This window comes from Streptomyces sp. NPDC057271 (assembly GCF_042668715.1).
Classification (GTDB): domain Bacteria; phylum Actinomycetota; class Actinomycetes; order Streptomycetales; family Streptomycetaceae; genus Streptomyces.
In genome coordinates, this window is record NZ_JBHUYJ010000040.1 from 1 (window position 1) to 45,011 (window position 45,011).

Annotated in this window: 41 protein-coding genes and 2 pseudogenes; 29 read left to right on the plus strand and 14 right to left on the minus strand. The window is 72.8% G+C overall.

The features are described from left to right. The 8 genes and pseudogenes from ACFUJR_RS19675 to ACFUJR_RS19710 form a co-directional block, all read left to right on the plus strand. A pseudogene (locus ACFUJR_RS19675) lies at positions 1-289 on the plus strand (hypothetical protein); the annotation flags it as partial. Between the two features lie 46 nt (positions 290-335). Further along, complete coding sequence (locus ACFUJR_RS19680) at positions 336-1,754, plus strand: segregation and condensation protein A (RefSeq protein WP_383450591.1); 1,419 nt, start codon at positions 336-338, stop codon at positions 1,752-1,754. Further along, positions 1,751-2,359 (plus strand): SMC-Scp complex subunit ScpB, encoded by a 609-nt coding sequence (scpB, locus tag ACFUJR_RS19685; protein WP_361765382.1) that lies wholly within the window; start codon positions 1,751-1,753, stop codon positions 2,357-2,359. Before ACFUJR_RS19680 ends, scpB begins: the two co-directional genes overlap by 4 nt. Further along, positions 2,359-3,468 carry a pseudouridine synthase gene (locus tag ACFUJR_RS19690; RefSeq protein WP_383172791.1) on the plus strand — a complete coding sequence of 370 codons (1,110 nt, stop codon included), beginning with the start codon at positions 2,359-2,361 and terminating at the stop codon, positions 3,466-3,468. Before scpB ends, ACFUJR_RS19690 begins: the two co-directional genes overlap by 1 nt. Before the next feature lie 151 nt (positions 3,469-3,619). Then, positions 3,620-4,738, plus strand: coding sequence for an AAA family ATPase (locus tag ACFUJR_RS19695; protein WP_383179208.1), 1,119 nt, complete (start codon positions 3,620-3,622; stop codon positions 4,736-4,738). Further along, entirely contained in the window at positions 4,735-5,520 is a 786-nt protein-coding gene (locus tag ACFUJR_RS19700; protein ID WP_383179211.1) for an NUDIX domain-containing protein, read from the plus strand. Before ACFUJR_RS19695 ends, ACFUJR_RS19700 begins: the two co-directional genes overlap by 4 nt. After that, positions 5,517-6,542 (plus strand): ADP-ribosylglycohydrolase family protein, encoded by a 1,026-nt coding sequence (locus ACFUJR_RS19705; RefSeq protein WP_383179214.1) that lies wholly within the window; start codon positions 5,517-5,519, stop codon positions 6,540-6,542. The genes ACFUJR_RS19700 and ACFUJR_RS19705 overlap by 4 nt, the downstream gene beginning before the upstream one ends. A 21-nt stretch (positions 6,543-6,563) precedes the next feature. Continuing rightward, entirely contained in the window at positions 6,564-7,328 is a 765-nt protein-coding gene (locus ACFUJR_RS19710; protein ID WP_383179217.1) for a DNA polymerase beta superfamily protein, read from the plus strand. On the opposite strand, the gene ACFUJR_RS19715 is transcribed toward ACFUJR_RS19710, so the two are convergent. From ACFUJR_RS19715 to ACFUJR_RS19725, 3 genes are read right to left on the minus strand one after another with little or no spacing between them, the layout of a single operon-like run. Further along, positions 7,314-8,003, minus strand: a complete 690-nt coding sequence (locus ACFUJR_RS19715; protein ID WP_383179220.1) for a DNA polymerase beta superfamily protein — start codon at positions 8,001-8,003, stop codon at positions 7,314-7,316. The two genes, ACFUJR_RS19710 and ACFUJR_RS19715, sit on opposite strands and share 15 nt — an antisense overlap. 10 nt (positions 8,004-8,013) lie before the next feature. Further along, the gene (locus tag ACFUJR_RS19720; protein WP_383179223.1) at positions 8,014-8,502 is read right to left on the minus strand and encodes a Rieske (2Fe-2S) protein; all 489 of its coding nucleotides are present in this window, start codon (positions 8,500-8,502) and stop codon (positions 8,014-8,016) included. A gap of 45 nt (positions 8,503-8,547) precedes the next feature. Further along, positions 8,548-8,883 carry a DUF952 domain-containing protein gene (locus ACFUJR_RS19725; RefSeq protein ID WP_383179226.1) on the minus strand — a complete coding sequence of 112 codons (336 nt, stop codon included), beginning with the start codon at positions 8,881-8,883 and terminating at the stop codon, positions 8,548-8,550. A 263-nt stretch (positions 8,884-9,146) separates the two neighbouring features. Between ACFUJR_RS19725 and aroH the strand changes: the two genes are divergently transcribed. From aroH to der, 5 genes are all read left to right on the plus strand, one after another. Then, complete coding sequence (gene aroH, locus ACFUJR_RS19730) at positions 9,147-9,509, plus strand: chorismate mutase (RefSeq protein WP_383179229.1); 363 nt, start codon at positions 9,147-9,149, stop codon at positions 9,507-9,509. Further along, positions 9,506-10,594, plus strand: coding sequence for a prephenate dehydrogenase (locus ACFUJR_RS19735; RefSeq protein ID WP_383179231.1), 1,089 nt, complete (start codon positions 9,506-9,508; stop codon positions 10,592-10,594). The genes aroH and ACFUJR_RS19735 overlap by 4 nt, the downstream gene beginning before the upstream one ends. 126 nt (positions 10,595-10,720) lie before the next feature. Continuing rightward, positions 10,721-11,407 carry a (d)CMP kinase gene (cmk, locus tag ACFUJR_RS19740; RefSeq protein ID WP_383179234.1) on the plus strand — a complete coding sequence of 229 codons (687 nt, stop codon included), beginning with the start codon at positions 10,721-10,723 and terminating at the stop codon, positions 11,405-11,407. A 53-nt stretch (positions 11,408-11,460) separates the two neighbouring features. Beyond that, positions 11,461-12,048: a lysophospholipid acyltransferase family protein gene (locus tag ACFUJR_RS19745; protein WP_383179239.1), complete on the plus strand. Its 588-nt coding sequence runs from the start codon at positions 11,461-11,463 to the stop codon at positions 12,046-12,048. A gap of 70 nt (positions 12,049-12,118) precedes the next feature. Then, complete coding sequence (gene der, locus ACFUJR_RS19750; RefSeq protein ID WP_383179237.1) at positions 12,119-13,567, plus strand: ribosome biogenesis GTPase Der; 1,449 nt, start codon at positions 12,119-12,121, stop codon at positions 13,565-13,567. A gap of 160 nt (positions 13,568-13,727) precedes the next feature. On the opposite strand, the gene ACFUJR_RS19755 is transcribed toward der, so the two are convergent. Together ACFUJR_RS19755 and ACFUJR_RS19760 are read right to left on the minus strand one after the other, a co-directional pair. Continuing rightward, positions 13,728-14,042: a hypothetical protein gene (locus tag ACFUJR_RS19755; RefSeq protein WP_383175375.1), complete on the minus strand. Its 315-nt coding sequence runs from the start codon at positions 14,040-14,042 to the stop codon at positions 13,728-13,730. Positions 14,043-14,170: 128 nt separating this feature from the next. Beyond that, a complete protein-coding gene (locus ACFUJR_RS19760) occupies positions 14,171-14,953 on the minus strand; it encodes a hypothetical protein (RefSeq protein WP_361439249.1) in 783 nt (260 codons plus the stop codon). Positions 14,954-15,147: 194 nt separating this feature from the next. Between ACFUJR_RS19760 and ACFUJR_RS19765 the strand changes: the two genes are divergently transcribed. Further along, on the plus strand, positions 15,148-15,717 hold the full coding sequence (locus tag ACFUJR_RS19765) for a transglycosylase family protein (RefSeq protein ID WP_383175371.1): 570 nt from the start codon (positions 15,148-15,150) through the stop codon (positions 15,715-15,717). On the opposite strand, the gene ACFUJR_RS19770 is transcribed toward ACFUJR_RS19765, so the two are convergent. From ACFUJR_RS19770 to ACFUJR_RS19780, 3 genes are read right to left on the minus strand one after another with little or no spacing between them, the layout of a single operon-like run. Continuing rightward, positions 15,701-16,360 carry an ATP-binding cassette domain-containing protein gene (locus ACFUJR_RS19770; RefSeq protein ID WP_383175368.1) on the minus strand — a complete coding sequence of 220 codons (660 nt, stop codon included), beginning with the start codon at positions 16,358-16,360 and terminating at the stop codon, positions 15,701-15,703. The two genes, ACFUJR_RS19765 and ACFUJR_RS19770, sit on opposite strands and share 17 nt — an antisense overlap. Then, entirely contained in the window at positions 16,357-18,969 is a 2,613-nt protein-coding gene (locus tag ACFUJR_RS19775) for an ATP-binding cassette domain-containing protein (protein ID WP_383175365.1), read from the minus strand. The genes ACFUJR_RS19770 and ACFUJR_RS19775 overlap by 4 nt, the downstream gene beginning before the upstream one ends. Continuing rightward, positions 18,957-19,355 carry a hypothetical protein gene (locus ACFUJR_RS19780; RefSeq protein ID WP_383175362.1) on the minus strand — a complete coding sequence of 133 codons (399 nt, stop codon included), beginning with the start codon at positions 19,353-19,355 and terminating at the stop codon, positions 18,957-18,959. Before ACFUJR_RS19780 ends, ACFUJR_RS19775 begins: the two co-directional genes overlap by 13 nt. Positions 19,356-19,484: 129 nt before the next feature. Here ACFUJR_RS19780 and ACFUJR_RS19785 point away from each other — a divergent pair, with 129 nt between their 5' ends. From ACFUJR_RS19785 to ACFUJR_RS19800, 4 genes are all read left to right on the plus strand, one after another. Then, positions 19,485-19,994, plus strand: coding sequence for a hypothetical protein (locus tag ACFUJR_RS19785; protein ID WP_383175359.1), 510 nt, complete (start codon positions 19,485-19,487; stop codon positions 19,992-19,994). Further along, positions 19,972-21,261, plus strand: coding sequence for an ABC transporter substrate-binding protein (locus ACFUJR_RS19790; RefSeq protein ID WP_383175356.1), 1,290 nt, complete (start codon positions 19,972-19,974; stop codon positions 21,259-21,261). Before ACFUJR_RS19785 ends, ACFUJR_RS19790 begins: the two co-directional genes overlap by 23 nt. An 84-nt stretch (positions 21,262-21,345) precedes the next feature. Continuing rightward, positions 21,346-22,623: a glycosyltransferase gene (locus tag ACFUJR_RS19795; RefSeq protein ID WP_383175353.1), complete on the plus strand. Its 1,278-nt coding sequence runs from the start codon at positions 21,346-21,348 to the stop codon at positions 22,621-22,623. 48 nt (positions 22,624-22,671) lie between these two features. Then, positions 22,672-23,640, plus strand: coding sequence for a helix-turn-helix transcriptional regulator (locus tag ACFUJR_RS19800; RefSeq protein WP_383175350.1), 969 nt, complete (start codon positions 22,672-22,674; stop codon positions 23,638-23,640). Here ACFUJR_RS19800 and ctaD read toward each other — a convergent pair. Continuing rightward, positions 23,588-25,291 (minus strand): cytochrome c oxidase subunit I, encoded by a 1,704-nt coding sequence (gene ctaD, locus ACFUJR_RS19805; protein WP_383175347.1) that lies wholly within the window; start codon positions 25,289-25,291, stop codon positions 23,588-23,590. The genes ACFUJR_RS19800 and ctaD overlap by 53 nt on opposite strands. 330 nt (positions 25,292-25,621) lie before the next feature. Here ctaD and ACFUJR_RS19810 point away from each other — a divergent pair, with 330 nt between their 5' ends. After that, positions 25,622-25,825: an I78 family peptidase inhibitor gene (locus ACFUJR_RS19810; protein WP_383175344.1), complete on the plus strand. Its 204-nt coding sequence runs from the start codon at positions 25,622-25,624 to the stop codon at positions 25,823-25,825. A 72-nt stretch (positions 25,826-25,897) separates the two neighbouring features. Here ACFUJR_RS19810 and ACFUJR_RS19815 read toward each other — a convergent pair whose 3' ends face one another. Further along, entirely contained in the window at positions 25,898-26,944 is a 1,047-nt protein-coding gene (locus ACFUJR_RS19815; RefSeq protein ID WP_383175341.1) for a phosphatase PAP2 family protein, read from the minus strand. A gap of 406 nt (positions 26,945-27,350) precedes the next feature. Between ACFUJR_RS19815 and ACFUJR_RS19820 the strand changes: the two genes are divergently transcribed. After that, a complete protein-coding gene (locus ACFUJR_RS19820; protein ID WP_383175338.1) occupies positions 27,351-29,090 on the plus strand; it encodes an MFS transporter in 1,740 nt (579 codons plus the stop codon). Positions 29,091-29,152: 62 nt separating this feature from the next. Here ACFUJR_RS19820 and ACFUJR_RS19825 read toward each other — a convergent pair whose 3' ends face one another. Further along, on the minus strand, positions 29,153-29,587 hold the full coding sequence (locus ACFUJR_RS19825) for a cell division protein SepF (RefSeq protein WP_383175335.1): 435 nt from the start codon (positions 29,585-29,587) through the stop codon (positions 29,153-29,155). A 333-nt stretch (positions 29,588-29,920) separates the two neighbouring features. On the opposite strand from ACFUJR_RS19825, the gene ACFUJR_RS19830 reads away from it, so the two are divergent. The 5 genes from ACFUJR_RS19830 (at position 29,921) to ACFUJR_RS19850 (ending at position 35,261) form a co-directional block, all read left to right on the plus strand. Beyond that, positions 29,921-31,156 (plus strand): DUF5685 family protein, encoded by a 1,236-nt coding sequence (locus tag ACFUJR_RS19830; protein WP_383175332.1) that lies wholly within the window; start codon positions 29,921-29,923, stop codon positions 31,154-31,156. Between the two features lie 362 nt (positions 31,157-31,518). Then, positions 31,519-32,307, plus strand: a complete 789-nt coding sequence (locus ACFUJR_RS19835; RefSeq protein ID WP_383175329.1) for a DUF1684 domain-containing protein — start codon at positions 31,519-31,521, stop codon at positions 32,305-32,307. 213 nt (positions 32,308-32,520) lie between these two features. Further along, positions 32,521-33,375, plus strand: a complete 855-nt coding sequence (locus ACFUJR_RS19840; RefSeq protein WP_383175326.1) for a S1 family peptidase — start codon at positions 32,521-32,523, stop codon at positions 33,373-33,375. Positions 33,376-33,548: 173 nt separating this feature from the next. Continuing rightward, complete coding sequence (locus tag ACFUJR_RS19845) at positions 33,549-34,439, plus strand: S1 family peptidase (protein ID WP_383175323.1); 891 nt, start codon at positions 33,549-33,551, stop codon at positions 34,437-34,439. A gap of 117 nt (positions 34,440-34,556) precedes the next feature. After that, entirely contained in the window at positions 34,557-35,261 is a 705-nt protein-coding gene (locus ACFUJR_RS19850) for a hypothetical protein (protein ID WP_383179069.1), read from the plus strand. On the opposite strand, the gene ACFUJR_RS19855 is transcribed toward ACFUJR_RS19850, so the two are convergent. Then, positions 35,240-36,121 (minus strand): alpha/beta fold hydrolase, encoded by an 882-nt coding sequence (locus tag ACFUJR_RS19855; protein ID WP_383179072.1) that lies wholly within the window; start codon positions 36,119-36,121, stop codon positions 35,240-35,242. The genes ACFUJR_RS19850 and ACFUJR_RS19855 overlap by 22 nt on opposite strands. A gap of 41 nt (positions 36,122-36,162) precedes the next feature. Beyond that, entirely contained in the window at positions 36,163-37,212 is a 1,050-nt protein-coding gene (locus ACFUJR_RS19860; RefSeq protein ID WP_383179074.1) for a DUF3533 domain-containing protein, read from the minus strand. A gap of 150 nt (positions 37,213-37,362) precedes the next feature. On the opposite strand from ACFUJR_RS19860, the pseudogene ACFUJR_RS19865 reads away from it, so the two are divergent. The 4 genes and pseudogenes from ACFUJR_RS19865 to ACFUJR_RS19880 all read left to right on the plus strand — a co-directional run. Next, positions 37,363-37,611: pseudogene (locus ACFUJR_RS19865) on the plus strand (PHP domain-containing protein); the annotation flags it as partial. A gap of 576 nt (positions 37,612-38,187) precedes the next feature. After that, positions 38,188-41,667, plus strand: a complete 3,480-nt coding sequence (locus ACFUJR_RS19870; protein WP_383179086.1) for a DNA polymerase III subunit alpha — start codon at positions 38,188-38,190, stop codon at positions 41,665-41,667. Further along, positions 41,664-42,623, plus strand: coding sequence for a hypothetical protein (locus ACFUJR_RS19875; RefSeq protein WP_383179077.1), 960 nt, complete (start codon positions 41,664-41,666; stop codon positions 42,621-42,623). Before ACFUJR_RS19870 ends, ACFUJR_RS19875 begins: the two co-directional genes overlap by 4 nt. Positions 42,624-42,869: 246 nt before the next feature. Beyond that, positions 42,870-43,733, plus strand: a complete 864-nt coding sequence (locus tag ACFUJR_RS19880; RefSeq protein ID WP_383179080.1) for an esterase/lipase family protein — start codon at positions 42,870-42,872, stop codon at positions 43,731-43,733. On the opposite strand, the gene ACFUJR_RS19885 is transcribed toward ACFUJR_RS19880, so the two are convergent. Then, positions 43,730-44,734: a lytic polysaccharide monooxygenase gene (locus ACFUJR_RS19885; protein ID WP_383179083.1), complete on the minus strand. Its 1,005-nt coding sequence runs from the start codon at positions 44,732-44,734 to the stop codon at positions 43,730-43,732. The two genes, ACFUJR_RS19880 and ACFUJR_RS19885, sit on opposite strands and share 4 nt — an antisense overlap. Between the last annotated feature and the right edge of the window lie 277 nt (positions 44,735-45,011).

The following is a 45,011-nucleotide window of genomic DNA, read 5'->3' on the forward strand; positions in this document are numbered from 1 at the left end:
GTCCCCGGCCGCCCCGGGTCCGGCGGCGGCCCCGGCTTCGGCCCGCCGGCGTGGCCGGTGGCCGGACAGGCGGCCCAGCGGGCGTGAGCGGCACGACGAGAAGATCACGGTCTACGTCTCCGCGGAGGAGCTGATGGACCTGGAGCACGCCCGGCTGGTGCTCCGCGGTGAGCACGGCCTGGCCGTGGACCGCGGCCGGATCGTCCGCGAAGCGGTCGCGGTGGTCCTGGCGGACCTGGAGTCCCGGGGCGACGCGAGCATCCTCGTGCGCCGCCTGCGCGGCCGCTGAGGGTAGCCTGCGGGCTGCACGCCCCCTTGCTCCTCCCTGGACCCCGATGCCGCCACCCCCTGCCGAAACGTCCCGCCCCCCGCACCGCCGCGCCCTCGGCCGGGGCCCGGGCACGGCCGCGCCCGCGTCGCGAACCCCCGGGGAACCGGACCCCACGGCGCCAGGGGCCACGTCGGAGGGCGGGGCGACCTCGGATCACCCGCACCTCCCGGCACCGCCCCGGACGGACGAGGTCGAGCCCGCCGCCGACTCCGGCGGGCCCGCCCACCCCGGCAGCCCGGTCGATGCGGCGGACCCCGGCGCTCCCGTCACCACCGCCGACCCTGCCGGACCGGCCCCGGCGGCGGACCCCGGCGCTCCCGTCACCACCGCCGACCGTGCCGGACCGGCCCCGGCCACCGGTCCCGGCGCGGCCCCCGGCCCCGGGGCGCCCCACGGCGCCGGCATGGCGCTCACCGGTCCCGGCGCGCCCGCGATGGCCGGTCCCGGCGCGCCCGCGATGGCCGGGCCCGGCGCTCCCGCCGCGACCGGGCCGGCTGCTCCCGCAACGACCGGGTCGGCCGCTCCCGCAACGACCGGGTCGGCCGCTCCCGCAACGACCGGGCCGGCCGCGCTCGCCGTTTCCGGGCCCGGCGCGCCCGCCATCGGGTCCGCCGCTCCCGGCGCGAGTGGGGACGACGGGCGGTTCACCGTTCGGTTGGCGAACTTCGAGGGACCCTTCGATCTGCTGCTGCAGCTCATCTCCAAGCACAAGCTCGACGTCACCGAAGTCGCCCTCTCCAAGGTCACCGACGAGTTCATGGCGCACATCCGCGCCATGGGGCCCGACTGGGATCTCGATCAGACCACCGAGTTCCTCGTCGTCGCCGCCACGCTGCTCGACCTCAAGGCCGCCCGGCTGCTGCCCGCCGCCGAGGTGGAGGACGAGGCCGATCTCGCTCTCCTGGAGGCGCGGGACCTGCTCTTCGCGCGACTCCTGCAGTACCGCGCGTACAAACAGATCGCCGAGATCTTCAACGAGCGGTGGGAGACCGAGGGCCGTCGGCACCCCCGGACCGTCGGCCTGGAGGCCCATCACGCCGAGCTGCTCCCCGAGGTCGTCATCTCCATCGGCGCCGAGGGCTTCGCCGAGCTCGCGGTGAAGGCCATGCAGCCCAAGGCCAAGCCCCAGGTGTACGTCGACCACATCCACGCCCCCCTCGTCAGCGTCCGTGAGCAGGCCGGCATCGTCGTCGCCCTCCTGCGCGAGCGCGGGAGCGTCAGCTTCCGCGAGCTCGCCGACGGCGCCGGCGACACCCTCACCGTCGTCGCCCGCTTCCTCGCCCTCCTGGAGCTCTACCGGGAGAAGGCCGTCGCCCTCGACCAGGACGACGCCCTCGGCGAGCTGACCGTCACCTGGACGGGCGGTGACCAGGTGACCCAGGTCACCGACGAGTTCGATCAACCCGTGGAGGAGAAGGCATGAGCGACCTCAAGCCCGCCCTCGAAGCCGTCCTCATGGTCGTCGACGAGCCGGCCACCGAGGCCCATCTCGCCAAGGTCCTGGAACGGACCCCGCGCGAGGTCGCCGACGCCCTGCGCGAACTCGCCGACGAGTACACCGTCCAGGGCCGCGGCTTCGAGCTGCGCCTGGTCGCCGGCGGCTGGCGCTTCTACTCCCGCCCCGAGCACGCCGCCGCCGTCGAGGCCTTCGTTCTCGACGGGCAGCAGGCCCGCCTCACCCAGGCGGCCCTGGAGACCCTCGCCGTCGTCGCGTACCGCCAGCCCGTCAGCCGCTCCCGCGTCTCCGCGGTCCGCGGAGTGAACTGCGACGGCGTCATGCGCACCCTCCTCCAGCGCGGTCTCGTGGAGGAGGCGGGCGCGGAACCCGAAACAGGTGCGATCCTGTACAGGACGACGAACTACTTCCTGGAGCGGATGGGCCTGCGCGGCCTGGACGAGCTCCCGGAGCTCGCGCCCTTCCTCCCCGAGGCGGACGCGATCGAGGCGGAGACGCTGGAAGGGGTTCCGTCGTTCGATCCGGACCTTCCGGATCGCGAAGACGCAGACGACAAGACGACGGACATTTGATGCGAAGCAGCAGCGGCAGGAACAGCGGAAACAACGGCGGGAGCCGTGGTGGCAACAGCGGTGGCCGCGGCAATTACCGGGGCGCCGGCAACAGCCGTGACGACCGGCAGGGCGGCGGCAGCGGCCGCCCCCGCAATCCGCGCCCCGAGGAGCGCAAGTACGACGTGGGCGGCTCCGGTGCCCCCTCCGACGGCCCCAAGCGGGGCCGTGGCGCGGCCGCCCGCGGTGGCGCCAAGGGCGGACCGAAGCAGTCGCCGCAGCGCGGTGGCGGCCGTACGGCCCCGGCGCGCTCGCGTGAGTACGACGCCCGTACCGAGGAGCGCAACCGGGAGCGTTACGCGAACAAGCCGGAGGTCAAGACCCCCAAGACCTTCCCCGGCGCCGAGCAGGAGGGCGAGCGGCTGCAGAAGGTGCTCGCCCGCGCCGGCATGGGCTCGCGCCGTGCGTGCGAGGAGCTGATCGAGCAGGCCAGGGTCGAGGTCAACGGCGAGATCGTGCTCGAGCAGGGCATGCGTGTGGACCCGGAGAAGGACGAGATCAAGGTCGACGGCCTGACCGTCGCGACCCAGTCGTACCTCTTCTTCGCGCTGAACAAGCCGGCCGGTGTCGTCTCCACGATGGAGGACCCCGACGGCCGCCAGTGCCTCGGCGACTACGTCACCAACCGCGAGACCCGGCTCTTCCACGTCGGCCGGCTCGACACGGAGACCGAGGGCATCATCCTCCTCACCAACCACGGTGAGCTGGCCCACCGCCTCACGCACCCGAAGTACGGCGTGAAGAAGACCTACCTGGCCGCCATCACCGGTCCGCTGCCCCGTGAGGTCGGCCGACTGCTCAAGGACGGCATCCAGCTGGAGGACGGCTACGCCCGCGCCGACCACTTCCGGGTCGTCGAGCAGACCGGCAAGAACTACCTGGTCGAGGTCACGCTGCACGAGGGTCGCAAGCACATCGTGCGCCGCATGCTTGCCGAGGCGGGCTTCCCCGTCGAGAAGCTGGTCCGCACGGCCTTCGGTCCGATCGGTCTCGGCGACCAGAAGTCGGGCTGGCTGCGCCGTCTGACGAACACCGAGGTCGGCATGCTGATGAAGGAAGTCGGCATGTAACGCCCTCGCCTCACGCGAGGAAGCCCGTGACCGCCCGCCCGGCGGTCACGGGCTTCCTCGCGTGCGCGTTCGTACTTGTGGATCAGCCTCAGCCCCCTTTATAGTCAACATGACTCTTAAGGAGGCGGGCGCTCCCCGTGGAGGCGACGGCATGAAGCAGTACGGACACGGCCTGGTCCTCGGCAGGTTCTACCCGCCGCACGCCGGCCACCACCATCTCGTCCGCACCGCCCGCGACCGCTGCGAGCGCCTCACCGTGCTCGTCTGCGCCTCCTCGGTGGAGAGCCTGACCCTGGAGGACCGCGTCGCCTGGATGCGGGAGATCCACCCCGACGTCCTGGTCGTGGGCGCCGTCGACGACATCCCCGTCGACCTCCTCGATCCCGATGTGTGGGCGGCCCACATGGCCGTCTTCCGGGCCGCGGTGCCCGAGCCGGTCGACGCCGTCTTCACCTCGGAGTCGTACGGAGAGGAGCTCGCCCGCCGCTTCGGCGCCGAGTCCGTCTGCGTCGACCCGGACCGTACGCTCTTCCCCGTCTCCGGCACCGCCGTCCGCAAGGACCCCGTCGGCTGCTGGGACGCCCTCGAACCACCCGTGCGCGCCGCGCTCGCCCGGCGTGTGGTCGTGCTCGGCGCCGAGTCCACCGGCACCACCACCATGGCCCGCGCCCTGACCGACCACTACCGGTCCAGGGGCGGGGTCTGGGCCCGCACCCGCTGCGTACCGGAGTACGGCCGCGAGTTCAGCGAACTCAAGCTCGCCGAACTCCGGGCCCTGCGGCCCGCGGCCACCTGGGAGGACGTCACCTTCCACTCCGAGGACTTCCCGCTCATCGCCCTGCGCCAGGCCGAGCTGGAGGAGGCGGCCGCGCGCACCGGGTCTCCGGTGCTCTTCTGCGACACCGACGCCTTCGCCACCACCATCTGGCACGAGCGGTACCTGGGCACCACCAGCCCCGCGGTCGGCGAGATCGCCGCCCACAGCCGGCAGCACCTGTGGCTGCTGACCGACCACGAGGGCGTGGCGTGCGAGGACGACGGGCTGCGGGACGGAGAACATCTGCGGCCCTGGATGACGGCCCGCTTCCACACCCAGCTCTCCCGCACCGGCCGACGCACGGCCGTGCTCACCGGGCCGCACGAGGAGCGGCTCGCGGCGGCGATCGCCGCCGTGGACGCCCTGCTCGCCGAGGGCTGGAACCTCGCCGATCCTCCCCCTGCCTTCGGTGGGGAGATCGGACCCTCGACCCCCATGCCGGAGCGCCGATGACCCCTCCCCGGGCACCCGAGGGCTACGACCCTCCCCCGGCCCCCGGCCGGGGGGACCCCCATCTCGCTCCGCCGGCCTTCGAGCCGTTCGCCGTCGCCGTCGACCTCGCCGTCTTCACCCTCCGCGAGGAACGGCTCCACGTGCTGCTCGTCGAACGCGGCCGGAACCCCTACTTCGGGGCGTGGGCGCTGCCCGGCGGCTTCGTCCTGCCCCGCGAGTCCGCGGAGGCCGCCGCGCGCCGCGAACTGGCCGAGGAGACCGGTCTCTCCGAGGACACCGTCGCCGGACTCCACCTCGAACAACTGCGGACGTACAGCGAACCGGACCGCGACCCGCGGATGCGGGTCGTCTCGGTCGCCTTCGCCGCGCTCGTCCCTGACGCCCCCGAACCGCGCGGCGGCGGCGACGCGGCGCGGGCGAGCTGGATGCCGTACGGGACGCGAGGCGCTTACGGCGCCCTCGCCTTCGACCACGACCGGATCCTCGCCGACGCCCACGACCGGGTCGGCGCCAAGCTGGAGTACAGCTGCCTCGCCACCGCCTTCTGCCCGCCGGAGTTCACGATCGGCGAGCTGCGGCAGGTGTACGAGACGGTCTGGGGCGTCGAACTCGACCGCCCCAACTTCCGGCGCAAGGTCCTCGCCACGCCCGGCTTCGTCCAGGCCGTGGAAGGACCACCGCGCCTCACCGGCGGACGGGGGAAACCGGCCGCTCTCTACCGGGCGGGCGAGGCCACGGCCCTCCACCCGCCGTTGCTGCGACCGGAAGGACGATCCACATGACGATGCACGCGACGAAGCAGGCCGCCACCGGCTCCCTGATCGGGCTGGCGCTCGGTGACGCGCTGGGCTTCCCGACCGAGTTCAACGACGTGCCGTCGATCCTGGCGAAGTTCGGCCCGTGGCGGCAGATGGAGCTGCCGGTGAGGAGCGGTAAGGCGTACGTCACGGACGACACGCAGATGACCCTCGCCCTGGGACGGGGCATCCGCACGGCCATGGACCGGGGTGTCCTCGCTCCGCTCCGACTCGCGCGGCCGGTCCGCGAGGAGTTCGTCGACTGGTACCACTCTCCGGAGAACAACCGGGCGCCGGGCAACACGTGCCTGCGCGCCTGTGAGCTCCTCGACAGCGACCGTCGCTGGCAGGAGGCCAGCCAGATCCACTCCAAGGGCTGCGGTGCCAACATGCGCGTCGCGCCGCTCGGTCTCGTGCCCGGACTGAGCGAGGAACAGCGGTCCGGCGCCGCCCAGCTCCAGTCGGCGCTCACGCACGGCCACCCCACCGCCCTCGCCGCCTCCGACCTGACGGCCCGTGCGGTGTACCTGCTGACCCAGGGCGTCGACCCGACCGGCCTGGTGGGGCACCTGCGCTCGTACGCGTACGAGAACCGGTCGGTCTACCGCGAGAGCTGGCTCGGCGACCTGTGGACCCGCTCCCAGGACCCCTCCGCCCGGCACTTCATCGAGCGTGGCTGGGACGAGTGCCTGGCCGTCCTGGAGAAGCTGCACGCCGTGCAGCGCACCGCGGATCCGGAACTCGACCCCTGCACGTACACGGGCGACGGCTGGATCGCCGAAGAGGCCCTGGCCACAGGCCTCCTCTGCTTCCTGCTCTTCCCCGAGGACCCCGTCACGGCCCTCCGCCGCGCCGCCTGCACGCGCGGCGACTCGGACTCGATCGCCTCCCTGACGGGCGCCTTCGCGGGCGCCCACCTCGGCGCGAGCGCGTGGCCGAAGGCGTGGGAGGAGCGGATCGAGTACCGCAGCGAACTCCTGACCCTGGGCGCCCTCTGGGACGCATGAGCACCCTGGCAAGCTGACGCCATGACCGTCACCTCCGTGCCCGAAGTCGACCTCGCCACCGTGGTCGCCGAGCAGCCCGACCCCCTGGTCTTCGCCACCGTCTCGGGCGCCCATCTCTACGGGTTCCCGTCCCGTGACTCGGACGTGGACCTGCGCGGCGCGCACCGTCTGCCGGTGGAGAGCCTGATCGGGCTGCGCGAGCCCGAAGAGACGCGCAGCCGTATGTGGGACCGGGACGGGGTGGAGATGGACCTGGTCACGCACGACGTGCGGAAGTTCGTCCGGCTGATGCTGCGCCGCAACGGCTACGTGCTGGAGCAACTTCTCTCCCCGCTCGTCGTCCACACCTCCGAGGCCCACGCCGAGCTGATCTCGCTGGCGCCGCGTGTACTCACCAGCCACCACGCGCACCACTACCGGGGGTTCGCCGGGACGCAGTGGCGCCTGTTCGAGAAGACGGGGGAACTGAAGCCGCTGCTCTACACCTTCCGGGCACTGCTCACCGGCATCCATCTGATGCGCTCCGGCGAGATCCAGGCGCATCTCCCCACGCTCCTCGGGGAGGTCGCCGAGGCGCCCGCGTACGTGGGGGAGCTGATCGAGGCGAAGGCGGCGGCCGAGCACGGGGCCGCGGAGGTCGACCCGGCGCGCGTGCGGGACGACGTGGAGGCACTGCACGGCCGGCTGGACGCCGCGCAGGCCGCGACGGCGCTCGGCACGGAGGCTCCGGGGGCTCTGGACGGGCTGCACGACCTCGTCGTGCGGCTTCGGCTAGAGGGAGCGTAGGGCCGAGGCGCGGCGGGCGCGGATCAGGAAGTCCTCGACGCGCGCGTGGTCCGGGACGGCCGGGAGGGGGGAGTGGGTGGCCGCGGCGTCGGCCTCCTCGGTGAGGCGGGTCATCCAGGACTCGACCTCTTCCCAGGGGACCTCCCCGCGCTTCACCGCCAGCAGGCGGTCGCGGTCGGTGCCGACGTGGATGGTCAGCTCCCCGGTGCGCAGCAGGTCGCGGCAGCTCATCAGCAGCCGCAGCAGATGCATCGCGTGTTTCCAGCGCGGGTGACCGTACTGGCGGACGTCCGCGTCGAGCTTCCTGCGCTGCCCGCCCGCGTACCGGACGAAGGTCTGGTGCGCCTGGCGGGAGAGGAACGCCTCGCGCAGCGCGACCAGTTCGCGACCGGTCTCGTCGATGTGCTCGACCACGGGGGAGTGCAGGCACTCCAGGACGTTCGGATTCGCGCGCAGTGCCAGCTCGCAGAAGCGTTCCAGCTCCCAGCTGAACTGCTCCTCCGCGGGCCCCTCCACGTGCGCCGGCGGCTTGTCGAAGCGCCAGAAGAGCGGGGTCGGGGCGAGGAAGACGCCCCGGCGGTCGGTGTCGCTGTCCTCGGTCTCCAGACCGAAGGCGCGCGACCCCATGACGCAGGAGTAGATCGTGTGGTCGCGCACCAGGTCTGCCGAAGTCATGCGGGCCAGGCTACGCGAGGGTGATGGAGTCCCCCGAGACGGTGATCTCCTCGGCCGGGAGCGGGCGCGTGGCCGGTCCGTTGACCACCGAGCCGTCCGTGATGCGGAACCTGGAGCCGTGGCACGCGCAGTCGATCGTGCCGTTCTCGACCTTGGCGACGGTGCAGCCCTGGTGGGTGCAGATCGCCGAGAACGCCTTGAAGTCGTCCGCCGTCGGCTGGGTGACGACGATCTTCTCCTCCTTGAAGATCGTGCCGCCGCCGACCGGGATGTCGGACGTCTGCGCGAGCGCGTCCTCGGCCCGCGACGCGGTCGGGGACCTGGTGGGCTCCTCCGCCGACGTCGTCGGCGCGGCGGTGGTCTCCGTGCCCGGGGCCGTCGGACTGGCGGTCGTACCGCCGTCCGTGTCGCCGTCGGAGCCGCAGCCGGTGGCCAGGGCGGCGACGGAGCCCGCACCGGCCATCAGCACGGTACGGCGGGGCGTGGTGTCAGGAGTCATGCCGTACAGCTTGGTCGCACGCCCCGGCCGGGGTGCACAACACGCCTAGACCCAGGGGGTCAGCTCCCTCGCACGGCCGTCGGAGTCACGGCGCACCTCGTGGACCGCCGTGACGGCCGCCCGGTCGACGGGCCCGTAGACGTGGGGGAAGAGCACGTCCTCCGAGCCCTCCCAGCGGACCTCGGCGTTCAGCAGGGTCTCGTCGATGAACAGGACGAGGAGCGGACCGTACACGTCCCGGTAGTGGGCGTCCGCGACCGTCAGGGCCGCCGTCTCGTCCGGCGAGCAGTGGACGAAGCCCTCGGAGGACAGCGAGGGCGGGGCGTAGGGGCGATCGGGATCGGCGGACCATTCGTCCAGCGGTACGACGTGCAGCAGCATGCCGACAGTTGTACCGCGCCCGCCCGCACCCCCGACTACCCCGAGTGGCGACGCTGTCAGGTCTGAGTGACATTGACCGTGTTTCGTACGGGACGAAAGGGCGGGACGACGGCGGGAGCGATCATCGGGCAGCAGCAGCTCTGATTCGACCCCGCGGCGCCCCTCGTCTCGGAAGGCGGGCGCCGCGACGGCAGGTCCGCCGGGCTGACTAGGCTGATCGGAGCACTCTCGCAGGATTTCGCAGGTCAGGTAAGGAGCACGACGTGGCGGTACGAGCGGTCCGAGGCGCCGTCCAGCTGGAACGGGACGAGGCCGGACACATGAGCGAGCAGGTCGAGGAGCTGCTCACCGCCGTCCTGGAACGCAACGGGCTCACCGCCGACGACCTGATCAGCATCTGGTTCACGGCCACGCCCGACCTGCACAGCGACTTCCCGGCCGCGGCCGCCCGCCGGATCGGCATCGTCGACGTGCCGCTGATCTGCGCGCAGGAGCTGGACATCGAGGGTGCCATGCCGAGGGTCGTACGCCTCCTCGCCCACGTCGAGTCGGAGCTGCCCAAGTCCGCGATCGCGCATGTGTACCTCGGTGCCGCGGCCGCCCTGCGCAAGGACATCGCCCAGTGAGAACCGCGCTCGTCATCGGAACCGGCCTGATCGGCACCTCGGCCGCGCTCGCGCTCGCCGGGCGCGGCATCGCCGTCCACCTCCGCGACCACGACCCGGCACGCGCGCGTACGGCGGCGGCGCTCGGCGCCGGCACGGACGAGGCGCCCGAGGGACCCGTCGACCTCGTGATCGTCGCCGTACCCCCGGCGCACGTGGCCGCCACGCTGGCCGCGGCCATGCGGGAGCGGGCCGCGCGCGGCTACCTGGACGTGGCGAGCGTCAAGGGCGGCCCGAAGCGGGAGCTGGAGGAGCTGGGGCTCGACCTCACCGCGTACATCGGGACGCACCCGATGTCCGGCAAGGAACGCTCCGGCCCGCTGGCCGGGAGCGCGGACCTCTTCGAGGGGCGGCCCTGGGTCCTCACGCCGACCCGGGACACCGACACCGAGGTCCTGAACCTGGCCCTGGAGCTGGTCGCGCTCTGCCGCGCCGTCCCGGTCGTCATGGACGCGGACGCCCACGACCGCGCGGTCGCGCTCGTCTCGCACACCCCGCAGCTCGTCTCCTCGATGGTCGCCGCGCGCCTGGAGGAGGCGGACGAGACGGCGGTACGGCTCTGTGGGCAGGGCATTCGTGACGTCACGCGGATCGCCGCCTCCGACCCGCGCATGTGGGTCGACATCCTCTCGGCGAACCCCGGGCCGGTCGCTGACGTCCTCTCCGGGGTCGCGGCGGACCTGGACGAGACGGTCCGGGCACTGCGCTCGCTCCAGTCCACCGACGAGGAGAAGCGCCGCGAGGGCACGAGCGGCGTCGAGGACGTCCTGCGTCGTGGCAACGCCGGACGCGCACGGGTCCCGGGCAAGCACGGCGCGGCGCCGGCGCAGTACGAGACCGTCGCCGTCCTCATCAGCGACCAGCCCGGCGAGCTGGCCCGCATCTTCGCGGACGCCGACCGGGCGGGCGTCAACATCGAGGACGTCCGCATCGAGCACGCGACCGGGCAGCAGGCCGGTCACGTCCAGCTCATGGTCGAACCCGCGGCGGCCCCCACGCTGGGCGCGGCACTGAGGGAGCGGGGCTGGGCGCTCAGGACGGGGTGACGAAGGGCCGGGGCGGCCGTGCGCTCGGGACCGTCCGCGACCGCTCGGCCGAACGGGTTCCCTGGACTCGGTAACCTTGTGTAGGCCGCGCACGTCCGCGAGGCCGCACCCGCTCACCCCAGGAAGGTGTTCCCCACCGTGGAAACCGTGATCGTAGCCATCGACGGGCCCTCCGGCACGGGCAAGTCGAGCACCTCGAAGGCGGTCGCCGCCAAGCTGGGGCTGAGCTACCTGGACACCGGTGCGCAGTACCGGGCGATCACCTGGTGGATGATCAGCAACGGCGTCGACACCGACGACGCCGAGGCCGTCGCCAACGCCGCCGCCAAACCCTTCATCGTCTCCGGCACCGACCCGGCCCGGCCGACGATCACCGTGGACGGCGCCGACGCCGCCGGACCGATCCGTACCGAAGAGGTCACCTCCAAGGTCAGCGCCGTCAGCGCCGTCCCCGAGGTCCGGGCCCGGATCACCGAACTGCAGCGGTCCATCGCCAAGGAGGCCAAGGGCGGCATCGTCGTCGAGGGCCGGGACATCGGCACCACGGTCCTCCCCGACGCCGACCTCAAGATCTTCCTCACCGCCTCGCCCGAGGCCCGTGCCGCCCGCCGCTCCGGCGAGCTCAAGGGCGTCGACGTGGCCGCCACCCAGCAGGCCCTGATCAAGCGGGACGCGGCCGACTCCAGCCGTAAGACCTCCCCGCTCGCCAAGGCCGGCGACGCGGTCGAGGTCGACACCACCGAGCTGACGCTCGACCAGGTCATCGAGTGCGTCGTGACGCTGGTGGAGGAGAAGAGGGCGGCCGCGCAGTGACACAGCCCTCCCTGAGGGGCGCCGCGGTCGGGCGGGGCATCGGCATCGGGCTGATGTACGGCCTGTGGAGACCGCGCGTCCTCGGTGCCTGGCGCGTGCCGGCCACCGGACCCGTCATCTTCGCCGTCAATCACGCGCACAACATCGACGGACCCATGCTCATGGGCACGGCCCCCCGGCCGGTGCACTTCCTGATCAAGAAGGAAGCGTTCGTCGGGCCGCTCGGACCCTTCCTGGAGGGCATCGGGCAGCTCAAGGTCGACCGGTCCACGGCCGACCGAGGCGCGATAGGGAACGCGCTGGGCGTCCTCGAACACGGCGGCGTCCTCGGGATCTTCCCCGAGGGCACCCGCGGCGAGGGCGACTTCGCCTCCCTGCGCGCCGGCCTCGCCTACTTCGCCCTCCGCAGCGGGGCGCCCATCGTTCCGGTGGCCGTCCTGGGAAGTTCCGAGCGCCGCGGACGGTTGGTCAAGGCACTGCCCCCGCTGCGCAGCCGTGTCGACGTCGTCTTCGGTGACGCGTTCCAGGCCGGGGACGGCAGCGGGCGGCGGACCCGCAAGGCGTTGGACGACGCCACCGTACGTATTCAGGAGCGGCTGACCGGCCACCTGAAGGACGCCAGGCGCCTCACCGGGCGCTGAGCGAGACTCTGAGTAGTGGGCCCCGGGGCTCGGGGACCCACCGACCACGAATGATCAAGGAACGGACTTCATGAACGACCAGCACGACCACGGGGCACTTGGCGACGCCGAGTACGCGGAGTTCATGGAGCTCGCCGCGGAAGAGGGCTTCGACATCGAGGAGGTCGAAGGCGCGATCGAGGAGGCCGGGCACGGCCCGCTCCCCGTCCTCGCCGTCGTCGGCCGCCCCAATGTCGGCAAGTCGACCCTGGTGAACCGGATCATCGGCCGCCGCGAGGCCGTCGTCGAGGACAAGCCCGGCGTCACCCGCGACCGCGTGACCTACGAGGCCGAGTGGGCCGGACGCCGCTTCAAGGTCGTCGACACCGGCGGCTGGGAGCAGGACGTCCTCGGCATCGACGCCTCCGTCGCCGCCCAGGCCGAGTACGCCATCGAGGCCGCCGACGCCTGTGTCTTCGTCGTGGACGCCACCGTCGGCGCCACCGACACCGACGAGGCCGTCGTCAAGCTGCTGCGCCGCGCCGGCAAGCCCGTCGTCCTCTGCGCCAACAAGGTCGACGGCCCCTCCGGCGAGGCCGACGCGACCGCCCTGTGGTCCCTGGGCCTCGGCGAGCCGTACCCGGTCTCCTCGCTGCACGGCCGCGGTACGGGCGACATGCTCGACGCCGTCCTGGAGGCCCTTCCCGAGGCCCCCGCGCAGACCTTCGGCAACGCGATCGGCGGCCCCCGCCGGATCGCCCTCATCGGCCGCCCGAACGTCGGCAAGTCCTCGCTCCTGAACAAGGTCGCCAACGAGGACCGCGTGGTCGTCAACGAGCTGGCGGGCACCACCCGTGACCCGGTCGACGAGCTGATCGAGCTCGGCGGCAAGACCTGGAAGTTCGTGGACACCGCCGGTATCCGCAAGAAGGTCCACCTCCAGGAGGGCGCCGACTACTACGCCTCCCTGCGGACCGCCGCCGCGGTCGAGAAGGCCGAGGTCGCCGTCGTCCTGATCGACACCACGGACAACATCTCGGTCCAGGACCAGCGCATCATCACGATGGCGGTCGAGTCCGGCCGCGCGCTCGTCATCGCCTACAACAAGTGGGACGAGCTCGACGAGGAGCGGCGCTACTACCTGGAGCGCGAGATCGAGACCGAGATGCAGCAGGTCTCCTGGGCGCCCCGGGTCAACGTCTCCGCCAAGACGGGCCGCCACATGGACAAGCTCGTCCCGGCCATCGAGACCGCGCTCGCCGGTTGGGAGACCCGTGTCCCCACCGGCCGGCTGAACGCCTTCCTCGGCGAGCTGGTCGCCGCCCACCCGCACCCGATCCGCGGCGGCAAGCAGCCCCGCATCCTGTTCGGTACGCAGGCGGGCACCAAGCCGCCCCGGTTCGTGCTCTTCGCCTCCGGCTTCCTGGAGGCGGGCTACCGCCGCTTCGTCGAGCGCCGCCTGCGTGAGGAGTTCGGCTTCGAGGGCACGCCGATCCACATCTCGGTGCGGGTCCGCGAGAAGCGAGGCCGCAAGAAGTAGCCATGGCATGAGTGCCGTGGCGTGCGTACGGCGGAGGGGCGGGGGGGGGGGTTCCCGACCCCCCCCCTCCGTTTCCTCCTCCCCGAAGCCCCCCGCCCCCCCGGCCCCCCCCCCACCCCCCCCACCGCCCCTCCGGGAGATCCCGGGATACGCGGGCCCCCTACAGGCCCCTGCGGGGGCCCGGCGGGAGGGCGGCCGGAACGTGGTGCTGCGCCGACCACGCCACCGGATGCGCGGCAGGCCGGTGTCCGTGGCTCCCGTGGAGCCCCCTGCTCACCGGCGCCCCGAAGGCCCGGAAGCCGAGGTCCTCCTCGCCGCTGCGGTCACCCGGCAGTGTGCGGAAGGACCGGCGGTACTCCGAGTACAGAGCGTCGTAGATCGGCGTCGCCGACTGGCCTGACGTGACGTCCTGCGCCGGGCGCATGGACGGGATCTGACTCGGATAGGGCTGGTGGGTTGGGTCGTATGTGTGCACGTACGTGCCAACGACCCCGCCCTCCGTCGGATGCGGTCGGCTCTCCGAAAGAGACGGCCGCCGGGGCCTGGGCACGGTCGGGCCCACGGGGACCCACGCCGGTCCTATGCCCGCACGACCGTGCTCCGTCACGTGCCGGCCAGCGGCATCGCGGCTGCTACCAGACGCCCGTTGGCCGCGGCCTTCTCCAGGGCGTCCCGCAGCAGGTCCTCGCGCGGCTGCTGGCCGATCGAACCGACGGGGGCGGCGAAGACCAGGACCGTGTGCGACTTGTTGGCCGCCGCGCGCCAGCCCTCGGTGACCTGGAGCGGCTGGTGCGCCTGCCACCAGGCGGCCTGGCCGGTGCCGCCCGTACCCGGCTGGAGCACGGAGTGCAGCTGGCCCATGGCCACGAGCACGGACCAGCCGGGGAGGGTGCCCGGCTTCTGGTTCACGTCGGCGATCGGCTGGAAGCCCTGCTCGATCAGGAGCGGCAGGAACTCGTCGCTCAGCCCGTCCGTGCCCGGGCGGGCGACCGGCGCGGTCGGTTCGACGACCAGGGCCGGGTGCAGCTCGCCCTCGATCAGGACGAGCCCGCTGGTGACCCCCAGGACCGCCTGCTCGGGGTGGGCGGCGCTCAGCTCGTCCGCCGCGTCGGTGGCCGCGATGGAGCGGACGGCGCCCTGGAGCTGCTCCTCGGCGACCTTCACCACCTGGGACGGGATGCAGCTGGCGTGGGCGAACGCCAGGACAGCGGTCTCCTCGCCGACGAACAGCACCGTGCTCGTGCGCTCCTGCTCGGAGTCGCCCGGCGTGCGGCAGGAGGTGCAGTCGTAGCTGCCCGGGGCGTTGTCGCCGGCCAGCAGCCGGTCGGCTTCTTCGTCGCCGATCTCGGCGCGTACGTCCTCGCTGACGTCGAGCATGCGCGGCACGGGGGACTCCCTGGACTCGGTGCGTGCGACGCCGGGCGGTTCCCGGCTCGTCTCATGCCGAGTTCAACGGGGAAGGCTCGGCCGGGGTCACGCGTCCGGGTGCGGCAACTTGTGTGACTCCGACCGGGTGGGTGATGCCCGCCCTCCCGCGCGGCACGGGACCTGCGGGCCTCTCCACTGCCTAGCCTGCCGCGATGTCGAAGATCAGATTGTGGGCGGCCGGTGCGTCCGCCGCGGCGCTGATGGCCCTCGTCCCCGCGCCGGCCCAGGCACAGGTCTCGCACCTGTCCGCCGCCCGCGTCCCCGCCCCCGCCGGGGTCCCCGCGTACGCCTGCGCCAAGGACCAGTGGCCGTGGGGCTGCGTCGCCGAGTGCGAGAGCGGCGGCCGCTGGCACATCAACACCGGCAACGGCTACTACGGCGGGCTCCAGTTCTGGCAGCCGACCTGGGAGGAGCACGGCGGACTGCGGTACGCGAAGCGGGCCGACCTGGCGACCCGTCAGCAGCAGATCACGATCGCGGAGCAGGTCCTGCGCACCCAGGGGTGGGCGGCCTGGCCGGTCTGCTCCAAGCGGTACGGGCTGAGCGGGCGGGCGCACGTGGTCCAGCCGGGCGACACCCTCAGCTCGATCGCCCGTCGGTTCGGGATCGTGGGCGGCTGGCAGGCGCTGTACAAGGCGAACCGGAGCATCGTCGGGGCGGACCCGAACAGGCTCCTCGTCGGAACGATGCTGCGGATCGCACCGCTCACCGTCCTGCGGTGAACTCGGCGGCCTCCCCGCTGAACGCGAGGGAGCCGCGGCGCAGTTCGTGCAGCAGCGTGCCGGGCGGCAGCCCGGGCGGGGGCCGCTGCTCGGCGAGCACGACGGCGGCGCCGCCCGGCCGGGCGAGGGCGGCGAGCATCCGGTACGTACGCGTGGACACCGCGGGGGACATGCCGAGCGACGGTTCGTCGACCAGCACCACACGGGCGGGGGTCACCAGGGCCCGGGAGAGCGCGAGCATCCGGCGCTCGCCGCCGGAGAGCGTGCCGGCGGGGCGCGCGAGCAGGGCGAGCAGCTCGGGGTACGCCGCCAGAGCCCGCTCCCGGTCCCCGGGGGCCAGGTCCAGGTTCTCGGCGACGGTGAGCGTTGCGTACACCGCCCGCAGATCCGGTACGAGGCACAGTCCACGCCGCGCACGGGCGTGGGCGTGGAGGCGGGTCACGTCGGCGCCGCGCCACAGGACCCGGCCGGAGGCGAGGGGCACGGTGCCGGCGAGGGCGCGCAGGGCGCTGGTGCGGCCGGAGCCGTTGCGGCCGACGAGAACGGTGACGGTCGCGGCCGGGACGGGCAGGTCGAGGCCGTGCAGGGCCTCCAGGGGGCCGTAGCGGACGCGGGCGGCGCGCAGGGCGATCTCGACGCTCATGACACGATCCGGCCTCCTTCCATGGTGTGCACGGTGTGGGCGATGCCGGCGACGAGGTCCGGGTCGTGCTCGACGAGGAGGACGGTGAGGCCGTCGGCGGCGAGGGCGGCGAGGATCCGGGCGAGGGCGTCGGTCTCCTCGGTGTCCAGGCCGGCGGAGGGTTCGTCCAGGAGCAGGGTGTGCGGGCCGCCGGCGAGGGCGCGGGCCAGCTCGACACGGCGGAGGGTGCCGGTCGGGAGGTCGGCGGCGGGGTGGTGGCGGACGGATCCGGCGAGACCGAGGAGGCGGAGGGCCTGTTCGATCTGTGCGGGGGAGCGGCGGTGGCCCTGTTCGGCGCCGAGGCGGACGTTGTCCTCGACCGTGAGGGACGGGAAGACCGCGAGCTGCTGGAAGGAACGGGCGACGCCCAGCCGGGTGCGGGTGTGGGCGGGGCGCGGGGTGATGTCGGCGCCGTCGAGGGTGACGCGGCCGCGGGTGGGGCGGAGGGTGCCGGCGAGGCAGTCGAAGAGGGTGCTCTTGCCCGCACCGTTGGGGCCCACGAGGGCGGTGACCCGGCCCGGGGTGAGGGCGAGGGTGACGTCGGTGAGGGCGGTGAGACCGCCGGGATAGGTGAGGGTGAGGTGGTGGGCGCGGAGCCGGGGCGCCGACGTCGGGCGGGGGACGGGAGCGGGGCCGGGCGCGGGCCGGCGGCGGTGCGGCCGGGCCCTGCCGGCCGCGACGATCCCGCCGCTCGCAGGTGCCGTGGCGCCGCCCGGCGCGCTTCTGTCCTCCGCACCGGTCGTACCCCTGGGCGGGGAGGCCGGGGGAGCGCCATGGGGCGCGGCCGCGCCCTCGGCGGGGGCCCGTGTCCGACGTGTGGGCAGCCAGGACGTCAGGGGCGGGATCCGGCCCGTCAGGGCCGCCAGGACGCCGATCGCGGTCGCCGCCACGCCGCCCCTCGTGCCCGCGTCCAGACCGACCAGCAGGGCCGCCGCGGCCAGCGGGGAGAGGAGGCTGTCGGCGCCCAGGACGACGATCGCGGCGAACCAGAGGAGCCCGCGGACCGGGTCGTACGCCTCCGGGTCGAAGGCGCGCAGGCCCATGCCCAGCAGGCCGCCGCCCAGGGCCGCCAGCGCCGCGCCCAGGACGAAGGCCAGGATCTTCAGCAGGCCCACCCGCACCCCGGTCGCCTCCGCGCCGCCCTCGTGGTCGCGCAGGGCGGCGAGCGCCCGGCCCGTGCGGCCCCGGCGCAGGGCCGCGACAAGGAGGAGGCAGCAGGCCAGGACCACCAGCTCCAGGGCGTAGTAGCGACGGTCGTCGGCGAAGCCCGCCGGGCGCCCGAGCTCCAGGCCGGCCGTCGCGTACGGCTGCGCGAAGACGAACCGGCTCACGGCCACCCCGACCGCCAGCGTCGCGAGCGCCAGGGCAAGGCCGTGGCGCCGGATCGCCGGCCACCCGGTCACCAGGCCCAGCGGGGCCACGATCAGCACCGCGAGCGCGAGCGCGAGCAGCTCCGGCAGACCGCTCGCCGCGAGCAGCGCCGTGAAGAGCGCCCCCAGGCCCGCGTACGCCGCCTGGCCGAGCGCGATCTGCCCGCCCCGGCCTGTCACCACCACCAGCGAGAGGAGCACGATCGCGAGCGCGGGGACCTGGATCGCCGTGTGCAGATCCGTGCCCGCGAAGCCCACGGGGAGCAGGAACAGCGCCCCGACCGTGAACCAGACGCCCGGCGGGGTCCGGGGAGCGACGGCCGGTGGCGGCAGCGCGTCCTGGCCGCGCCCGCCGACCCCCGGCAGGACCAGCGCGGCCACAAGCAGCGCGAGCACGAACAGGTTCGCCCCCACCGCCTGCACCAGCGGCCCCGCCCACCCCTCCGGGTGGAGGCGGGTCAGCTGGGCCTGCGCCACGCCCAGCGCGAGGGCCGTCACGATCGCGACCGGCAGGCTTCGCATCCGGGCCACCACCGCGACCGCGATCACCTCGACGACGAGAAGCGGCATCCCGTACGGGTCGAGCCGTACGTACGGGGCGAGCAGCACCCCCGTCAGACCCGCCGTGAACGCGCCGAACGCCCATCCAGCCGCCGAGACCCGGTCCGCGTCGATCCCGCCCAGCATCGCCAGCGGCCGGTTGTCCACCACCGCCCGCAGCTCGCGCCCGAACCTGGTCCACCGGGTCACCGCTCCCACGGCGACGGCCAGCAGCACGACCGCCGCGAGCTGCGTCCACGGGTCGTCGCCGAGCAGCACCGGCGCGTCCGCCCGCGCGCCGGTGCCCCACACCAGCGCCGCACCGCCCACCAGGAGCACGAAGACACCGATGGAGGCCACCAGGGTCTGCGCCGGGTTGGAGCCGAGGAGCGCCAGCGGCCGGAACACCGCCCGGTCGAGGGCCAGACCGATTCCGGGCGCGACCACGAGCAGCGTCACCAGAGCGCCGAGGGACAGCGGCCAGCCCCACTCGACCACCAGCTGCCGCAGCACGTACGCGCAGACCATGGCGATCGCCCCATGGGCCAGGTTGAGCACGCCGGTCGCGCGGTACGTGACGATCAGTCCGATGCCGGTGAGCGCGGCGGCGCTGCCGACCGCGAGTCCGGCGAGCGTGAGGTCGTACGTCAGCGAGGCCACGGCTCACACACCGGACACGGGTCGAGCCGCGCGTCCCCGGCCGGTTCGGCGTCCGCCCGGCCCGCCACGAGCGGGCAGTCGGGCCGGTGGGCGAGGGTCCCGCCCGGCACCCGGACCGGTGGCTCGTCGGACGACGGCGGGGCGATGTCCTCGGCGGCCTCGGCGGACGGGGCGGCCCTGCGCACCGGCACTCGGCCGGCCGCACCGACCAGCACCGCCCCGGCCACGATCAGCGCCGCCCCCGGCACCGTGCACGAGGCGAGGAAGGGCAGTTGCCGTTCGGCGAACCGCTCGCCGGAGATCCCGTACCACCCCAGGACGCAGAGCACCGCGCCGCCGGCGGCCGCGGCGAGGCCGGCCCACAGCAGTACCCGGGATGTCGGCACGGGACCTCCTCGCCTCGCCCCCCGAGCGACTCGCCCTTGATGTTCTTGTTCCTTGCACTATGACCGTAATCGGCTCACCCTGGAATCATCAGGGCGCCCGGCCCCGACGGACACCCGGTGGTGAGCCAGATGGTTCTCAAGCGACGCGTGGGACGCCCACGCTCTCGTATCGCGGCCCTGGCGGCCGCCTCGGTCCTCGTGCTCGGGCCGGTGCTCGTGGCCTGCGGGGACGACGACAGCGGGGACGCGGACTCCACCGCGACCGCGACGGCCGCGACCGAACCCGCCGACCCGGAAGCCGCCCGGGCGGAGATCACCAAGAACTGGACCGAGTTCTTCGACCCCGACACCCCGGCGGCCGAGCGCGCCGAGCTGCTGGAGAACGGCGAGCAGATGCGGCCGGCCCTTGAGGCGCTCCTCACCAACCAGGCCGCCGCGGCGGCCACGGCGAAGGTCGAGACGATCGAGTTCACCTCGGCGAACGACGCCGAAGTGACCTACGACCTGCTGGTCTCCGGTGCCCCGGCCGTGCCCGACGCCCAGGGCACCTCCGTCTTCCAGGACGACACCTGGAAGGTGTCCGTGAAGACCCTCTGCGGCCTGGCGCAGCTCAGCGGTGCGACGGTTCCGGGTTGCTGAGACGGCAGGCACGCTGCTCCTCGCCGCGCTGCTCGGCCTGACCGCGGCGTGCGGCAGCCGGATCCCGGAGCGTGCCTTCGAGACGCGGCCCACCGCCACTGTCCCCTCCGGCGGTGAGCCGCTCCGGATCGGCATCATCACCAGCGCCACAAGCCCCGTCGGCGGTGACGCGTTCTCAGGCCCGCGCGACGGCGCCCTGGCCTGGTTCGACGCCCTCAACGCCCGCGGGGGAGTCGACGGGCGCCGGGTCGAGGTCGTCACCTGCGACGACGGCGGCAGCGGCGTCGGCAACAACGAGTGCGTGCACCGGCTGATCGACGAACGGAAGGTGTTCGCACTCGTCGCCACCACCGCGCTCGACTACGCGGGCGCCCCGCTGGTCGCCGAGGCCGGCGTCCCCGACATCGGGGGCCAGCCGCTCACCCCGGCGTACGAGACCTATCCGCATCTGTACGGGATCTACGGCAGCCTCGCCCCGCGCACCGGCGAGGCGCCCGGCTGGGACGGGGTCCTGTACGGCGGGACCGAGGTCTACCGCTGGTTCAAGCGCGAACACGGTGCCCGTACCGCCGCGGTCGTCGCCTACAACCAGGCGGCCTCGACCGCGTACGCCCGGCTGATCGCCGACGGACTGCGGGCCGAAGGGTACCGGGTCGTCGAGGAGCAGGTCGACTTCGCCCTGCCCAACTTCCGCGCCGTCGCGGCCGATCTGCGGGCCCAGGGCGCCGACCTCGTCTTCGACGCCATGGACACCCATGGCAACGTCCGGCTCTGCGAGGCGATGGAGGCGCTGGGCGTGAAGGTCACCGCCAAGGTGACCAACGTGCAGAACTGGTCCTCGACCGTGCCCCGCGACTACGCCGCGACGCCCGGCTGCCGGGCCTCGCTCTTCGTCACCGGCTCCAGCCGCAACTACGAGGACACCGGGCACGCGGCGGTACGGGAGTTCCGCACGGCGATGGGCGACCGGCCGCTCTCCCAATGGCAGTTGGAGGGCTGGGCCGCCGCCATGTGGTTCACGGACGCGGCGCTGTCCTGCGGGGACCGGCTCACCCGCGCCTGCGTCGAGGAGTTCGTCAACCGGCCGGAACCGTACACGGCCCGCGGCCTGCTGCTGCCCGTCCGGTTCGAGAAGCTCGCAGAGCCGCCGAAGAGCCGTGACACCTGTCTCTCCGTGGCCCGTTGGCAGGACGGACGGGGATGGGTCAGCCAGGGCGACATGAACGGGAACTGCGCCGTCGTCCCCCAACTCGCCTACCGGCCCTGAGCCCGACGGACGTGAACCGGGCGTGGCCGGCGCGTAGAGTCGCCGGCGACCGCACCACATTGATCCGGGGGAATCACCAGTTCGATGCGTATTTCGTTCTTGCTCCACAACGCCTACCACATCGGCGGAACCATCCGGACGACGTTCACCCTGGCCCAAGCCCTCGCCGAGCGGCACGAGGTCGAGATCGTCTCCGTCTTCCGGCACCGGAACGCGCCCATCCTGAGCATCCCCGCCGGTGTGACCCTGCGTCACCTCGTGGACCTGCGCAAGGACAGCGCCGAATACGACGGCGCACACCCGGACATCTCCCGGCCCGCCCGGGTCTTTCCGCGCGGCGACGGCCGGTGGAAGCAGTACAGCGCGCTGACCGACGCCCGGATCGGTGCCCATCTGGCATCGGTCGAGGCCGACGTGGTGGTCTCGACCCGCCCCGGCCTCAACGTCCACCTCGCGCGGCAGACCCGCCGCGGCCCGGTCCTCGTCGGCCAGGAGCACCTGATCCTGGACGGCCACACCTACCGGCTGCGCCGGGAGATCGCCCACCGGTACGCGGTCCTCGACGCCGTCACCACGGTCACCGAGGCCGACGCCCGCTCGTACCGCACCCGGCTGCGCCTGCCCGGCGTACGGATCGACGCGGTGCCCAACAGCGTGCCCGCGCCGAGCGTCCCGCCCGCCGACCCCGCCTCGAAGGTCGTCGTCGCGGCGGGGCGGCTCACACCGGTCAAGCGGTACGACGTGCTGGTCGCCGCCTTCGCCGAGGTGGCCGCCGCCCATCCGGACTGGAAGCTGCGGATCTACGGCACCGGCGACCACTTCGGCAATGTGAAGCAGGCGCTTGCCCGGCAGATCGAGAAACTCGGGCTCGGTGAGCACGTCTTCCTCATGGGCACGGCCAACCCGATGGAGCCGGAGTGGGCCAAGGGCTCGATCGCCGCCGTCACCTCACGGCGCGAGTCGTTCGGCATGACGATCGTCGAGGCGATGCGGTGCGGTCTGCCGGTCGTCTCCACCGACTGCCCGTACGGCCCCCGCGAGATCATCGAGGACGGGGTCGACGGCCGTCTCGTGCCCGTCGACGACGTCTCCGCGGTGGCCCGTGCCCTGCTCGAACTCGTGGAGGACGACGAACTGCGCGCCAAGACCGCGCGGGCCGCCCTCACCGCCTCGGAGCGCTTCGACCCGGTCCGCATCGCGGCCCGCCACGAGGAGATCTGGACCGAGCTGGCCGCCCGGGGCGCGAGTGGCCGCACCCATGGCGCGTTCCGCGAGACCCGCCATCGCGCGGTCGGCACCGTGGTCGACGCCGGGTACGAGCTCAAGCGCCGGATCGGAGTCCTCGTCCGCCGCTTCCGCTGAACCCGTCGAGGACAGTGGCTGTCCGCGACGGCTGGCAGACTCGGACCCATGTTGGAGACCTCCGCACGACTGCTCCGCCTGCTCTCGCTGCTGCAGGCCCATCGTGAGTGGTCCGGCACCGACCTCGCGGAACGGCTCGGCGTCACCACCCGGACCGTACGGCGGGACGTCGACCGGCTGCGCGAGCTCGGTTACCCGGTCAACGCCAGCCCCGGCACGGGCGGCGGGTACCAGCTCGGCGCCGGCGCCGAACTGCCGCCGCTGCTGCTCGACGACGACGAGGCCGTCGCCGTCGCCGTCGGGCTGCGCACCGCCGCCGGGCAGGGCGTCGAGGGCATCGGTGAGGCCTCCGTAAGCGCCCTGGCCAAGCTGGAACAGGTCCTGCCCGGCCGGCTGCGGCGCCGGGTGAGCACCCTCAACGCCTTCACCGTGCCGATGCTTCGCACCCCGGCCACCCGGGTCGACCCGGCGGTCCTGACCGAGCTCGCGAACGCCTGCCGGGACAGCGAACGGCTCCGCTTCGAGTACCGGGACCACGGCGGCACCGCGACCCGCCGCACGGTCGAACCGCACCGGTTGGTGTGCACCGAACGGCGCTGGTACCTGGTCGCCTGGGACGTGGACCGTGCCGACTGGCGTACGTTCCGGGTCGACCGGATCCATCCGAAGCCGCCCCACGGCCCCCGCTTCCCGCCCCGCGAGCCGCCCTCCGAGGATCTGGCCGCCTATGTCGCGAAGGGCGTCTCGGGAGCGGCCTACGCGGCCGAGGCGACGATCCGGCTGCATGTGCCGCTCGCCGAGGCCGCCAAGGTCGTCGGCCCGATGGACGGCGTCCTGGAGCCGGACGGCGACGGCGCCTGTCTGCTGCGCGCGGGGGCGGTCAGCCTGCAGGGAATGGTCGTCCACGTCCTGATGCTGGGGCTGGAGTTCGAGGTCGTCGCCCCGAGGGAGCTCGACGACCGGGTCAGGGTTCTGAGGGACCGGCTTTCTCGCGCCGTGGAGCGCTCGGAGCGGTGAGCCGCATCCGCTCGTAGGCCACGAAGTCCGGATGGTGCAGATCGAAGGCCGGGGACTCGGAGCGGATCCTCGGGACGGCGTCGAAGTTGTGGCGGGGTGGCGGGCAGGACGTCGCCCACTCCAGGGAGCGGCCGTACCCCCACGGGTCGTCCACCTCGACCTTCGGCGCGTATCTGGCGGTGCGCCAGACGTTGTACAGGAACGGCAGAGTGGAGGCGCCGAGCAGGAACGCGCCGATGGACGAGACCGTGTTGAGCGCGGTGAACCCGTCGGCCTCCAGATAGTCGGCGTACCGCCGCGGCATCCCTTCCGCGCCGAGCCAGTGCTGCACCAGGAACGTCAGGTGGAAACCGACGAAGAGCGTCCAGAAATGGATCTTGCCCAGACGCTCGTCGAGCAGCCTGCCGGTGAACTTGGGCCACCAGAAGGTGAAACCGGCGAACGTCGCGAAGACGACCGTGCCGAAGACCGTGTAATGGAAATGGGCGACGACGAAGTACGAGTCGGTGACCGCGAAGTCCATCGGCGGCGAGGCGAGGATGACGCCGGTCAGCCCGCCGAAGAGGAACGACACCAGAAAACCGATCGACCAGAGCATCGGCGTCTCGAACGAGAGCGAACCCTTGAGCATGGTGCCGGTCCAGTTGAAGAACTTCACCCCGGTCGGCACGGCGATCAGGAACGACAGCAGCGAGAAGAAGGGCAGCAGGACCGCCCCGGTGGCGAACATGTGGTGCGCCCACACCACCACCGAGAGCCCGGTGATCGCCATGGTGGCGGCGATCAGGGTCGTGTAGCCGAAGATCGGCTTGCGGGCGAAGACCGGGATGATCTCGCTGATGATGCCGAAGAACGGCAGCGCGATGATGTAGACCTCGGGGTGGCCGAAGAACCAGAAGAGGTGCTGCCACAGCAGCGCCCCGCCGTTCTCCGGCTGGAAGACCAGCGAGCCGAACCGCCGGTCCGACTCAAGGACGAGCAGAGCCGCGGCCAGGACCGGGAAGGCCATCAGGACCAGGATCGTGGTGAAGAGGATGTTCCAGGTGAAGATCGGCATCCGGAACATCGTCATCCCGGGCGCCCGCATCCCGACGATCGTCGCCAGGAAGTTCACCGAGGTGAGGATCGTGCCGAAGCCGGAGAGCGCGAGCCCCATGATCCACAGATCGGGGCCGATCCCGGGGGAGCGCTCCAGGCTGTTGAGCGGGGCGTAGGCGGTCCAGCCGAAGTCGGCGGGCCCGGTCGGCACGAGCAGCGAGCCGAGCACCATCAGGCCGCCGAAGAGGAACAGCCAGTACGAGAACATGTTCAGCCGCGGGAAGGCGACGTCGGGGGCGCCGATCTGGAGCGGCACCAGCTCGTTGGCGAAGCCGGCGAAGGTCGGCGTCGCGAAGAGCAGCAGCATGATCGTGCCGTGCAGCGTGAACGCCTGATTGAACTGCTGGTTGTCGAGCAGCTGGGTTCCGGGGCGGGCCAGCTCGGCCCGCATCAGCATCGCCATCACCCCGGCGGCCAGGAAGAAGAGGAACGACGTGACCAGGTAGAGGTGGCCGATCTTCTTGTGGTCGGTCGTGGTGAGCCAGTCGATCAGGACCCGCCCATGCCGTTCCCGAGGTGATTCGACGGCCGCGTCCGCGGTGTCGATGCCCATCGATGCCTCCGGTTCCGAATCGTCCGGACATGATGCGCGCCCCGGGGGCGGGGACACGGGAGGCGGCCGGGCGCGCTGCTCCGGTCGGCCGAGCGTGTGCGCGTCATGCGGGGAAATCGTGAATGCCGTGAGGTCGTCGTCCGTCCCCCGAATTTCCCTGACCAGGGCGCGGGACGGAATTCCGGAACCCCTCTGACGAACTGTCCGAACGGTCCTTGAATTACCAGGGAATCGACTGGAGACTGCCCTTTCGGGTGACGGGGCTCGTGTCAAACATATGTCGAGAAGCTGTGACACAAGCGTGACCGGTAAGGGACTAACGTGAGGCACATGACACCGAAGCCGAGGTTCCCCGTACCGCCCGAAGACTATGTGGGGCTCGACCAGGAGCACGCCGAACTGCTCGCCCGCGACCACGGCTGGGACGTGGTCCGCTCGCTGCCTCCGGGCTCGATCATCACGATGGAGTACCTGGAGGGCCGGATCAACTTCGAGGTGACGGACGGTTCCGTCACGCGCTGCTGGCTCGGTTAGGCGCGGACTCGCACACCGCCATGAGGAAGGGCCCCGGCTACGGCCGGGGCCCTTCGTCGTGCGGTCGTGCGCTCAGCCGCCCGTGAGCGGTCGTGAGTGCGGCGGTCGGCGGCTGCCGGCCGGGGTGACCGGCGTCCGCTCCGAGCGCGGGGCGTGCCCGGTGTGCCCTGCGTGCCCTCCGTGTCCGGCGTGCGCCGCGTGCGGACGCGGGGCGGTGAGCGGCGGGGTGAGCCGGCCGTCGCCCCGCGTGGCGGCGGCCCGCCCGCTGCGGGCGCCGATGATCTCCCGGACCGGCTCCTCGACCGCGGTGGGACGCGGCGGATACATCGCCGGTCGGGGCCCACCGGTCGCGACGGGCAGCGACGGGACCAGCCTGCGGCGGGCCCGAAGCTGCTCGCGCAGCCGGTCGCGCGCGCTGAGGACCATGGCCTCCACGCGGCTGATCAGCGGCTCGCACCAGGGAAGTGCCAGCAGGATGAGCAGCCCCGCCGCCCAGCCGAGCAGCACGTCGCTCAGCCAGTGCGTACCGATGTAGACGGTGGTCAGGCCGACGCCGAGCGCGACCACGGCCGAGAGGGCCGACAGGTAGCGCCGGGCCCGCGGGGTGGTCGCCAGATACGCCAGGATTCCCCAGGTCACGACCGCGTTGGCAGTGTGGCCGGACGGAAATATATCGCCGCCGGCGAAGAGCTCGGCAGAGCCGATCTGCGTCGCGTAGTGGGGACCGAGGCGGCCGAGGCCGAGCTTGACCGCGCCGACCGTGACGTTGAGCAGGAGGAGCGCGGCGCCGAGGGTGAGCAGCGGTCGCAGGGTGTGCTGGCGCCAGGAGCGCCAGCCCAGCCAGGCCGCCACCATCACCGCGGTGGGACCGCGCTGGCCGAGGACGACGTAGTAGTCGAGGAAGGCGTGCAGGTCCGGCCACTGTTGATAGGGCCGGAAGAGCATGATCTTCCAGTCGAGGGTCACCAGCCACGTCGAGAGCAGCACGGCCACGACGATGGCGAGATAGAACGCCAGCGTCCCGCCGAAGAGGGCGAGACGCGTGCGGGTCATCCGCGGGACCTCTATCTTCGGCGGTTCCGGCTCCCGGTCCAGCCGGGCAAAGATGTCGGTACGCACCCAATCGACGTTACAGGGAGTGAGTGTCGACCTTGGTCGATCCGGTGTCTTCGTGATGACGATGTGATGTGGAGTAGGTCTCAGGGCGGAGTTTATCCCTGGCGTCTGTCGGAGAATCCGATGACCTTCCGCCCTATTGCCGGAGGGTGACTTTCCGGAAGCCTGTTTGCGCTTCGGGGAAATGCGTCAAACGGTTGTGCGGCCGGAATTCGAGGAGGGGCGCGGGGCGGGCGGAGTGGCGTACGCCACACCCGGCGGCCCGCCGGGGTGAGAGCTGCACCACGCGCTCGGGCCTTGAACTCGCGTACGCTGACGGCTCACTCGCCCGTCGATGCCGGGCCGCCCCGGGAACCCGAACCCCGGCCGGTGCCCGCCGAGCGCGAGAGTTTCACTGGGAGGTACGTACATGCAGCGGACGATCACGGCCGGAGCGCGACTCCGCGCCGCCGGCGGCGGCGCCAACCGCTGGGTCGTCCTCGTCGTCCTCTGCGTCAGTCTGCTGCTGGTCGCACTGGACGCCACCGTTCTCCACGTCGCCGTCCCCTCCCTCACGGAGGACCTGCGCCCCAGCTCCACCGAGCTGCTCTGGATCGTCGACGCCTACCCGCTGATCTGCGCCTCGCTGCTGATCCTCTTCGGCACGCTGGGCGACCGGATCGGCCGGCGCAGAGTGCTGCTCCTCGGTTACGGGCTGTTCGGCGTCGCCTCCGCGGTCGCCGCCCTCGCCACCGCCCCGGGTGTCCTGATCGGCGCACGCGCCCTCCTCGGCGTCGGCGGCGCGATGATCATGCCCGCCACGCTCTCGATCCTCCGGGCGGTCTTCCCCGACCGGCGTGAGCGGGCCACCGCCATCGGCATCTGGACGGCGGTCGCCGCGATCGGCGCCGCCACCGGACCGGTGCTCGGCGGCTTCCTGGTCGAGCACTACTGGTGGGGCTCGGTCTTCCTGATCAACATCCCGCTGATGGCGCTCATCCTGCCGCTCGGCCGCTGGCTGCTGCCCGAGTCCAAGGGGCGCGGCGACGGCCCCTGGGACGTCCTCGGCGCGCTGATGGCCGCGGCCGGCGTGCTCGGCGTGGTCCTCGGGGTGAAGCGGATCGGCACGGGCGAGAACCTCCTCGATCCGGCGACCGCCGCACCGCTGCTCCTCGGCGCGGCGCTGCTGATCCTCTTCGTACGCCGACAGCGGCGCCGGGCGCATCCGCTGATCGACATGCGGCTCTTCTCGCGCGCCGCCTTCACCACCTCCGTCGGCTGCATCGTGCTCGCCATGCTGGCCCTGGTCGGCCTGGAGCTGATCGCGGTCCAGTACCTCCAGCTCGTTCTCGGGCTCAGCCCCCTGGAGACCGGGCTGCGGCTCCTGCCGCTCACCTTCGCCGCCATGGCGGCCGGTGCCACCGGCTCGTACACCCTGCGCCGGATCGGCCCGCGCCGGATGGTCGGCTGGGGCTTCGTCCTCACCGCCGCCGCCGTGCTGCTGCTCGTCCTGATGGGCCAGAACGACCGGCCGCTGCTGCTCACCTGCGGCTTCGTCCTGCTCGGCTTCGGGCTCCAGACCACCCTCTTCTCGGCATACGAGTCGATGCTCAGCGAGGCCCCGCCGGAGAGCGCGGGCGGTGCGGCGGCCATCGGCGAGACCTCGTACCAACTCGGTGCCGGCATGGGCATCGCACTGCTCGGCAGCGTGATGAACGCGGCGTACGCGCCCGGCCTGGCCGCCGTCCCCGGTGTCCCGGCAGCCGCGAGCGAGGCCGCCGCGAACTCGCTCGGCGAGGCCTACAAGGTCGCCGACCAGCTCGGCGGCACGGCCGGCCCCGCGCTGTACCACGCGGCGCGGCAGGCCTTCGTGGACGGGCTTCACGTCACGCTCTTCGTCAGCGCGGCGCTGCTGCTGCTCGGCGCGCTGATGGCCATGCGGCTGCCGCGCGTGATGGAGTGCATGGTCGATCCGGAGGACCTGGTGGCCGAGGCTCCCGCGGAGGTGCGGGTGCCGGCCACCCGTGAGCCTGTGGAACCGGCCGCCGCCCGTGAGTCCGTGGAACCGGCCGCCGCCCGTGAGTCCGTGGAACCGGCCGCCGCCCGTGAGCCCGTGGAATCGGTCTGCTCGGCTCCGGGGCATGCCGGGCAGGGCGCCCGCCGGTCGTGACCCGCCGGTCGGACGGGGGCCGGTGAGCTCCCCCAGTGCTGCCGCCGGGAGGGTCTCCCGGCTCAGCTCTGGTTGAAGAAACCGTCCTGCGTACGCCCCGCGGGGTCTCCGCTGATGATCTGCGTGTCGGCGGGGGTCAGCAGGAAGACCCGCGTCGCCACCCGCTCGATCGAACCGCGCAGGCCGAAGGCGAGACCGGCGGCGAAGTCGACCACGCGCTTGGCGTCGGAGGGCTCCATGGCCGTGAGGTTCACGATCACCGGGACGCCGTCCCGGAAGAGCTCGCCGATGCCCCGGGCGTCCCGGAACCCGTCCGGGGAGACGGTCGCGATCCGGCGGCCCTGCTCCTGCGCCGTGTCGGACGCCACCCGGACCCGAGGGTCCGTCACCCAGGCGTCGCCGCTCTCGGCAGTCTCGGCGTACTCGTCGTCGTAGTAACGCTCGTCGTTGTCCTCGACGAGGCCCAGCCATGCACTCGCCTTGCGCACCGATCCCATGGTCGCCTCCTTTCAGCGCGGTCACTTGTGGTTCCGCATGTCCCTATCGTCGTCCATGATGCGGATCGCGCGCCAAGTGGATAGTCGGCGCGCGCGTGTTTCGTGACGGTACTGGTGCAGAACGTGAGGTCGTTTTTCTGGCGAATCGTCAGGAATCTTGCGGTATACGGGGCCTGACGGAGGTTCCACAGGGGTCGTGGAACTAAAATATGAAAGTCGGGCCAGAAGGGTGACGCTCGGAGCGTCCGGGTGAACGGGCTCGGTCGATACGATGCCGCCACACCACTGCAGACCGCTGCAGCGGCATGCGCGCGTGACTCACGGGGGAGTCTCTTGTTCGGAATGGTCAGGCCCTGTACCCATCGCCTCACCGAGGGCCTCAGGACCGAGTGGATGGCCCATCTCTGCGGCCTCTGTCTGGCACTTCGGGCCGACCACGGGCAGTTCGCCCGGGTGGTCACCAACTACGACGGCCTCATCGTCTCGGTTCTGACGGAGGCTCAGACGGGGCTGGTCGACGGCGGGCGCCGGACCGCCGGTCCCTGCCCGCTGCGCCAGATGAGGACCGCGCCGGTCGCGATGGGCGAGGGCGCACGGCTCGCGGCGGCCGTGTCGCTGGTCCTCGCCTCTGCGAAGGTGCGGGACCACGTCGCCGACCGGGACGGGCTGTTGGCGCGCCGGCCGGTCGCCGCTGCGGCCCGCCGGGTCGCCAGGTCCTGGGACCGGGCGGGCGCGCGGACCGGGCGGGCGATCGGCTTCGACACGGCCGTCCTGGTGGACGCAGTGGACCGGCAGGCCGGGGTCGAGACCCTCGCCGGGCCCGGTACACCGCTTCTCGCCGTCACCGAACCGACCGAGAGGGCGACGGCCGCGGCCTTCGCGCACACCGCCGTGCTCGCGGGCCGGCCCGAGAACGTCGGGCCGCTCGCCGAGGCGGGCCGGCTCTTCGGCCGGCTCGCGCATCTGCTGGACGCCGTGGAGGACCGGGATGCGGACGCCGTGTCCGGCGCGTGGAACCCGCTCACCGCGACCGGCACCTCGCTCACCGAGGCCCGCCGGCTCGCGGACGACGCGCTCCACGGGATCCGCCTCGCCCTGCGGGACGCGGAGTTCGTGAACGGCCGGCTGGTGCACGCGCTGCTCGCCCACGAGCTGCGCGTCTCGGTGGACCGGGCGTTCGGCGCGACGAGCTGTGCGCACGGGGCGGGCGCTCCCGGGGGAGCGCACCAGCCGGGGCCGTACCAGCCGGGGCCGTACGCCCCCGGCCCCGTGCCGGGCAACCCGTACGCGCCGGGGCCAGGTGGCCCCGGCGGTCCCGGAGGCCCGCTGCCGCCCGGGCCGCCGAACCGGCGTCGCGGCCTGATAGCCGGGTGTGCGGTCTGGATGGGCCTGGCGTGTACGTGCCAGCTGTGCTGCGGCACGTACGAGGACCCGTGGAGCCGGGAACGCCGCGAGGGCTCGTGCGGCAACTGCGACTGCAGCGGCTGCGGCGATTGCTGCAGCTGCTGCAACTGCGGGGACGGGGAAGGCGACGGCGGCTGCTGCGACGGCTGTGACTGCGGCTGCTGAGTCCCGTGGGCCTGGTTCCGCTTTCTAGTACGTCACGTTGTTCACCGACGGGCGGTGGAGAGGGCGGGCCCGGACCTCCCGGGCTCACCGTGCACGAGTGGCCCGGCGGCGACGGGCAGGTCGTCGTCGGCCGCTGGGTCCACGGCGGGTGTCTGCGCGGGGTGTACGAGAGGGCCCTCGCCGCCCTGCCGCCCCGGCGCCGTCGTCCACCATCACCACCCAGCGGCCTCTCCCTCGGCAGGGCGACGCGACCGCGCCGGCGCTCCTGCGCGACCTGTGGACGCCCCGACTCCCGGCCTTCGCGTGGCCCCTGCGAGCGTCGCGTCCGGGCTTCCCGAGCCCGTATGGAAGGGTTGAACGCCATGAGCACGGATCCCCAGCAGGACTGGCAGCACTGGCACGAGCAGCGCACGGCGGCGGTCTCCTCGTCGTACGGGCCGCTCTCCCTCACCGGCACGTACTGGCTCTCCGACTACCCGGAGGGTCGGATTCCGGCCGTTCCCGGGCGGTGGCTGGACGACGGCGACGAGGTGGTCCTCACGGCCGGCGCCGAGGACGCGGTCACCGTCGACGGCAAGCCTCTGATCGGCAGCGTCCGGCTGACCGCCGACCACGCCCCGATCCACGAGTCCCGGGCGGAGTCCGCCGGGCGGCGGCTCGTCGTCCTGCGCCGCGAAGGCCTCTGGGCGGTACGGGACTTCGATCCCGAGTCGGCGGCGCGCCGCGCCTTCCGGGGCATCGAGGCCACGCCGTACGACGAGCGCTGGGTGGTGCCCGGCACCTTCCGGGCGTACGAGGAGTCGCGCAACGTCCGGGTCGAGAACGCCGACGGGAAGGAGCGGGGACTCGGCCTCGCCGGTGAGCTCTCCTTCGAACTCCGTGGCGTCGAGCACACGCTCCAGGTCGCGGTGGAGGACGACGGCACGCTGTGGGCGGTCTTCGCCGACGCCACCAGCGGCCGTGCCGGCTACCGATTCCGCTTCCTGCGTCCGCCCGCGCCCGCCGCGGACGGCTCGGTGACGGTCGACTTCAACCGCGCGCTGCTGCCGCCCTGCGCCTTCGCGGACCACTTCATCTGCCCCTTCCCGCCCCCGGGGAACACCCTCGACACCGGAGTGCCGGTCGGGGAGCGGCGGCTCGTCGAGGCCTGACCCGGGCTCTTCCTCCGCTCGACGGGGCACGCGGGTGCGCCCGCGGCCGCACCGGCGGCGGGCGCCGTTCGGTCCGCGGTCTTGTGCGCGCGGGCACCGTGGGCCACCATCTCAGCCGTGCGTGTCAGGGACACATCATCCCGCTCACCGCGCATGGGCCCGCACCACCAGGCCCCTCCGCTTTTCCCACGAGGAGAGTCAGTGAGGAGACCAGTGAGAATCAAGCCCACCAGAGTGCTCGCCGTCACGGCCGGACTGGCGGCCGTCATCGCACTCGCCCTGCCCGGCGCCCACGCGGCCCCCGCCCCCGGCCCCGCGGGAGCCGCCCAGCTCGCCCGCGCGGACGCCGCCGTACTCAAGGCCGACATCGGCGGTACGGCCTGGTACGTCGACCGGGCCGCCGGCCGGGTCGTCGTCACCGCCGACTCCACCGTCTCCGACGCCGAGATCGCCACCATCCGCCGGACCGCGGGCACCGACGCGGGAGCCCTCACGGTGCGGCGCACGCCCGGCGTCTTCAAGCCGCTGCTCGGACCGGGCGACGCCATCTACGGCAACGGCTACCGCTGCTCGCTCGGCTTCAACGTGCGCAGTGGCAACACGTACTACTTCCTCACCGCCGGTCACTGCGGCGACGTCGTCAAGACCTGGTACGCCAACTCCGCCCAGTCCACGCTGATCGGCCCCACCACCGGGTCCAGCTTCCCCGGCAACGACTACGCCCTGGTCCGCTACGACAACGCCTCACTCGCCCACCCCGGCGGCTACACCGCCGCCGACGCCTACGTCGGCGAGTCCGTCAAGCGCTCCGGCTCCACGACCGGCACGCGGAGCGGCACGGTCACCGGCCTCAACGCCACCGTCCGCTACTCGGGCGGCGGCACGGTGCGCGGCATGATCCAGACCAACGTCTGCGCCGAGCCGGGAGACTCCGGCGGCGCGCTCTACGACGGCACCAAGGCCCTCGGCCTCACCTCGGGCGGCAGCGGCAACTGCTCGAGCGGCGGCACGACCTTCTACCAGCCGGTGCCCGAGGCCCTCGCCAAGTACCGCGTCAGTCTCTACTGACCAACCATCAACTCTGCTTCTCGGCAAGGTAGTTGAGGGCCGCACGGCCGAAAGGCGCCCTTGCGGCGCCCGGCCGGGCGGCCCGAGACTCCCCCACAGCGCCGGCCCCTGGCCGCGCCTCACGGGTCCGCCCCCCACGGCGGGCCCCCGATTCCCCTCTGGAGGAACGAGAAGTGAGGACCAAGCGCACCACCCCCACGAGATCCATCCGTCTGCTCGCCGTCGCCACCGGTCTCGCCGCCGCGGCCACCGTCGCCATCCCCACCGCGAGCGCCGACACCGCCCAGACCTTCAGCGCGTCGCAGCTCTCCGCCGCGGGCGACGCCGTGCTGACCGCCGACGTGGCCGGCACGGCCTGGCACGTCGACCAGGCCACCAACACCCTTGTCGTCACCGCCGACTCCACCGTGTCGAAGGCCGAGATAGCCGAGATCAAGCGCCAGGCCGGCGCCAACGCCGGGGCGATCCGTATCGAGCGGACCCCGGGGAAGTTCAACAAGCTGATCTCCGGCGGCGACGCCGTCTACGCCTCCAGCTGGCGCTGCTCCCTGGGCTTCAACGTCCGTGACAGCGCGGGCAACTACTACTTCCTGACCGCCGGGCACTGCACCGACGGCGCGGGCACCTGGTACGCCAACTCCGGCCGCACGACCGTCCTCGGCTCCACCGCGGGCTCCAGCTTCCCGACCAACGACTACGGCATCGTCCGGTACACCAACAACAGCATCTCCAAGCCCGGCACGGTCGGCGGCGTGGACATCACCAGCGCCGCCAACGCCACGATCGGCATGTCCGTGACCCGTCGGGGATCCACCACCGGCACCCACAGAGGCTCCGTGACCGGCCTCAACGCCACCGTCAACTACGGCGGCGGAGACGTCGTCTACGGCATGATCCGCACCAACGTCTGCGCCGAGCCCGGCGACTCCGGCGGCCCGCTCTACTCCGGCAGCCGCGCCATCGGCCTCACCTCAGGCGGCAGCGGCAACTGCTCCTCGGGCGGCACGACCTTCTTCCAGCCGGTCACCGAGGCGCTGAACGCGTACGGCGTCAACGTGTTCTAGACCGAAACGGCCTAGGCGGAGGCCCGTTCTCCGTAGCACCATGATCCCATCGGGCGTCTGGCCCCGGCCGTGGCACGGCCGGGGCCAGACGCAGGGACTCGTGGTGGGGGAGAGCAAGTGACCGTCCAGCCCGGTGGGCCGATACCCGGCGACGCCCAGCGCAGGGTCCGGCGCAGCCGCCTGCTCTACACGGCCCCGATCGTGCTGCTCTGCCTGCTCACCGCCGTCCTGGGCTGGGAGATCGTCCGCGCCAACATGACGGAGGAGGCCAGGACCGACTGGCCGTGGCGGCTGCAGCTCCTGGACATGGAGCCGCTGGGCAGCCTCCTCGCGGTCGCGGCGGCCGCCGTTCTCGCGCGGGCGCAGTACGCCCGTACCGTACGGCCCTACCTGGGCTGGCGGAGCGACTGGACGACGGGCACGCTGCGGGGGAACGCCGCCGAGTGGCGGACCGGCGTCTACAACGGCGGCCAGTACACGGCGGTGATCGAGAAGTACGAGTGCAGAGTCGTGCTCGCGGGGGAGACCGACCCTGTCTCGACCCCGTGGACGGACGTTCCGGGGGCGGTGGCGACGCTGACGGCGGCCGGTCTCGTCGCGGGCGAGGACTTCCAGATCCCCACCTTCGGGACGTTCCCTCTGGTGGGCACCGGGACGTACGAGACCGTTCTGATGGGCGCGTTCTCCCGCCGCTTCGTCGACGAGGTCGACGCCCTTCATATGCGCGTGCGGGTCGTGGACACGGTCGGCGACAGCCATGAGCGGATCATGAGCTGCCTCAAGGGCGCCCGTTCCGCCGGCTATCTGCCGCCGCCTTCTTGAGCCCGGATCCACTCGAGCACGGCCGGCAGCGCGTACTGGGCGGCGAAGTGACCCGCGTCCGGCTCCAGGGCGAGCGTGGCTCCGGGGATCCGTCCGGCCAGCCAGCGGGTGTGGGCGGGCGGGGAGAAGGCGTCGTCGAGTCCGTGCCAGAGGAGGGCGGGGACGACGACGGCGGAGACGTCGAAACCCCAGGGGCGGGTGAAGGCGAGACAGTCGTCGGTCCAGCCGTGGTGCGAGGCGCCGAGGGCCTCGCGGTAGGTGCGCAGAAGCGTGGCGCGTACGGCGGGATCGGAGACGATCGGCAGGTCGTGGTCGGAGAGCTCGGCCCGCAGATCCTCGACGAGGTGCTCGGGGTCCCGCCGGATGTCCGCGGCACGGGCGGCGAGGTCCGCGTCGAGCAACTCGGGCGACTCGGTCGCCAGGCCGTACTCGCGCACGTTGAACGGGGTCATGCCGGCGAACCAGTCGAGCCCCGCCGCGTCCGGGGGCGCGATGCTCACCAGCGCCGCGGCGGCCCGGACCCGGTCGGGCAGCAGCGCCGCGCAGGCGAGCGCGTGCGGCCCGCCGCCGGACCGCCCGACCACGGCGAACCGCCCCACCCCCAGCGCGTCCGCGACGGCCGCCGCGTCCCGGGCCGCGTCGGCGACCCGCCGTCCGGGGAGCCGGTCCGAACCCCCGTACCCCGGACGGTCGTAGGCGAAGAACCGGATGTCGGGATGGCGGTCGGCGAGATCGGGCAGCGCGGTGCCGAGCCGGCTGCCGGGTGTGCCGTGCAGGAGCAGTACGGGAGTCCCCGAGGGGTTCCCCCATTCCTCGGCCAGCAGCAGGCGGCCGTCGTCGGTGCGCACATGCTTCCCCATGGCCGGACAGCCTAGGGCCGTTGTACGCGCTGACACAGGGCTCAGAGGGCGGCGGCGCCGCCCGCGGCACCGAGGTCCTCGGGGGTCGGCTCGGTCCCGGGCCTGCGCTTCAGCGAGGACATCACCAGGGTGATCGCGGTGCCGACGACCGCCCAGGCGGAGAGCACCAGGAGCGAGACGGTGACGTCGTTGCCCTTGAAGTACGCGATCGAGCGCGCCACCCAGGTGCCTGCGCCCGGGGGCAGGGCGGGGCCGATGGCCTTCCAGAACGGTGGCAGCATCGGCAGCGGGAAGGCGCCTCCGGCGCTCGGGTTGCCCGCGACCACGATCAGCAGGATCGCGAGACCGACGCCGACGATGCCGAAGAGCGACTGCAGGGCGAGCGTGGCGGCGCCGACCGCGAAGACGACGAGGGCGCCCAGGCCCCAAAGGGCCGCGACGCTGCCCGGCAGGGCGCCCAGGATCGGGCCGACGATGACCGCGCCGCCCAGGCCGCCGAGGATGGCGTAGAGCGCGAGGGCCCCGAGCCGGATGAGGGCGCGTTCGAGGTTCGCGGGCCGTGCGCCCGCGCTGATGGCGAGGACCGCGGCGCAGATGTAGCCGCCGACGCACCAGCCGACGACGAGGTAGAAGGCGGAGAGGCCGTCGAAGTCCTCCGGGGAGGCGGGGGCGACGTCGACGGTTCGGACGGTGCGCTGGTTGAGCCCCTCGACCCGGGTGAAGAGCGACTCCAGGGCGGAGGCGAGCACGGTGCCGCCGCCGGAGGCGACGAGCAGGGTGTCGGTGTTCCTGGCCGGGTTCACCAGGAGGGCGCCGTCGATCTCCCGGTTCAGGATCTGGTCCCGGGCCTCGGCCTCGTCCGTGACGGTCCGGGGGTCGAGCGGTTCGCCGGGGAGCTTCTCCAGCTGCCCCACGAGCTGGGCGGAGACCTGTGGGGGCGCGACCACGCCGAAGGGGACGTCCTTCGGCTTCGGGTCGTGGAGCGCCCCGACGTACGAGGCGATGAACAGGAGCTGGAGGGCGAAGACACCGACGACGAGCAGGGCGGTTCGGGGGGTGACGGCACTCTTCAGTTCATCGACGAAGCTCATGCCCCCACGCTCGGGGGAGAGGGGTGTTTGTGCAGGTGGGACGGGGCTGAACGGATGAGGTGCGCGGCGTATCGTACGGACGTTCGAAATGGTCTATGGTGAGGAAGAGGGGGGTGGGAACGTACGTGCGAATTGATGCGGGAGGTCTGCATGCCGGGGTTCACGCATCTGCACACCGCATCGGGCTTCTCCCTGCGGTACGGCGCGTCGCACCCTGAGCGGCTGGCGGAGCGGGCGGCGGAGCGGGGTATGGACGCGCTCGCCCTCACGGACCGCGACACGGTCGCGGGCGTGATCCGCTTCGCGAAGGCCTGCGAGGCGGCGGGTGTGCGTCCGCTGTTCGGTGTGGACCTGTCGATCGCCCCGCCCGAGACGGGGGCCGGCGGCGCGGGTCGGCGCGTGTACGCCGTGAACGGTTTCGGGCGGGGGGCGTCGGTGGCCGGTACGGGTGCGCCTGGGGCCGGGACGGAGCCGGACGCGTCCGCCGCCGTTCACCCGGCCGGGTCCTCCCTGCCGGGTGCCGTGCCGGGCTCCGCCCCGTCCGTCGCCACCGATACGGGTCTCCCCGGTGCGGGGCCGTGCGGTGCGGGGCCGTGCGGTACGGGCGCCGAGGGCCCTGGCGCTCCGGGCGCGGTGGCCGCCCACTCACCCGCGCCCCCGGCCGGGGCACCCCTGCCCGCCGACGGCTCCGTCCCGGCCGGCACCGCGTCCGGATCTGCGGTCGGCTCTGGTGCCGCGCCTGGGCCCGCGGTCGGGTCGGTATCCGGGTCTGCGTCCGGCTCCGGTGCCACGCATGGGCCGGCGGTCGGTTCCGGTGCTGCGGTCGGGTCTGGGGTCGGGCCGGTGCCCGGACCTGCGGTCGGGCCCGCGTCCCGGCCTGTGCCCGGTTCCGGTGCCGCGTCCCGGCCTGCCCTCGGCTCCGGGCCTGCGCTCGGCTCCGGGCCGGTGGTCGGGTCCGGTGCTGCGGTCGGGTCTGTGGTCGGGCCGGTGCCCGGACCTGCGGTCGGGCCCGCGTCCCGGCCTGTGCCCGGTTCCGGTGCCGCGTCCCGGCCTGCCCTCGGCTCCGGTGCCGCGTCCGGCGGCCCGTCCCGTGGGGGTGGCTCCCGCGGGGGTGCGGTCCCGGGTGGGGGTGCTCTGGCCGGGGGTGGAGTGAGTGGCGGGTGGCCCGGGCGGGGTGAGGTGTCCGCGCGGCGCGTGCCCGTGCGGGGTGGGGCCTTCGTCGACGAGTCCGCCTCACGGGCCGTCCTCCTCGCCCGTTCCCGTGCCGGTTGGGCCGCGATCTGCCGGATGGTCAGCGCCGCGCACGCCCGCGAGACCGGCGGGCCCCTGCTGGCCTGGGACGACAACCACGGCGACGACCTCGTCGTCCTGCTCGGGCCCGCCTCCGACGTCGGGCAGGCGCTCGCCGCCGGGCGCCCCGACCGGGCCGCCCGGCTCCTCGTGCCCTGGCGTGAGCGGTACGGCGACGCACTCCGTCTGGAGGCCGTCCATCACGGCCGTGCCGGCACCGGCCCCGGCTCGCTGCGGCTCGCCGCCCGTACCGTCGGCTTCGCCGCCGAGCAGGGCGTCCGCCCCGTCCTCGCCAACGCCGTCCGCTACGCCGACCCCGGCCTGGGCCCTGTCGCCGACGTCCTCGACTCCGCCCGCCGCCTCGTCCCCGTCGACCCCCGCAAGGAGCTCGACAGCGGCGAGGCCTGGCTCAAGGGCGGCAACGACATGCTGGCCACCGCCGAGCGGATCGTCGAGGCCGCGGGCTTCCGCCGGGACACCGCGTACCGGCTGCTCGACCAGACCCAGGCGGTCGCCGCCGACTGCCTGGTCGACCCCCAGGACGACCTCGGCATGGGCTCCGCCCACTTCCCCGAGCCGTCCCTCGTCGGTGCCGAACGCCGCACCGCCCAGCGCGTGCTGGCCTCCCGGGCCGCCGCGGGCATGGTGCTGCACGGGTACGAACGGCGCCGCGACTACTGGGACCGGATGCACCGCGAGCTCGACATCATCGCCCATCACCACTTCGCCACCTACTTCCTGACGGTCGCTCAGGTCGTCGACGACGTGAAGAGGATGGGGATCCGGGTCGCCGCCCGGGGCTCCGGCGCCGGCTCCCTCGTCAACCACCTCCTCGGCATCGCCCACGCCGACCCCGTCGAGCACGGCCTGCTCATGGAGCGCTTCCTCTCCAAGAACCGCACCGCGCTGCCCGACATCGACATCGACGTGGAGTCCGCCCGCCGCCTGGAGGTCTACCGCGCGATCATCGACCGTTTCGGCACCGAGCGGGTCGCCGCCGTCTCCATGTCCGAGACCTACCGGGTCCGCCATGCCGTACGGGACGTCGGCGCCGCCCTGTCCATGGACCCGGCCGAGATCGACCGGATCGCCAAGGCGTTCCCGCACATCCGCGCCCGGGACGCCCGTGCCGCCCTCGACGAACTGCCCGAGCTGCGCGAACTGGCCCAGGAGGAGGAGCGGTTCGGAAGGCTCTGGGAGCTGGTCGAGGCCCTTGACGGCCTGCCCCGCGGGATCGCCATGCACCCGTGCGGGGTCCTGCTCTCGGACGCCTCGCTGCTCACCCGTACCCCCGTCGTGCCCACCAGCGGCGAGGTCCCCCACAGCCTTGAGGGCACGGGAGGTGCCCCCATCCCCATGTCCCAGTTCGACAAGGAGGACGTGGAGGACCTCGGGCTGCTCAAGCTCGACGTCCTCGGGGTGCGGATGCAGTCCGCCATGGCGCACGCCGTCGCCGAGGTGGAGCGGGCCACCGGCACCCGGCCGGACATCGACGCGCTCCCGCCCGCCGACCCCGCGACGTACCGGCTCATCCAGTCCACCGAGACCCTCGGCTGCTTCCAGATCGAGTCGCCCGGCCAGCGTGATCTGGTCGGCCGGCTCCAGCCCAGCACCTTCCACGACCTCGTCGTCGACATCTCGCTCTTCCGGCCGGGACCGGTCGCCGCCGACATGGTCCGTCCGTTCATCGAGGCCCGCCACGGCCGGGCGCCCGTCCGCTACCCGCACCCGGATCTGGAGGACGCGCTGAAGGAGACGTACGGCGTCGTCGTCTTCCACGAGCAGATCATCGAGATCGTACGGATCATGACCGGCTGCGGCCGGGGCGAGGCGGACCAGGCGAGGCGCGGGCTCTCCCACCCCGAGTCGCAGGGCCGGATCAAGGCCTGGTTCGCGCAACGGGCGGAGGAGCGCGGGTACGGCCCCGAGGTCGTCGCCCGCACCTGGGAGATCGTGGAGGCCTTCGGCTCGTACGGCTTCTGCAAGGCGCACGCCGTCGCCTTCGCCGTACCCACGTACCAGTCGGCCTGGCTCAAGGCGCACCATCCGGCGGCGTTCTACGCGGGGCTGCTCACCCACGACCCGGGGATGTACCCGAAGCGGCTGCTGCTCGCGGACGCCCGGCGGCGCGGGGTGCCGGTGCTGCCGCTGGACGTGAACCGGTCCGCGGCCGCCCATCGAATCGAACTGGTGTCCGGTGTGCCGGAGCGGTGGGGGCTGCGGCTCGCCCTCGCGGACGTCCACGGCATCAGCGAGGCCGAGAGTGCCCGGATCGAGGCCGGACAGCCCTACGCCTCGCTGCTCGACTTCTGGGAGCGGGCCCGTCCCCGCAAACCGGTGGCCGAACGGCTCGCCCAGGTCGGCGCGTTGGACGCCTTCGGCGCCAACCGTCGCGATCTGCTGCTGCATGTGACCGAACTCCACCGCACCCAGCGCGGAGCCGCCTCCTACGGCGGTCAACTCCCGCTCGCCCAGGGCCGGAAGACCGCGCCCATCGGCCTGCCCGATCTCGACGAGTCGGAGCGGCTCAGCGCCGAACTCGGGGTCCTCGGCATGGACGCCTCGCGCCACCTCATGGCCGACCACCACGCCTTCCTGCGCGAACTCGGCGTGGTCTCCGCCAAGCGGCTGCGCGAGGCCCGGCACGGAGAGACGGTCCTGGTCGCGGGCGCCAAGGCGGCCACCCAGACCCCGCCGATCCGCTCCGGCAAGCGGGTCATCTTCTCCACGCTCGACGACGGCACCGGCCTGGTCGACCTCGCCTTCTTCGACGACTCCCACGAGGCCTGCGCCCACACCGTCTTCCACTCCTGGTTGCTGCTCGTCCGGGGCGTGGTGCAGCGGCGCGGCCCACGCAGCCTCAGCGTGGTCGGTTCCGCGGCCTGGAACCTCGCCGAACTGGTGGAGGTGCGCGCCTCCGGCGGTCTGGAGGCGGTGGCGGGGCGGCTCGCCGAACGGCCGGAACGGCCCGAACGGCCGGAACAGTCCGAACGGCCCGAACGCGCCGGTGAGACCGGCGAACGCACGGGCGGGACCGGCAACCGACGCCGGATCACGATGGAGACCGGATACGAGATGAACCCCTGGGCGGACCTGAAACCGGCCGGCGAAGGGGTTCCCAGCGGAAGGAAGCTGTGGCACCAGAGTCCGGGGAGCGCGGGATGATCCTCTGTATACGGTTCCGGCTCGAAACCCAGGGGGAGGCGATGCTTCCCCGGCTGGTCGGGCTGGTCGGCGAGTTCACCCCGGTCGTCGAGGCGTGTCCGCCCGACACCCTGCTCGCCGACGTCCGCGGCGCGCTGCGCTACTTCGGCTGGACCCCGACGGAACTCGCCTCGGTGGTACGGGTCAGAGCGCTCGCCCTGTACGGCGTGGACTGCGTCATCGGGGTCGGACCGAACCCGATGCTGGCCCGGATGGCGGCCCGCGAGGCGCGCCCCGGTGCCACCCGGGTCGTCGAGGATCCGGCCGTCTTCCTGCGGGACCGCCCGGTCGCCGCGCTCGACGGGGTCGGCCGCACCACCGCCCGTACCCTCTGCTCGTACGGACTCGACTCCGTCGGGCGGGTCGCGGACGCGCCGCTCGCCGTGCTCCAGCGTCTCGTCGGCGCGAAGGCCGGACGTGAACTCGCCGAGCGGGCCCGGGGGACCGACAGGTCCGCGGTCGTACCGAACGCGGCCTCCCGGTCGCTCGCGGCCGAACGATCCTTCCCGTACGACGAGCTGGACCCGACGGCCCAGCGCAGGGCGCTTCTCTCGCTCACCGAGGAGCTGGGTGCCCGGATGCGCTCGGAGCGGCAGGTGTGCCGCTCCCTGACGGTGACCGTGCGGTACGCGGACCGGTCCACCACCACCCGTACGCGCACACTGCCCGAACCGACCGCGCACTCGGCGGCGCTGGCCGCCCTCGTGTACACGATCCACGGCTCCTTCGGGCTCCAGCGGGCCCGGGTGCGGGGGGTCGCGCTGCGCGCGGAAGGGCTCACGCCCGCGGAGGGGGCCGCGCGGCAGCTGACCTTCGACCCGGCGGACGAGAAGGCGCGACGGCTCGAGGCGGTGGCGGACCGGGCGCGGGCGAAGTTCGGGCCCCGGGCGATCGTGCCGGGCTCGCTCGCAGCCTGACGCCCGGCCCGTACGCCGGGACCGCGCCCGGACCGTCGCTCGCGTCCGTACGCCGGGACCGTGCTTCCGGCGTACGCATACTCCGTATTGACGAGAAGTCACTTTTTACCGACGCGTAACTTCCCAGCAGAGGCTACCCGTGCGTAGCTTGGCTGGAAGCAGAGCATCCCCACTTGTGGTCCGGGCCGCAGGGCTTACTGCCATCGTTCGTCACAGATTTCCCTTGAGCCGCAAGGAGATCGCACGATGCTGCCCTGGAAACACGCACTCAGAGCCCTCTCGGTCCTGCTGCTGACCGCCGCCGCGACCCTCGCCCCCACCGCCGCCTCGGCCCAGGCCTCCACCACGTCCAGCAGGGGCTGGAACGACTTCTCCTGCAAGCCCTCGGCCGCCCACCCGCGCCCGGTCGTGCTGGTCCACGGCACGTTCGGGAACTCCATCGACAACTGGCTGGGCCTCGCGCCGTACCTCGTCAACCGAGGCTACTGCGTCTACTCGCTCGACTACGGCCAGCTGCCGAACGTGCCCTTCTTCCACGGCCTCGGCCCCATCGACAAGTCGGCCGAACAGCTCGACGCCTACGTCGACAAGGTCCTCGCGGCGACCGGCGCCGCCGAGGCCGATCTCGTCGGCCACTCGCAGGGCGGCATGATGCCGCGGTACTACCTGAAGTTCCTCGGCGGGGCCGAGAAGGTCAACGCGCTCGTCGGGATCGCTCCCGACAACCACGGCACGACCCTCCTCGGCCTCACCAAGCTCCTGCCGTACTTCCCCGGTGTCGAGGACTTCGTCACCCAGAACACCCCGGGCCTGGCCGACCAGATCGCCGGCTCCCCGTTCATCACCAAGCTCAACGCGGGCGGGGACACGGTCCCGGGCGTCACCTACACCGTCATCGCGACCAAGTACGACGAGGTCGTCACCCCGTACCGGTCGGGATTCCTCGACGGTCCGAACGTCACCAACGTCGTCATCCAGGACAAGTGCGCGCTCGACCTCTCGGAGCACGTGGCGATCGGGACGCTGGACCGGATCACGTTCCACGAGGTCGAGAACGCCCTCGACCCGGCCCACGCGACCCGGACCACCTGCCTGTCCGTGATCGGCTAGCGACGACCGGCGCGGCGGCGCGACGCCCCGAAGAGGACGGCCGCGCCGATCGCCAGGACGGCGGCGCCACCCATCGCCAGGTACGGCGTGGTGGCGTCGCCCCCGGTCTCGGCGAGCCGCTCGCCCGATCCGGAACCCGCGGCCGCGGGCTGGTTGGGCGCGGCCGTCTCCGAGGCGGCCGGCTCGGAGGTCGCGGACCCCGTGGCCTCGGCCGGCGCGGAGCTCGCGGGCGCCGCGGCCGTCTCCTTCGCCCCGGTATCGGCCTTGTCGTCGCCGTGACCGCCGTGCTCGACGGAGGACTCGTCCTTCCCGGCCTCGAACTCCTCGTCGGTCGGCGCGGTCGCCGTCGGCGCGGTCGTACCGCCGTTGTCCTTCCCGAACACCACGTCCGAGCAGGTGTAGAACGCCTCGGGGGAGTCGGAGCGCTGCCAGATCGAGTAGATCAGGTGACGGCCGGACTTGTTCGGGATCGTGCCGTCGAAGACGTAGTCGCCGCTCTCCATCCGCGGGTCGGTCACCGTCGCGAACGGCTTCTCCTCCAGGTCCGACCACTTCAGCGGCTTCGAGGGGTCGTAGCCGTCCTTCGTCACGTACAGCTCGAAGGAACCCCGGTGCGGGGCGGTTCCCTTGTAGCGGAAGGTGTGCTTCCCGGAGGCGAGGGCGCTGGCCGGCCAGTCGGCACGGGCCAGGTCGAGACCGCGGTACTTGTCGTTGCCGGCGCTGCAGAGCTTGCCGTCCGGGATCAGCTCGCGGTGCTTCCCGGCGGCGTTGGCGATGTTGACCGCGTTCCAGTCGTAGAACGCCTGCGTCCCGCTCGCCGCGACGGCCGCCTTGCACGCCGCCGACTTCGGGCTCTCCGGCCCCTCCGCGTAACAGGCGGACACCCGGCTCACGGGATCCGTCATGGACCCGTGCGCGAAGGCCGGGCCGACGACGAGCCCCGACAGGGCCAGCGCGGCGGTGACGGTCACGGCCGAGGCGGCGGAACGGTGAGAGGTCATGGGGGGACAGCTCCTTCACGAGGGGTGGGGCGTGGGGGGACGCTCAGCAAGCTAGCCGCCGGAAACCTCGGAAAAGGCCGTGGAGAGCGGGAGACGGCGATCCTTAGGACGCCTTTAAGGCAGAGGTAAGAGGGGGCTCAGGAAGCACCCGGCGCCGCTGTGTCCGAGCGCTTCGGACGGCGGAGGACGCCCCCCCCAAGAGACCCGGCACCAACGACTTTCTTTTTCCCCCCTTTCCCTAGAAAACCACACCCCCCAATAGCTGTGGGGGGAGCGG

Coding starts and splice junctions, on each gene's coding strand:
- ctaD (WP_383175347.1), bottom strand. CDS start 25,291: ATGGGCATCGACACCGCGGACGCGGCCGTCGAATCACCTCGGGAACGG.
- ACFUJR_RS19860 (WP_383179074.1), bottom strand. CDS start 37,212: ATGAGCTTCGTCGATGAACTGAAGAGTGCCGTCACCCCCCGAACCGCC.
- scpB (WP_361765382.1), top strand. CDS start 1,751: ATGAGCGACCTCAAGCCCGCCCTCGAAGCCGTCCTCATGGTCGTCGAC.
- ACFUJR_RS19705 (WP_383179214.1), top strand. CDS start 5,517: ATGACGATGCACGCGACGAAGCAGGCCGCCACCGGCTCCCTGATCGGG.
- ACFUJR_RS19800 (WP_383175350.1), top strand. CDS start 22,672: ATGTTGGAGACCTCCGCACGACTGCTCCGCCTGCTCTCGCTGCTGCAG.
- ACFUJR_RS19720 (WP_383179223.1), bottom strand. CDS start 8,502: ATGACTCCTGACACCACGCCCCGCCGTACCGTGCTGATGGCCGGTGCG.
- ACFUJR_RS19855 (WP_383179072.1), bottom strand. CDS start 36,121: ATGGGGAAGCATGTGCGCACCGACGACGGCCGCCTGCTGCTGGCCGAG.
- ACFUJR_RS19820 (WP_383175338.1), top strand. CDS start 27,351: ATGCAGCGGACGATCACGGCCGGAGCGCGACTCCGCGCCGCCGGCGGC.
- ACFUJR_RS19795 (WP_383175353.1), top strand. CDS start 21,346: ATGCGTATTTCGTTCTTGCTCCACAACGCCTACCACATCGGCGGAACC.
- ACFUJR_RS19885 (WP_383179083.1), bottom strand. CDS start 44,734: ATGACCTCTCACCGTTCCGCCGCCTCGGCCGTGACCGTCACCGCCGCG.
- ACFUJR_RS19690 (WP_383172791.1), top strand. CDS start 2,359: ATGCGAAGCAGCAGCGGCAGGAACAGCGGAAACAACGGCGGGAGCCGT.
- ACFUJR_RS19725 (WP_383179226.1), bottom strand. CDS start 8,883: ATGCTGCTGCACGTCGTACCGCTGGACGAATGGTCCGCCGATCCCGAT.
- ACFUJR_RS19700 (WP_383179211.1), top strand. CDS start 4,735: ATGACCCCTCCCCGGGCACCCGAGGGCTACGACCCTCCCCCGGCCCCC.
- ACFUJR_RS19770 (WP_383175368.1), bottom strand. CDS start 16,360: ATGAGCGTCGAGATCGCCCTGCGCGCCGCCCGCGTCCGCTACGGCCCC.
- ACFUJR_RS19880 (WP_383179080.1), top strand. CDS start 42,870: ATGCTGCCCTGGAAACACGCACTCAGAGCCCTCTCGGTCCTGCTGCTG.
- ACFUJR_RS19710 (WP_383179217.1), top strand. CDS start 6,564: ATGACCGTCACCTCCGTGCCCGAAGTCGACCTCGCCACCGTGGTCGCC.
- ACFUJR_RS19825 (WP_383175335.1), bottom strand. CDS start 29,587: ATGGGATCGGTGCGCAAGGCGAGTGCATGGCTGGGCCTCGTCGAGGAC.
- ACFUJR_RS19765 (WP_383175371.1), top strand. CDS start 15,148: ATGTCGAAGATCAGATTGTGGGCGGCCGGTGCGTCCGCCGCGGCGCTG.
- ACFUJR_RS19680 (WP_383450591.1), top strand. CDS start 336: ATGCCGCCACCCCCTGCCGAAACGTCCCGCCCCCCGCACCGCCGCGCC.
- ACFUJR_RS19810 (WP_383175344.1), top strand. CDS start 25,622: ATGACACCGAAGCCGAGGTTCCCCGTACCGCCCGAAGACTATGTGGGG.
- ACFUJR_RS19715 (WP_383179220.1), bottom strand. CDS start 8,003: ATGACTTCGGCAGACCTGGTGCGCGACCACACGATCTACTCCTGCGTC.
- der (WP_383179237.1), top strand. CDS start 12,119: ATGAACGACCAGCACGACCACGGGGCACTTGGCGACGCCGAGTACGCG.
- ACFUJR_RS19695 (WP_383179208.1), top strand. CDS start 3,620: ATGAAGCAGTACGGACACGGCCTGGTCCTCGGCAGGTTCTACCCGCCG.
- ACFUJR_RS19745 (WP_383179239.1), top strand. CDS start 11,461: ATGTACGGCCTGTGGAGACCGCGCGTCCTCGGTGCCTGGCGCGTGCCG.
- ACFUJR_RS19875 (WP_383179077.1), top strand. CDS start 41,664: ATGATCCTCTGTATACGGTTCCGGCTCGAAACCCAGGGGGAGGCGATG.
- ACFUJR_RS19835 (WP_383175329.1), top strand. CDS start 31,519: ATGAGCACGGATCCCCAGCAGGACTGGCAGCACTGGCACGAGCAGCGC.
- ACFUJR_RS19785 (WP_383175359.1), top strand. CDS start 19,485: ATGGTTCTCAAGCGACGCGTGGGACGCCCACGCTCTCGTATCGCGGCC.